Origin of the sequence: Pseudomonas persica (genome assembly GCF_900291015.1) — a bacterium.
Classification (GTDB): Bacteria; Pseudomonadota; Gammaproteobacteria; order Pseudomonadales; family Pseudomonadaceae; genus Aquipseudomonas.
In genome coordinates, this window is record NZ_OLKL01000010.1 from 168,018 (window position 1) to 223,721 (window position 55,704).

Consider the following 55,704-nt stretch of genomic DNA (forward strand, 5'->3'; position numbering starts at 1 on the left):
CATTCCCGAGGAAGAAGACAGCCAGCGCGGGCTGGGGCGGCTGGACAGCCTGTGGGAGCTGCTGCTGCGCTGTGCGGTGCTGTGGTATGCCGGGTTTGCGCTGTGGACGGTGCTTGTCTGAGCTAGTTCATTGGCCTCTTCGCGGGTAAACCCGCTCCCACAGGTACAGAGCTGACCTCAGAGTTGGCGCGCCCCCTGTGGGAGCGGGTTTACCCGCGAAGAGGCCGGCACAGGCAACACAGCTGCTACCAGCCAAACAACTCGCAAGCATTGCGGCTACTGGCCTCAGCCAGCTCCCCGACATCCACCCCCATCACCTGCGCCAGCGCCCCGGCAATCTCTGGCAGGTGCTCCGGGCTGTTCCTCACTCCGGGGTACATGACCGGCGCCATGTCCGGCGCATCGGTCTCCAGCACTACCCTGTCCAGCGGCAACCGCGCCAGGGTCTTGCGCAGCCGCAAGGCCTCCCACAGGTACAGAGCTGACCTCAGAGTTGGCGCGCCCCCTGTGGGAGCGGGTTTACCCGCGAAGAGGCCGGCACAGGCAACACAGCTGCTACCAGCCAAACAACTCGCAAGCATTGCGGCTACTGGCCTCAGCCAGCTCCCCGACATCCACCCCCATCACCTGCGCCAGCGCCCCGGCAATCTCCGGCAAATGCTCCGGGCTGTTCCTCACTCCGGGGTACATGACCGGCGCCATGTCCGGCGCATCGGTCTCCAGCACTACCCTGTCCAGCGGCAACCGCGCCAGGGTCTTGCGCAGCCGCAAGGCCTGCGGCCAGGTACCTGCACCGCCAAGCCCAAGCCGGAAGCCCAGCCTGATGTACTCGCGGGCCTCTTCGTAACTGCCGGCAAACGCATGTATCACCCCCGCCCGCGCTGGCTTGTAACGCTTGAGCGTGGCGATCACCTGGGCATGGCTGCGGCGCACGTGCAGCAGGGCGGGCAGTTCGAAGTCGCAAGCCATCTGCAGTTGCGCTTCGAACAGCGCCTGCTGGCGGGTCTTGTCCAGGTCTTCGAGGTAATAGTCCAGGCCAAACTCGCCAACGGCACATAGCCGTGGGTCGCCATGCAGGCGCTCCAGCCACTCGCGCAGCTGTGCCAGGTGTTCCGGGCGATGCTGGTCGAGGTAGATCGGGTGCAGGCCGAGCGCAGCGAACAGGCGCTGGTCGGCGCAGGCCAGGCTCCACACCCGCTGGAAATTCGCCTGGTACACCCCCAGCACCACCATCCGCTCCACCCCGCGCGCCGCCGCGTTGGCCAGCAGGCGCGGGCGGTCGGCGTCGAAGTCGGGGAAGTCCAGGTGGGTGTGGGTGTCGATCAGGCGCATGTTCAGGCCGCTGTAATGCGTTGCTTGAACGTTCGACCGACGGCATGCACGCCAGGTTCGTAGCGCTTGTCCTCGATCGCGGCCAGTGCCAGTTCCAGGGCGGTGGCGGCAATCAGCCCATGCTGCTGGGCCATGGCATTCACCGGTAGCGGCAGGAAGTCGAGCAACTGGTTGTCGCCAAAGGTACCCAGCTGCAGCTGGCGCGAGTCGGCAGGGCGGGCCTGCAGGGTGTCGAACACCCCTTGCAGCAGCACGTAGGAGGTGGTCACCAGGGCATCCGGCAGGCCGCCGAGGTCGTCGATCAGTTGCTGCATCAGGCGCTGGCCGCACTCACGGCTGAACGCTTCGCCCTGATAGCGGCGAACTTCGCCGGCATAGCCTTGCAGGGCTTCGTCGAAGCCGCCAGCACGTGCCTGGCTGACCGACAGCTCGGGGCGTGCGCCGATCAGCGCGATGCTGCGCGGGGCGGCGCTCAGCAGGCTGGTGGCCAGTTGGCGGCTGGCGTCGCGGTCGTCGCTGATCACCGAACAGAAGTGCGCAGGGTCCAGGCGGCGGTCGATGGCAATCACCGGCAGGCCTTTGTCCTGCAGTTCGCGGTAGCTGTCATCTTCCGGCGGCAGGCAGCTGGCGACGAACAGCGCATCGCAGCGGCGGGCACGGAACAGCTGCTGCAACTGGCGCTCGCTGTCGGGCTGGTCGTCGCTGCTGGCGATCAGCAGTTGATAGCCGCGGGCGCGGGCACCTTGCTCGAGCTGCTTGGCGATGCGGGCGTAGCTGGGGTTCTCCAGATCCGGGAGAATGAAGCCCAGGGTGCGGGTATGTCGGCTGCGCAGGCCAGCGGCCTGCGGGTTGGGGGTGAAGCCGTGGGCCTCGACCACCGCGCGTACCCGCTCGACAGTGCTGTTGCTGATACGCTGCTGTTCGGCCTTGCCATTGATGACGTAGCTGGCAGTGGTCACGGACACACCGGCCAGACGGGCGATATCGCTGAGTTTCACCGAATTTTCCTTGTTATTTCCGGGGCTGGCTGTGAGGCCTGAACGGGTAGTTTGACCCGGCGGGGGCGCCACGCGCAGACGACCATTGTCGCAATTGTCCGACAGGATGGGGCTTTTTCCTCGGCAGATTATCGAGTAACGTGGCCGCCTGGTCAGATTAATCGTTTCAGCCGCCGAATTTTCTGCCTCGGCTGCCATCCGTGCAAGGCTGTTGAACTGGCCGTTCATGTGAATTTCACAACAATACTCCAGTACCCGACCGGGAACTGCAAAAGGAGAAGGTCATGCTCGAGCTCGCCAAGGAGCAGATAGCCATGGGCCAGAAGGCCGCCGACAAGGCCGAGGCATTGCGCCTGCTGGCCGACCGGCTGGTCGCTGACGGCCTGGTCGCCGAGGGTTACCTGCAAGGGCTGCAGGCCCGAGAGGCACAAGGCTCCACCTTTCTTGGGCAGGGCATTGCCATCCCCCATGGCACGCCGCAGACCCGAGACCTGGTGTACGCCACCGGCGTGCGCCTGTTGCAGTTTCCCGAGGGCGTGGACTGGGGCGATGGCCAGATGGTCTACCTTGCCATCGGCATTGCCGCCCGTTCCGACGAGCACCTGCGCTTGTTGCAACTGCTGACCCGCGCCCTGGGCGAGACCGACCTGGCCGAAGCGCTGCGCCGCGCCGGTTCCGCCGAGGCGTTGCTGAAACTGTTGCAGGGCGCGCCACAGGAGCTGGCGCTGGATGCGCAACTGGTCGGCCTGAACCTGCCGGCCGAAGATTTCGATGAACTGGCCTGGCGCGGCGCCCGCTTGCTGCAGCGAGCCGACTGCGTCGACAGCGGGTTTGCCGCCATGCTGCAGCAGGCCGAGCCGCTACCGCTGGGCGAGGGCCTGTGGTGGCTGCACAGCGAGCGCCAGGTGCGCCAGCCAGGCCTGGCCTTCATCACCCCGCAACAGCCATTGCGCTATCGCGACCAGCCACTCAACGGCCTGTTCTGCCTGGCCAGCCTCGGCGCTGCTCACCAGGCCTTGCTCGAACGCCTGTGCGAGGTGCTGATCGAAGGCCGTGGGCAGATGCTCTACCAGGCCACCAGCAGCCGCGCGGTGCTGGAAGTGCTGGGTGGTGAGGCGCCAGCGGACTGGCCCAGCGCGCGTATCGCGCTGGCCAACCCGCATGGCTTGCATGCTCGCCCGGCCAAGGTACTGGCGCAGTTGGCCAAAGGCTTCGAGGGAGAAATCCGTGTGCGGCTGGTCGACAGCGCGCAGCCGGCGGTGTCGGTGAAGAGCCTGAGCAAGCTGCTCAGCCTCGGCGCCCGCCGTGGTCAGGTGCTGGAACTGGTGGCCGAGCCGGGCATCGCTGCCGATGCCTTGCCGGTCCTGCTGGCTGCCATCGAACAAGGCCTGGGCGAAGAGGTCGAGCCGCTGCCGCAGAGTCCGGTGGCTGTCGCCAGTGCCGTAGCCGAAGTGTTGCAGGCGCCCGAGGCCGGTAGCCGCATACAGGGGGTGGGCGCTGCGCCTGGTATCGCCAGCGGGCCGGCACATGTGTGTGTCGAGCGTGAGTTCGATTATCCCCTGCGCGGCGAGTCGTGCGCCCAGGAACGGCAGAAGTTGCGTGAAGCCGTGGCGACCGTGAGTGGCGAGCTGCAGGCCTTGGTCCAGCGCAGCGACAAGGCCATTGGCGAAATCTTCGTCACCCATCAGGAAATGCTCGCCGACCCGGCCCTGACCGACGATGTCGAGCAGCGCCTGGTCCAGGGCGAAAGTGCCGCAGCGGCGTGGATGGCGGTGATCGAGGCCGCAGCCCGCCAGCAGGAGTCGTTGCACGACGCCTTGCTGGCCGAGCGCGCCGCCGACCTGCGCGACATCGGCCGCCGCGTGCTGGCGCAGTTGTGTGGCATGCAGGCGCAGGCTGAACCCGAGCAACCCTATGTGCTGGTGATGACCGAAGTCGGCCCGTCCGATGTCGCCCGGCTGGACCCGAGCCGCGTCGCCGGTATCGTCACCGCCCAGGGGGGGGCCACCGCCCACAGCGCCATCGTCGCCCGTGCCCTGGGCATCCCGGCGGTAGTGGGCGCGGGGGCGTCGATACTGCTGTTGGACAGTGGTACGCCGTTGCTGCTTGATGGCCAGCGTGGCGTGGTCAGCGTGGCGCCGCCGGCGGATGAACTGCAACGGGCCCTGGCCGAGCGCGACCTGCGCGAGCAACGCTTGCAGGCCGCCTGGGCCAAGCGCTTCGAGCCGGCGGTTACCCGCGATGGTCACGCCGTCGAGGTGTTCGCCAACATCGGTGAGAGCACCGGCATCGCCAAGGTGGTCGAGCAGGGTGCCGAAGGCGTGGGCCTGCTGCGTACCGAGCTGATTTTCATGGCCCACCCCCAGGCCCCGGACGTGGCCACCCAGGAAGCCGAGTACCGCCGCGTGCTCGATGGCCTCGACGGGCGCCCGCTGGTGGTGCGCACACTTGATGTCGGCGGCGACAAACCGCTGCCGTACTGGCCGATCGCTGCCGAGGAAAACCCGTTCCTCGGCGTGCGCGGCGTACGCTTGACCCTGCAGCGCCCGCAGGTGATGGAGGACCAGTTGCGCGCCTTGCTGCGGGCGGCCGACCAGCGCCCGCTGCGCATCATGTTCCCGATGGTCGGCCAGGTGCACGAATGGCGCGAGGCGCGGGCCATGGTCGAGCGCTTGCGTGCCGAGATCCCGGTAGCCGACCTGCAACTGGGCATCATGGTCGAAGTGCCCTCGGCAGCGCTGCTGGCACCACGACTGGCGCACGAAGTGGACTTCTTCAGCATCGGCACCAACGACCTGACCCAGTACACCCTGGCCATTGACCGTGGCCATCCCAGCCTCTCGGCCCAGGCCGACGGCCTGCACCCGGCGGTGCTCAGCCTGATCGACATGACCGTGCGCGCCGCCCATGCCCATGGCAAGTGGGTGGGCGTGTGCGGCGAACTGGCGGCCGACCCGCAGGCGGTGGCCGTGCTGCTGGGGCTGGACGTGGACGAACTCAGCGTCGCCGCGCGCAGTATTGCCGAAGTCAAGGCCCTGGTCCGCCAGGCCGATCATCAGAAGGCCCGCGCCCTGGCGCGCGAGGCCCTGCAACAGGACAGCGCCGCAGCGGTTCGTGCGCTGGTGGAGCGTTACTGAATGGCCAAGATCCTCACCCTCACCTTGAACCCGGCGCTGGATATCACCATCGGCCTGGATACCCTGCGCCCGGGGCAGGTCAACCGCAGCCAGGTGCAGCACAGCCACGCCGCGGGCAAGGGGCTGAACGTTGCCCAGGTACTGGCGGACCTGGGGCACAGCGTCACCGTTGGCGGCTTCCTCGGGCGCGATAACCTGCAGCCGTTCGAGGCGCTGATCAGCTGGCGCGGCTTCGCCGACTGCTTTGTCCGCGTGCCGGGCGAAACCCGCAGCAACATCAAACTGGTCGAGGCCGATGGCCGTGTCACCGACATCAATGGCCAAGGTCCGGAAGTCGACGAAGCGGCACGCAGTGCATTGCTGCGCCGCCTGGTACAGATTGCCCCGGGCCACGATGCGGTGGTGGTGGCTGGCAGCCTGCCGCGTGGGATCAGCGCCGACTGGTTCCGCCAGTTACTCGAACAGCTCAAGGCGCAAGGCCTCAAGGTGGCCCTGGACAGCAGCGGCGAAGCCCTGCGTGCCGGCCTGCAGAGCTCGCCCTGGCTGGTCAAGCCCAATACCGATGAGTTGGGCGAGGTGCTCGGCCTGGCTGTGGATAACCCGGCGCAGCAGCGCGCCGCTGCCGAGCGCTTGCTGGCCAGTGGCGTCGAACACGTGGTGGTATCGGCGGGCGAGCAGGGTGTCAGCTGGTTTACCCGCGACCTGGCCGTGCATGCTTGCCCGCCCAAGGTGCAGGTCGCCAGCACGGTGGGCGCAGGTGATTCGCTGGTAGCCGGCATGGTCCACGGCCTGCTGCAGGGCGAAGCCCCTGCGCAGACCTTGACCCGTGCCACCGCGATCGCCGCCCAGGCTGTTACCCAGGTTGGTTTCGGCATCCGTGACCGCGAGCAACTGGTGCGTCTGGAGGCCGGCGTGCAACTGACAGAACAACAAGAGGGTTGCCGATGAACATTGCCATTGTCACTGCCTGCCCTAGCGGCCAGGTGTCGAGCGTGCTGAGCGCGCGCTTGCTGTCCGCCGCTGCCCAGCGACGGGGTTGGAGCACCAGCGTCGAGGTGCAGGATGCCGGACACCCCGAGCGGCAACTGAGCGCCACGCAGATTGCCGAGGCCGACTGGGTGCTGGTGGTCAGTACCGGCCCGGTGGACCTGGCCCGTTTCGTCGGCAAGCGCGTGTACCAGAGCACGCCGTCCCAGGCTTTGGCCGACCGCGAAGGCTTCCTCGATGAAGCGGCGGCCCACGCCCAGCTGCTGGCCACAGTGCCTGGCAGCCCGGCCGAAGCTGGCAGCGCTGGCGCACGCATCGTTGCCATCACGGCTTGCCCGACTGGCGTCGCGCATACATTCATGGCTGCGGAAGCCTTGCAGCAGGCCGCGCAGCAACTGGGCTACCAGCTCACCGTCGAGACCCAGGGCTCGGTCGGTGCGCGCAACCCCTTGTCTGCCGAAGCCATCGCCGCAGCCGATGTAGTGCTGCTGGCCGCCGACATCGAAGTGCCCACCGCGCGTTTCGCCGGCAAGCGCATCTACCGTTGTGGCACCGGTATCGCCCTCAAGCAGGCCCGCGCCACCCTGGACAAGGCCCTGGCCGAAGCCAAGGTGGAAAACAGCAGCGATGCCACCGCGGCGACCACACCAGCGAAGGGCGAGAAGACCGGGGTATACAAGCACCTGCTCACCGGCGTGTCGTTCATGCTGCCGATGGTGGTGGCTGGCGGCCTGCTGATTGCCCTGTCGTTCGTGTTCGGTATCGAGGCCTATAAAGAAGCGGGCACCTTGCCGGCCGCGTTGATGCAGATCGGCGGCGAGGCTGCGTTCAAGCTGATGGTGCCGCTGCTGGCGGGCTACATCGCCTGGTCCATCGCCGACCGCCCGGGGCTGGCGCCCGGCATGATCGGCGGCCTGTTGGCCAGCACCCTGGGCGCCGGATTCATCGGTGGTATCGTCGCCGGTTTCCTCGCCGGTTACAGCGCCAAGGCCATTGCCCGCTGGGCGCGCCTGCCCAGCAGCCTGGAGGCACTCAAGCCGATCCTGATCATTCCGCTGCTGGCCAGTCTGTTCACCGGCCTGGTGATGATCTACGTGGTCGGCCAGCCGGTGGCGGCGATGCTGGAAAGCCTCACCCACTTTCTCGACAGCATGGGCACCACCAATGCCATCCTGCTGGGCCTATTGCTGGGCGGCATGATGTGCGTCGACCTGGGCGGGCCGATCAACAAGGCGGCCTATGCCTTCTCGGTCGGGCTGCTGGCCTCGTCGAGCTATGCGCCGATGGCGGCGACCATGGCCGCCGGCATGGTGCCACCGATTGGCCTGGGTATCGCCACCTTCCTGGCCCGACGCAAGTTCGCCCAGAGCGAGCGCGAGGCAGGCAAGGCGGCCCTGGCGCTGGGGCTGTGCTTCATCTCCGAAGGGGCGATCCCGTTTGCCGCCAAGGACCCGCTGCGGGTGATCCCGGCCAGCGTGGCCGGTGGCGCATTGACCGGGGCCTTGTCGATGTATTTCGGCTGCAAGCTGATGGCACCGCATGGCGGCCTGTTCGTGCTGCTGATCCCCAATGCGATCAACCATGCGCTGTTGTACTTGTTGGCGATCGTGGCGGGTAGCCTGCTGACGGCGGTGGTGTATGCGGTGATCAAGAAGAGCGAGGGTGGGGAGTTGGCGGTAGCGCCGGTGAAGGGTTAGAGCCTTCGGTTGGCTTGACTGGCCTCTTCGCGGGTAAACCCGCTCCCACAGGTACTGCACAACCTTCAAGCTTGCAGAGATCCTGTGGGAGCGGGTTTACCCGTGAAAGGGCCGGAACAGGTCAACGCCCGTGCTTCTGCCGCAACGGCACCAGCAGATCACCCAGCCCGTTGTGATCGATCTCATGCATCAACGCCAACAACCCACCCAGTTCCCCCGCCGGGAAACCCTTACGCGCAAACCAGGCCAGGTAATCCCCCGGCAGGTCGGCGATGATCCGTCCCTGGTACTTGCCGAACGGCATGCTGCGGATCACCAGCAGTTCGAGTGTTTCCGGCTTCATCATCGCGTACCTGGCTGTTGAAAAGCGCCGACCATACTGCAATCTGCACGAAGGCCCAAGCGGCAATCATGCAGAACGCCGTTTTCAGGTTTTACTCAAATTCTTTTATCTATTTGATTTTAAAGAATTTTATTTAACGTGCAGGCTTGGCACGAACACTGCTCCCTTACAGATGACTACCACCTGCCAAGGAGTTCGTACCATGAGCAATCCCAACAAAGACGTGACCGACGTGCTCAACGACCTGATCGAGTACAGCAAGGATGGCGAGAAAGGCTTCAAGGCCTCGGCCGATGATGTGAAGAACCCCGAGCTGAAAGCGTTCTTCGTCCAGCGGGCCGGTGAGTGTGCCAACGCTGCCAGCGAACTGCAGAGCGAGGTGCGCCGCCTGGGTGGCGACCCGGAAACCTCTACCAGCATCAGCGGTGACCTGCATCGGGGTTGGGTCAATCTGAAGGCGATGGTTACCGGCAAGGATGAGGAAGCGGTGTTGAACGAGGTGGAGCGGGGCGAGGACCACGCCCTCAAGGCCTACAAGGAAGCCCGCGAGAAACTGGTGAAGCTCGGCCGCACCGCCAGCGACCAGACCTACAGCCTGGTGGAGAAACAGCTGCAAGGCGTGCAGCGCAACCATGACCAGGTCAGGGCCCTGCGCAACGCCGCCCGCGCCCGCGCCTAGTCGGCAGGCCCTTCTACCCGGTTGCGGCCTTTGGCCTTGGCCCGGTAGAGCGCTTCATCCGCAGCACCCAGCACCCTCGCCAGGTCGTGCTGGGTGCCCGACAGGCCGATGCCGATGCTCACGGTGACAGAGTGGGCATCGTCGGCAAACGGTGCCAGCGCCTCGACCCTGGCGCGGATGCGCTCGGCCAGCAGCTGCGCCCCGGCCAGGTCGGTTTCCGGCAGAACTACCTGGAATTCCTCACCACCATAGCGCGCCGCCAGATCGGCCGGGCGACGGATGCACGCCTGGATGGTCTTGGCCACTTCGCGCAAGGCATGGTCGCCACCGGCGTGGCCATGGCGCTGGTTGAAAGCCTTGAAATGGTCCACATCCACCATCAGCACCGCCAACGGCTTGCGGTTGCGCTGGGCGCGGGCCCATTCCTGGCGCAGTACCTGATCCAGGTGGCGGCGGTTGGCCAGGCCGGTCAGGCTGTCGGTAGCGGCCTGGGTCGCCAGGCACTGTTCGGCCTCCTGGCGGCGGCGCAATTCGCGGCCCAGTAGCAGGGTCAGCCAGAGGATGCCCACACACAGTACACCGGTGGCGACGCTCACCACGATCGCAGTGCGGCGCCAGGACGCGAACACGTCGTTGGCCGAATGCACCACCAGTACGACCAGCGGCAGCTGAGCGACCCGGGCAAAGGTGTACATGCGTGGCTTGCCGTCGCGGCTGGAGTGGGCGGTAAAGCTACCGCTCTGCTCGCTGAGAATGCGTTTGAAATTGGGTCGCTCGGCATAGTTGCTGCCGATTCGCGGGTCTTGCGGGCGGCTGGGCTGGCGGGCCAGCAGGTGGCCGTCGGTGTTGAGCAGGTTGATGCTGCTGTCGTTGCCAATGTCCAGGCGCTGGAACAGTTCGCTGAAGTACGACAGGCGCAATGCACCCGCTGCCAGGCCGGCGAACTCGCCATTGGCGCCGGAGATACGCCGGCTGAAACTGATGCACCAGTCCAGGTCGCCGAGCGTGGCCTTGAAGGGCGGGCCCACCAGCAGGCCGAGGTTGGCGTTGTGCAGGTGCGCCTGGAACACCCCGGTGTCGCTGAAGTTGGCTTTGCGTGGCACGCTGCTGGTGGAGTCGCCTACCACGTTGCCTTGCTTGTCCAGCCACAGCACGTCACCGCGTTTGCGGTCGACGAAGGCTTCATTGAAGAGCAGGCGTTGGCGCACCGGGCCGGGAATTTCTGGCAGCTCCTTGCGCCCTACTGCCCAGATCAGGCCCAGCAGTGACTGGTCGTAGAGTTCGACGTTGCGCAGGATGTCGCTTTCGATCAGCTGGACGATATTGTTGGACGAGCGGATCGCCGACAGCTCGACGTTGTCGCGCTCATGCGCCAGGAGGTAGCTGACGATGGCCACGATAGCGAGCACGGCAAGGCAACTGCCCAGGTTGAGGATCAGTTCGGGGTGTGACTTGTAGAGTGCGAAACGCGGGGATCGGGGGGGCATGCTTGCTACTGCGTGGGCAGGGCCATTCGCGGCGGCGACATTCTAGGGAAGCGGGGGTTGTCGAACAACATTTGTCCGACTGAATCACGGTATACCTTGTTTTGGACTGACCACAAGCCCCTGTGGGAGCGGGTTCACCCGCGAAGAAACCAACGCGGTGTCTGGCACCGGCTTCGCCGGTGTTCGCGGGTGAACCCGCTCCCACAGGGGTTATGTGTGCGTCCTGTAAACCAGGATCAGAACACGTTCAACGGGTAATCCACGATCACGCGCAGTTCATCATTGTCGCTGTTGCTATCGATCGACGCATAACCCTGGCTGCCACGGTGGGTGGCATAGCGCACCAGCACCGACAGGTCCTTCAGGTCACCCTCCTGGAACACGTACTTCACGTCCAGGTCGCGTTCCCAGTGCATGGCGTTCTTGCCATCGGCACGGTAGTAGTCGTAGTGGGTGGTGTCCTGGGTAGCCTTGCTCAGGTCCGCTTCACCGCGCGAGTACGACAGCACCGTGGTCAGGCCAGGGATGCCCACACCGGCGAAGTCATAGTTGTACTGCAGCTTCCACGAACGCTCGTTCGGCGCGTTGAAGTCCGAGTACATGCGCGAGTTGTCCAGGTACACGCTGTCGCCCAGGTTGATGTAGTCGAACGGCGTGTCGCCATTGACCCGTTGGTAGGCGGCGGTGACGCTGTGGTACCCGGCATTGACGGTGAAGTGCAGGCTGTAGGTGTTGTTGTCGATCTTGCCCAGCAGGGCCTGGCCGGTGTCCTGGCTGTGATAGAAGTGCACGCCAGGGTTCAGGCTGACCAGGTCGTTGACCACGTAGGTGTAGTCGAAGTCGGCGTAGTACTGGTTCCAGATGTCCTTCAGCTCGGCCGCATACAGGTTGGCGGTGATGTTCGGGGTACCGCTCCACGAAGCGCCGGCCCAGTTCAGGTGCTTGCTCTTGTCGTGCTCGTCGAGCGAGCCGTAGTAGGTATCGATGCGGCGGTGGCCGCTCTGGTTGTACGGTTTGGTGAAGCTGACCTGGCCGCCTTCGAGCAGCAGGCCGTCGATGCTGCTGTTGGTCAGGCTCACACCACGGAAGGTCTGCGGCAGCATGCGGCTTTCGCCGCCGGCGATCACCGGGTTGGTCAGGAACAGGTCACCGACCTTCAGCTCGGTGTCGAACGCCTTGAGCTTGACTGCGGCACCGGCAGTGGAGAACGAGTGCGGGGCAGCACCCAGTTCGTCTTCGTTCTTCTGGTGGGTCGGCAGGATGCTGGTACCAGCATGGCCGCCACCGCCGTCGAGTTTCAGGCCCAGCATGGCATGGGCGTCCACACCAAAGCCGACCACACCCGGGGTGTAGCCCGACGCGAAGCGCGCAACCGCGCCCTGGCCCCACTCGCGGGTGTCGCGCACGCCGGCGTTGTGGTTGTCGCGGTTGAAGTAGGCATTACGCAAATGCAGGTTGAAGGACGAGCCTTCGATGAAGCCATCAGCCTTGTCTTCATCTGCCTGGGCGGCGAAAGGGATCGTTGCAGTCAACGCAATGAACAGCGGGGTAAAATGAAACGCGGAAGGCACCGGTACTAGCTCCTTTGGTCTGACGGTGGGGCAGTTTTTATTTTCGAATGTGCGTCTTTTTTATAGGTGAACGTTACAGCTGGGCTGATAGTTAAAGCACATAAAAAAAGCCGCTGATCGGCAGCGGCTTTAAAAGGCTAACATATCGGCACCGGTGGTGCCCATGGCGTAGCCAAGGGAAAACGGGAGCAACGACAGCGCTTGATCAGCTGTCGGCATTGGCATCGACAGGAACCTTGGAAGCTGTCTGTTTTGCGTCTTTTACGGCATCGTTCTGCTGTGCGGCTACGGCTTCGCGGGCCTCTTGGTGGACCGCGGCGAACTCAGCATTACGGGTGATGAAAGCCTGGGATTCTTCGGCCATGGCCAGCGGTGACAACAACAGGGAAGACAGGACGAAGACGCTGGCAATACCCATACTGTTGGACATTTGAAACTACCTTCTTGCGCTGCAAGTGCTAATGAGGACAGGGGTAAAGTTAGTCCTTTCAATGCACTTGAAACAGAGCGAAGCACGATAAGCACTGTTGCGCAAAAGGTAATTATCGTGGGAAAGGCAACTGGAATTTCGCCGCAAACCACCATGCTAGACAGCCTGCGCGGTTCCCTGTGGAAGCGGCTTTAGCCGCGAACACCGGCGCAGCCGGTGCCATCCTCCGCGTTGGATTCTTCGCGGCTAACGCCCCACAGGGATTGCGCCAGTTTGCAGGATTTTGCACAAGGCAGTTGCCTCACAAGGGCTGGTCAGAAGCTGATGAAGGCGTAATACACCGGCGGCTCGCTGGTGGTACGCAATCCGTGCCCCTGCAAGCTTGCCGCCAGCGCCGCGTCCTCCACATGCAGAGTCCACTGTGCCTGGTCATCCTCCGGCACTTGTGCCAGAACGGCGGCAAACGCGCCCATATCCGGCAGGTAGGCGGTAAACCCGTTGCCCTTGAGCGCACTGCTGGTCATGCCCAGCGCCTGGCACACCGCCACCTTGGCGGCGATGTCAGCACGGTCGGCCTGGCGCGAGGCCTGCACCAGCGCCTGCAGTTCGGTATCGACCAGTTGCCTGCCGTGAATCAGCTCCGGCCCCTGCTGCCAGGCTTCCGGCGGGCAGTCCTTGCTGTCTGGCCGCAGTGGGATATGCGGGTTGATTTCCACCGGGTAGATGCGGCAGACCAGCGGCCGCTGGTCATAGATGGTGCACCGGTCGTTGTCGTCGAGGTTGCGGCAGCGCCCGGGGTTGAACGCGGCAAAGGTCACCGATACGCGTGCCTCGCTGTCGCCGCAGGGTACGGGATGGGAACGACGCAGGACATGATCACGCTGTTCTACCGGCATGCCAGGGCCATCCGCCACGAAGGCTTCGATCAGCACGACCACCTGGCCGTCGTTATCCGCCCAGCGTCGCGCTTCGGCCAGGGTCAAGGGCACGTGGTGGCCGGTGCAGCACTTGCCGCAGCCGGTACAGGCGAAGCGCAGGTTGTCGGTCATTTGGCCTCCGGGTTCCATTCGCTGACGAAGGCGCGCTGGTGCTGGCGGTCGTACAGGCACAGCTCGGTGCCGGTGCGCTGTTGCATGTGCTTCTGGGGGGAGACGCCTTCGATCAGCAGGGCACTCATACCTATCTGGTCATCGAAGTCGGCAGGCTTGCTGCGGGCGTGGGCATCCTTGAACTGGCTGGCGGCCAGGCAGGCCTTGAGCATCTGCTGGCGCTGCTCGGTCCAGGCCTGGCTGCTGGAGGCCTGGACGATACCGCTGAAGAGGGCGCAACTGATCAGGATAGAGCTGAGAAACTTCATACGCGATTCCGGCAAGTTACTTGCGAGGGGCGCGAATTATGCCCGACTCGACCCCGGCGGCAAGCCAGGGAGTTTGTCTGCGAATATATCAGCGCTCGGCGAACACCACGGCGCGCGCCGCCACCACAAGGCAATCGGTCAGCTCCGGCGAGGAGAACTTGGTGAGGATGGCATTGGCCCCGGCCTGGGTCGCCTTTTCGCTGCTCATGGCGCTGTCCAGCGAAGTGTGCAGCAGCACGTACAGGTGCTGGAAGTCGGGGGATTCGCGCAGGGTGCGGGTGAAGGCGTAGCCGTCCATTTCGCTCATTTCGATGTCGGAGACGATCACGTTGATCTCCTGCGCGGTGCCTTGCAGCTCCAGCAGCACGTTGATGGCGTCTTTGGCGCTGCGCGCGGTGTGGCATTCGATGCCGAGGTTGCGCAGGGTGTGCACCGACTGCTGCAGGGCCACCTGGCTGTCGTCCACCACCAGGATATTGGCGGCGGCCAGCAGGCTGGCGTCTTCCTCGCTCAAGGTGCCGTAAGGCGGCTCGGACACCGGCGGGGCGATGGCATGGATGACTTTTTCGATGTCCAGCACCTGCACCAGGGTGTTGTCGACTCGGGCCACGCCAGTGATGAACGAGCGGCTGCCCGAGCCGTAGGGTGGTGGTTTGATGTCGGTGCTCAGGCAATGCACGATGCGGCTGACCGCCTGCACATGCAGGCCCTGGCGTGAGCGGCTGATCTCGGTGACGATCAGGCAGCCGCCGTCCGGGTCGGCCAGCGGCCGTTCGCCGATGGCGCGGGACAGGTCGATGACCGACAGCGGGTTGCCGCGCAGGGTCGCCACGCCTTTCACGTGGGGGTGCGATTCGGGCAGCTTGGTCAGCGGCGGGCAGGGGATGATCTCGCTGACTTTGAGCAGGTTGATTGCCATCAACTTGCCGCTGCGCAGGGTGAACAGCAGCAGCGACAGCGAGTCCGCGCGGGCATTTTGCGTGGCCATGGTGACCTTCGTGGGGAACAGGGAATAACCGGTTATCGGCCTGTTCTGGTCGGGCTTTAGGGCGGCGGGGATTGCGGGGCTGTTGCGCAGCCCCGGTGTTTCCATCAGCGAAGCCCAAGCCGACGGGCGAGGCGGCTAAGGTTGGCGCGGTCCAGCCCCAGCTCCCGCGCCGCGGCCGCCCAGTTTTCCTGGTGTCGTTGCAGGCAGGCTTCGATCACCTGGCGCTGGTAGACGTCGACGGCTTCGCGCAGGCCACCCTCGGGCAGCGGTGCCGCCTGCAAGGGCGCTGCCGGGGAGGGCGGGGTGCCGGGCGTTGCCGTTGCGCGCAGGTCCAGGTCGATGGCTTCCAGGGTGAGGATGCGTGGCCGGTTGGGGTGTTGGCCCAGCGCCTTGAGCGCCGAGCGACCGATCAGGTGTTCCAGTTCACGCACGTTGCCTGGCCAGTCGTAGGCCAGCAGCGCGGCCTGGGCTTCGCTGCTCAGGCGCAGGCTGTTCAGGCCCAGGCGCGAACGGTTCTGTTCGAGGAAGTAGCCGGCCAACAGCAGCACATCTCGCCCACGTTCGCGCAACGGTGGCACGTGCAGCGGGTACACACTGAGGCGGTGATAGAAGTCGGCGCGAAAGTTGCCAGTGCGTACTTCTGCTGCCAGGTCGCGGTTGGTGGCGGCGATCAGGCGCACATCCACCCGGTGCTCGCGGTCCGAGCCCAAGCGCTGCAACTGGCCGCTCTGCAGCACGCGCAACAGCTTGGCTTGCACCGTCAGCGGCAGTTCACCCACTTCGTCGAGGAACAGTGTGCCGCCATTGGCCAGTTCGAACTTGCCGCGGCGCTCGCCGTGGGCGCCGGTGAAGGCACCGCGCACATGGCCGAACAGCTCGCTTTCCACCAGGGTGTCGGGCAGGGCGGCACAGTTCAGGCTGACCAGTGGTTTGTTGGCGCGGTTGCTGGCCTGGTGCAGGGCCTGGGCCACCAACTCCTTGCCGACGCCGGTCTCACCGGTGATCAGCACGGTCAGGTCACTGCCACCGACCAGGCGGATTTCCTCCACCAGGCGCTTGTGCGCTGGGCTCTGGCCAATCAGCTCTTTATCCTGGCCGCTGGCCTGGCGGTAGATCTCCGCGCGGTGGTGCTCGTCTTCCGCGCGCAGGGCCAGGTGCTCGATGCGTTCGGCCACGGTAACCGTGGCGGCGGCCAGGCTGGCGAAGGCCTGCAGGGCGCCCAGCTCCAGGCTCTGGAATTGCCCGGGGGTGAGGGCATCGAGGGTGACCAGGCCCCAGGGGCGCTCATCGACCATCAACGGGCAGCCCATGCAGTCGTGTACTTCCAGGTTGGCATCGGGGGCGTTGACCAGGCCGTCGTAAGGATCGGGCAGCTCGGAGTCGCTGGCGAAGCGGGTGGGTTCCGGGCTGCTGAGCAGGATCTGGAAGCGCGGGTGCTCGCTGACCCGGAAGCGCCGGCCCAGGGTATCGGGGCTCAGGCCGTCCACTGCCAGTGGCACCAGCCACTCGCCGTCCAGGCGCAAAAGCGCGGCGGCATCGCAGGGCAGCAACCCACGCATGGCTTGCAGCAAGCGGCGATAGCGTTCCTGGTCAGGCAGGTCGCGGGACAGGTCGCTGACCAGGGGCAGCAAGGTGGTGAGCAACGGCTTTGTGGTCATATGGACTCCTGTGGGTCGATATGACTATACGTCGGGGTGGGTCGTTTTGACATGACCTGCGTCAAACCCCTGATTTTGCTGGAGATAAAAGTTGGCACGATTGCTGTAGTAACCGGGGCAGTCATTTGAAGCCACAGGCTCAGGAGTTGTTGCAATGCTCAATGCCGAACAACGTGCAATCATCAAGGCCACTGTCCCTCTGCTGGAAAGCGGCGGCGAAGCGCTGACCACCCATTTCTACAAGATGATGCTCAGCGAGTATCCAGAGGTGCGTCCGCTGTTCAACCAGGCCCACCAAGCCAGCGGTGACCAGCCGCGCGCCCTGGCCAACGGCGTGCTGATGTATGCCCGCCACATCGACCAGCTGGAGCAGCTGGGCGGCCTGGTCGGTCAGATCATCAACAAGCACGTTGCCCTGCAGATTCTGCCGGAGCACTACCCGATCGTCGGCAGCTGCCTGCTGCGCGCCATCGAAGAAGTGCTGGGCAAGGAAATCGCCACCCCCGCTGTGATCGACGCCTGGGGCGCGGCCTATGGCCAGCTGGCCGAGATCCTGATCGGTGCCGAAGAGAACCTGTATAAACAGAAGGAAGAGGCCGAAGGCGGCTGGCGCGGTACCCGCGAATTCCGCCTGGTACGCCGTGAGCAGGAAAGCAGCGAGATCGTTTCCTTCTACTTTGCCCCGGTGGATGGCAAGCCGGTGCTCAAGGCCGAGCCTGGCCAGTACATCGGCCTGAAGCTGGACATTGACGGTGCCGAGCAGCGTCGCAACTATTCCCTGTCGGCGTTGTGCGACGGCAAGGAATACCGCATCAGCGTCAAGCGCGAGGCGGGCGGCAAGGTCTCCAACTACCTGCACGACGTACTGGCGGTGGGCGATACCCTGCAGCTGTTCCCGCCGGCTGGCGATTTCACCCTGGCGGCCAGCGACAAGCCGCTGGTGCTGATCAGCGGTGGTGTGGGTATTACCCCGACCCTGGCAATGCTGCAGGCGGCGCTGCAAACCCAGCGTGAGGTGCATTTCATTCACTGCGCGCGTAACGGCGCCGTGCATGCCTTCCGCGACTGGATCGACGGCCTGGCCGAGCGTCATCCGCAACTCAAGCGCTTCTACTGCTATGCCGAGCCGGAGGGGGGCGTTGCGGCCGATGCCGTGGGCCTGCTGAGCGAGGACCTGTTGGCCGAGTGGCTGCCGCAAGCGCGTGACGTGGATGCCTACTTCCTCGGGCCCAAGGGCTTCATGGCGGCGGTCAAGCGCCAGCTGAAGGGCCTGGGTGTGCCAGAGCAGCAGAGCCGCTACGAGTTCTTCGGGCCGGCGGCTGCTTTGGAGTGATGTAGCGCCTGTACCGGCCTCTTCGCGGGTGAACCCGCGAAGAGGCCGGTACAGGCTTATGTATTCATCCCAGCCGCTGGCAAGCCAGCTCCCTTGCAGCACTGCTCCCGCCCGTGGGTAATCGAGAACGAAACGGTCGATCGCATTCGCCGCTTGGGGGCTGGCTTGCCAGCGGCTGGGCCGCATCTCCTTTTCTGCCTATATAAGGAGAGATGAAAGCGGCTGTGCAGCTTTCATCTTTAATCCTCCTTTAATCACGGTATCCTTCACTCCCGGGTGTCGAGGGGCTTGCCCCTGCGCGGCACCCGGGCAGCCGCTTTTTTGCCGCCCGACGTTGAACCGACGTCGTTGCGGCCGGTCTGAGCCACACCGGATAGCCCTGCGCAGCGCTATCACGCCGCTTCCTCGGCACGCTCAAAGGCCCTGCCCAGCGTGTAGACTTGCGCCCAGGCAGGCGGACCACGCTGCCACTATCCATCGAAGGAACCGGCAATGAACGAACAAACATCGCGCCTGAATCGGGAACGGCGCTTTCTGGTGCTGTTGGGCCTGATCTGCATTTCGCTGATCGGTGGCGCCCTCTACATGCAGATAGTCCTGGGCGAGGCACCCTGCCCGTTGTGCATCCTGCAGCGTTACGCGCTGCTGTTCATCGCCGTGTTCGCCTTCATCGCCGCGGCGATGCCCGGGCGCCGCAGCCTGACCTTCTTCGAGGCACTGGTGGTGCTCAGCGCCATTGGCGGAATCGTTGCGGCCGGCAACCATGTGTATATACTCGCCAACCCCATGGTCAGTTGCGGCATCGATACCCTGCAGCCGATCGTCGATGACCTGCCGCTGGCCAAGCTCTGGCCGCTGGTGTTCCAGGTCGACGGCTTCTGCAGCACGCCGTACCCGCCGATCCTCGGGCTGTCGCTGGCACAATGGGCGCTGGTGGCGTTCGTCCTGACGGCCGTGCTGGTTCCGCTCGGGATCTATCGCAACCGACGCCGGGCTTAGACAAAAGTCCCGAATTGCATGGGGTCTTTTGCGCCGCATGAGAAGAGGGAAAGTTTGCTCCCCGCTTGATCCAGATCAACCCGGAGGCCTTGCAGAATGCGGTTTTGGGGCCTAGCAAGCGGGGTGCGACAAACTGTCGCGAAGTTGAATTTCCGAGCAGTATTGTTACGGATTCTGTAAAAGACTGTTGCTCAATAAGTCATAGTCAAGGGTTGGCGACCTATCTACAATCGCCCCCAATTTCCGTTCGGCACTGCTTGCAAGTCGCAGGATTGAAGGAAGCCCCAGCGCTCCTTTTTGCTGACTTCGTCAAGTTTCGCCCAACGGCGATACCGGGCGGACCCCCCTCCGCGTTTTCCCGCACCAAATGGACTTGGTCTGAAGTACAGGCCTGTTGCCTACGAAACCATAAGCACCGCTAACCCGCTTGACGCCAAGGTCCTGCAGTCGGATCCCGGGCAGGAGCGAGTACGGGCGCGAAATGCCGCACTTGGCAGGACGAAGTGTTGGCTACCAAAACACAAATTGCATTGAAGCAAGCTGATCTAGAGGTCGTGAGATGAGTAAAAAGCGTTACCCCAGACTGTTTGGCATATTGCCCTTTTTAGGCATGCTTTTACTCAGTGGGTGCAACTGGACCCTGCTCGACCCGAAGGGCCAGGTCGGCATTGAGCAAAAGAACCTGATCCTGATCGCTACCGGCCTGATGCTGCTGGTGGTGATTCCTGTCATTATCATGACCGTGGTTTTCGCCTGGAAGTACCGTGCTTCCAACAAGGCCGCCACCTACACCCCTGACTGGTCGCACTCGACCAAGATCGAAGCCGCGGTGTGGATCATCCCGATCCTGATCATCATCGCCCTGGGTTACTTCACCTACCACTCCACCCACAAGCTGGACCCGTACCGTCCGCTGGATTCCGACGTGAAGCCAGTGCAGATCGACGTGGTCGCGCTGGACTGGAAGTGGCTGTTCATCTACCCGGAGCAGGGCATTGCCACGGTCAACAAGATCGTCTTCCCGGCTAACACCCCGGTCAACTTCCGCGTCACTTCCGATGCCGTGATGAACTCGTTCTTCATCCCGGGCCTGGGCGGTCAGATCTACGCCATGGCCGGCATGACCACCAAGCTGCACCTGATCGCCAACGAAAACGGCGAGTTCGACGGTATCAGCGCCAACTACAGCGGTGCTGGCTTCACCGGCATGAAATTCAAGGCTACTGCCACCTCTCAGGAAGACTTCGACAAGTGGGTCGCCGAGGTCAAGCAGTCGCCGAAGAAGCTGGACAAGGCCGAATACGACGCCTTGGCCAAACCAAGCGAAAACAACCCAGTCGCGCTGTATAGCGAGGCTTCGCCTGACCAGTTCCAGCTGATCGTCGACAAGTACGAAGGCATGAACCGCGGTCGTCCGAGCCACGAACAAGCAGGCAGCAAAGATCTGGCCACTACCAAGGGTGTGGAATCGAGTATGCAACCAGCTGCCGGTGCAGAGGAGTAAGAGATGTTCGGTAAACTAAGCCTGGAGGCGATACCCTATCACGAGCCGATAGTCATGGTGACGCTTGCCATGATCGCGCTCGGTGGTATCGCTGTCGTCGGTGCTATCACCTACTTCCGCAAGTGGACCTACTTGTGGAGCGAGTGGTTGACGACTGTCGACCACAAGAAAATCGGGGTGATGTACATCATCGTCGCGATGGTCATGCTGCTGCGCGGCTTTGCCGACGCCATCATGATGCGTACCCAGCTGGCTGCCGCTACCGGTGGCTCCGAAGGCTACCTGCCGCCTGAACACTATGACCAGATCTTCACCGCTCACGGTGTGATCATGATCATCTTCATGGCGATGCCGTTCTTCACCGGCCTGATGAACCTGGCGGTTCCTCTGCAGATCGGTGCACGTGACGTTGCCTTCCCGTTCCTGAACTCCCTGAGCTTCTACCTGCTGCTGGCAGGCGTGCTGCTGGTCAACATCTCGCTGGGCGTTGGTGAATTCGCCAAGACCGGCTGGGTTGCCTATCCGCCGCTCGCGGGCATTCAGTACAGCCCTGGGGTAGGTGTCGACTACTACATCTGGGCGCTACAGCTGTCAGGCCTGGGTACGACGCTTACCGGCGTGAACTTCCTCGTCACCGTGATGAAGATGCGCGCACCTGGCATGAAGCTGATGGACATGCCGATCTTCACCTGGACCTGCACCTGGGCCAACGTGCTGATCGTGGCTTCGTTCCCGATTCTGACCGCCGCACTCGCACTGCTGACTGTTGACCGTTATCTGGACTTCCACATCTTCACCAACGAGCTTGGTGGGAACCCGATGATGTACGTCAACCTGTTCTGGGCGTGGGGTCACCCTGAGGTCTACATCCTGATCCTGCCGGCGTTCGGTGTGTTCTCGGAAGTTACCTCGACCTTCTCCGGCAAGCGTCTGTTCGGCCACCACTCGATGATCTACGCATCGGGCGCCATCGCCGTGCTGGGCTTCGCTGTATGGCTGCACCACTTCTTCACCATGGGTGCCGGCGCCAGCGTCAACACCTTCTTCGGCCTGGCGACGATGCTGATCTCCATTCCGACCGGTGTGAAGCTGTTCAACTGGCTGTTCACCATCTACCAGGGCCGTCTGCGCTTCACCGCGCCGATCATGTGGACCCTGGGCTTCATGATCACCTTCTCCATCGGTGGCATGACTGGCGTTCTGCTGGCTGTTCCGGGTGCTGACTTCGTGCTGCACAACAGCCTGTTCGTAATTGCTCACTTCCACAACGTGATCATCGGTGGTGCGGTATTCGGCTACATCGCCGGCTTCGCCTACTGGTTCCCGAAAGCCTTCGGTTTCACCCTGAACGAGAAGTGGGGCAAAGCTGCCTTCTGGTTCTGGATCTCGGGCTTCTACGTAGCGTTCATGCCGCTGTACGCCCTGGGCTTCATGGGCATGACCCGTCGTCTGAACCACTCCGACAACCCGCTGTGGGAACCCTACCTGTACGTAGCCGTTGTCGGCGCCGTGCTGATCCTGTTCGGTATCGCCTGCCAGCTGATCCAGCTGTACGTATCGGTTCGCGACCGCAACCAGAACCTGGACGTGACCGGCGACCCATGGGGCGGCCGTACCCTGGAATGGTCGACTTCGTCGCCACCGCCGTTCTACAACTTCGCCCACATGCCTGAGAAGGTCGGCCTGGACGCCTGGCACGAAGCCAAGGAAGCCGGTGTTGCCTACAAGCCTGCGGCCAAGTACGAAGCGATCCACATGCCGAGCAACACCTCTACCGGTTTGTTCATGGGCCTGTTCCTGACCGTCTTCGGCTTCGCCTTCATCTGGCACATCTGGTGGCTGGTTGGCGCGAGCCTGGTTGCAACCATCGCTGTCTTCGTTCGCCACGCTGCGCGTGACGACCAGGGCTACATGGTTCCGGCCGAAGAAGTGGCGCGCATCGAAGGCGAGCGCATGAAAGCGCTGGCCAAAGCAGGTGCTCTGCCTGCCGGCGCACGTGTCGAATCGTTTGAGCGGGTGTAATCAATGTCCAGTCAAGTAATGCACGGTGCTGCTCATGGTCACGACCATGGGCATGACGACCACCACCACGACTCGGGCCAGATGACCGTACTCGGTTTCTGGCTGTACCTGATGACCGACTGCATCCTGTTTGCGTCGCTCTTCGCCACCTACGCGGTGCTGTCCGGCAGTTTTGCCGGCGGCCCGTCGGGTCATGACATCTTCCAGCTCGATTTCGTAGCTGTTGAAACGCTGTTCCTGCTGCTGTCCTCGATCACCTTCGGCTTCGCCATGCTGAAGATGTTCGATGGCAAGAAAGCTGGCGTACTCGGCTGGTTGGCTGTGACCTTCCTGTTCGGTGCGGGCTTCATCGCGATGGAAATCTATGAATTCCATCACCTGATCAGCGAAGGCTTCGGCCCGCAGCGCAGTGGCTTCCTGTCGGGCTTCTTCGCCCTGGTAGGTACCCACGGTCTGCACGTGACCGCCGGCCTGATCTGGATGGCAATCATGATGTACCAGATCAACAAGCACGGCATCACGCCGACCGCCAAGACCCGCATGAGCTGCCTGAGCCTGTTCTGGCACTTCCTGGACGTGGTCTGGATCTGCGTATTCACCGTCGTCTACCTGCTGGGGGTTCTGTAATGGCTAACGCACACGACACTCATCACGAAGGTAACCACGGCAGCGTCAAGTCGTACATGATCGGCTTCATCCTGTCGATCATCCTGACTGCGATCCCGTTCGGCCTGGCCATGTCGCCAAGCCTGCCGAAGAACCTGACCGTTCTGATCATTGTTGCCATGGCCGTGATCCAGGTAGTAGTGCACCTTGTGTACTTCCTGCACATGGACCGCTCGAAAGAGCAACGCAACAACGTATCGACGTTCCTGTTCACCACCCTGGTGATCGCTCTGCTTGTCGGCCTGTCGCTGTGGATCATGTTCAGCATCCACTTCGAAATGTTGGCCAAGTGAGGTAAGACTGCATGTCCGTTAAGCACTTTATCCAAATCACCAAACCGGGGATCATTTTCGGTAACGTGCTTTCCGTGGCAGGCGGTTTCTTCCTTGCCTCGAAGGGCCATGTGGATTTCGCCCTGTTCCTGGCGGTGGTGATCGGTACTTCGCTGGTGGTCGCGTCCGGATGCGTGTTCAACAACTGCATCGACCGTGACATCGACCACAAGATGGAGCGCACCAAGAACCGCGTCATGGTCCAGGGCGGCATGTCGCTGCCCCTCGCGCTGATCTACGCCACCCTGCTCGGGGTGGCGGGTTTCAGCCTGCTGTATGTCCAGGCCAACCCGCTGTCGGCGTTCTGTGCGCTGATCGGTTTCATCGTCTACGTCGGTTTCTACAGCCTGTGGCTGAAGCGTAAATCGGTGCACGGCACCTTGGTCGGCAGCCTGTCGGGTGCCATGCCTCCGGTGATCGGCTACTGCGCCGTGAGCAACAGCTTCGACCTGGCTGCGGTCACCCTGCTGGTGATGTTCAGCCTGTGGCAGATGCCGCACAGCTTTGCCATCGCGATCTTCCGCTTCAAGGATTACAGCGCTGCCAACATTCCGGTCCTGCCGGTGGCACGCGGCATCCTCGCGGCGAAGAAGCAGATCGTGCTGTACGTGCTGGCCTTCGTGCTCGCCACCCTGATGCTTACCCTCGGCGGTTACGCCGGCCTCGGCTACCTGGCCGTGGCAGCAGCCATGGGCCTGTACTGGCTGTACATGGCCTGGGGTGGCTACAAGGCCGAGGATGACAGCAAGTGGGCGCGCAAGGTGTTCGGCTTCTCCATCCTCACTGTCACTGCCCTGAGCGTGATGATGGGGGTGGACAGCCAGACCGCTGCGGACGTGCTGATGACCTACGCACGCTGATACTGCTGCCTGTTTCACGAAAGCCCCGGCCTCTGTGCCGGGGTTTTTTTATGGGCGCCAGGCATGGCGCGTTGCGCGTTAGCGCAACCAGCTTGGCTGTGGTGGCCTCGCAGGTGACTTGGAGGTGAAAGTCCTCTACGCACCCGGCAAGGGGAGTATTAGCCAGAGGCAAGGGTGTTGCGGGTGACTGCGAATCTGAAGGAGGCCCGAGGCAAAATACTGGCCTGACGAACAGGAAGCGGATAGAGGCGGGGCAGCGAGGTGAGGTGGCCATAATCGCCAAAGCCCGATACTCGCACGGAACGCAGCGACGAAAATCCGACAGGCATAAGCAGGAAGGTCGCGCGAATTACCCTAGGAGATTTGCGCGTTTGCCACTGTGCTGTGTGGCTGGGCGAGCTACTTCAAGCTCAGCCAGAGCAAGCGCCCACGCCCACTCAAGGAAACAGCCGTGACGGAACCGTACGCACGGTGGTGTGAGGGGACGGCGGGTGCGAACCCGCTTTCTGTCGGTCTTGTTGTTCCTGCACGAGCCTCTTCGCGGTAACCCGTTGCATACCATCCTCAGCCTTAAGTCGGTCGTGTCAGCACCACTCAGTGTGGGAAGGTTCTGAAATCGTCACGCCTGTTTGCAAAGGTTGTTTCGATGAGGCGCTTCCTAGGCGTCCTCTGTGTGATGTGATTTCGCTAGTTATATCAAGCGCTTGGACATTTTTCGGTTCGGCTGTGCGGACTCGAGACGGCGTGCCCAATGATTAAACATTTTGTTTGGGCCTGGAGGAGTGTGGATAAATCAGGTTGACGCTAGATGCGCGGTGGATTATTAATTTCGTCGTCTTCCGAACGCGCGGTTGATCTTCGTGGAGCAGTTGATGCGATATGCCTATTATCTAGTCGTGCCGAATTAGCATAATTGAATGCGAGCACTTGGCGAGGGCGCACCTTTATAGTCATCTCAGAAGTATAGCTGTGGGTTAGATATTGTATGGAAACTCCCAAAATAGGAGTTTCAAAAATGAAGCATGTATTTCTTATCGGTACCCGTGATGAAATATTCGCTCATTTCGAATTTAATTTTCTCTTGCTATTTATCAAGTTCCAGCTTGTTCAGGTCCTCGTCTAGAGTTTCTCACTTGTGATGTTGAGTGGGTTGATGGTTGCTATTCGATAATCTGTTCGAAACAGTAGCGTGTTTGATAAGGCAGCGACCCATTGACTTTATCTTCTCCTGTACAGACGGAAGTCTGTTGGATGTCGCTAGACTGAGTCAATACTCTGGGGTGCCGGGATGGCGTAGTCTGTTCAGAGTATTAGTCCTTAATTTTTTATCGGGTATCAAATAAATGTCTAGTGTGCGCGTAGCTTGTATTGTAGACGGCCATAGTACCGGTGCCGAGTTGGCAAAAGCTCTTAAGGCATTAGGTTGGTTCCTGGTACATGTGCAGGCGAGAGAGAAAATCTCAAGTAGCTATGCCAATAGCTTTGAATCAGCAATATTTGACGTATTGCTTCGAGCATCTGAAGTGAATTATTCAGATTTAGTACAGGTGGTTCGGGAGTACAATCCCGAGTTTGTAATCGCAGGAAGTGAACCGGGGGTAGAGCTGGCAGACCTGCTGTCATGTTCATTGGGGCTGAAAGGAAACGATCCCGAGAGTAGCCAGAGACGTCGAAATAAATACCTGATGGCGAAGGCGATTTCCGAACATGGATTGGATTGCGCAAAGCAATACATGGTATCCACCGAGTCTGAACTACTGGATGGACTCAGAAGAATAAATACGCTGCCGGTCGTCGTCAAGCCGGTTGACGCTATGGGAAGTGAAGATGTCAGAGTTTGTTTCGATGAGTACGAAGCCTTAGACGCATTCGGCGCTATTTTCGGAAAAAAGAATGTGATTGGAATTGTGAATGAGGCAGTTCTTATCCAAGAGTTTTTGGAAGGTGAACAGTATGTTGTCAATGCGGTTAGCATCGAAGGCAAACATCGAGTTACCGAGATGTGGCGAGAAAAAAGGTTGAATATTCGGGGAGGCGGGAATATATACGACTATGAAACGATGATCCCTTATGAAGGCGAAATCCAAGAGAAGCTTATTAGTTATACGAAAAAAGTTCTGACGGCGTTGGGGGTTGAAGAAGGGCCTAGCCATACGGAAATCATATTTACTGGCCGTGGACCAGTCTTGGTTGAAACTGGTGCACGCATGCAGGGCGGGATAATTTCTGAACCGATAATCAAAGCCATTGGTGATAGTCACATGACCATGACCATGAAAAAATACCTTGATCCATTGTGGTTTGTAAGAAATATAGACGTACCCTATCGTATGACAAAAATATCACGAGTTGTAAATTTGATCATGGGGCGAGCGGGTGTAGTCAAAGAGAATAATTGCATCAAACTTCTGGCAACGCTGCCGTCTTTTTATATGATAGCTCGAACTCCTGGTGTGGGCGACTATGTTAAGAAAACGGTGGATCTGCCGTCAAAGGTCGGGCACATATATCTGATGCATGAAGATTTGTCTCAGCTGGAGACTGATTATAGAAAAATTCGTGAGTGGGAAGCTTCTGGTGAGTTAATTGTTCTAAACTAATAGGTGATGAAATGGATTTCTTCAAGTGCCAAATTTCAGGTTCGGACTATAGCGATCCGTATACTTTCGATAAAGAAATTAAAAATATTTTCAATAAGACCTGGCAGTATGTTTGTCATGAGAGCGAATTACTGGCACCCGGTAGCTATATCACGGCCACGCTGGGCACCGAGCCAATCTTGATTTTAAAGGCCTCCGACGGCAGCCTTCGCTCCTTTCATAACGTCTGCCCACATCGTGGCGCTCGAATGCTAAGTGGCAGTGGAACTTGTAAGGGGATAGTTTGCCCTTACCACTCTTGGAGCTTTACGGAGAGTGGCGCTGTGAATCATATCCCTAAGAAACAATGGTTTGAGCATCTGGACATTGAAGGCCTTCATTTGAAAGCCGCTTCCGTAGAAGTATGGAGGGGGTTGGTATTTGCCAGCGGGGTTGAAAATGCAGAACCTCTTAACCGTTGGCTTGAGGGCTATACCGAGTACTTAGATGGCTATGAGTTTCCTTACGAGGGGATGCGAGAAGTCGCTCGTTTTACGTTTGACGAGAATGTGAACTGGAAGATCCTAGTAGAGAACTACGTCGAGGACTATCACTTTGCGTACGTTCACCCTAAGACTTTTGGCGCATTTGACTTTAGTGGTGTCAGGACAATTCCGTGTGGGCCTCATATTCAGATTCCCATGCCATACAGAGACACGCCTCCGAGTGAGCATTCCAAGTACCTATGGGAGCCTGGTGGTGTCTCACGTCAAGGTTATATTTTTCCACTTCTAACGGTTCAGCCCGCTCGAAACCATATGTCGTTGTTTATCTTCAAGCCGATAAGTGCGACTCGCACGATCATTGAGATTCCCGTTTTTCAGACGGCATTGCAGCAGGAAAACTTCCCAATTGATGCGGAAGTTTTAAGGCGTGATATTTTTAATGATATGGAAGAGGACTTTGTGGTTTGTAGGAACTTGCAAGTCAATACTAATTCTAGTCAATTCTCAATCAATGCTATTGCGGGTGAACATGAGTTAGGAGTGAAACACTTTCAGAAAATATGGTGGTCTTTCATGGGCGAAAATACCAAGTAGGATGAAAAGGCTCGTATGACTAAACTAGACCTCAACAAAAGAGTGGTGGTGACCGGAGGGGCTTCGGGTATCGGTCTGGCAATGGCCAAGACATTCGCAAATGCAGGCTGTCGGGTAGCGATAATTGATAAGGTTTCAATGCCTGAAGATGTAAGACGAACCGAGTTTAGGGACATAGAGATTTTTGTGACTGCTGACATCACGGTAGAGTCTGACCGAAGGTTGGCGCTAGCAGATATTGTTGGAGAGTTCAATGGTATAGACGTGCTATTGAATAATGCTGGTGTGAGCCTCCGTGAGCCTACTCTGGCGGTAACCCCTGCTAGTTGGGATGCAGTAATGGACGTCAATATTAAGGCTGCGTTTTTTATGGCTCAAGAGTCTGCTTTGGTTATGCAGAGTCAAAGTACTGAGTCGGTAATCATAAATACCGCGTCAGTGAGCGGAATGGTTGCCATGCCAAACTACATAAGCTACAACATAAGCAAAGCCGGTGTTATCGAAATGACCAAATGCCTTGCTCTGGAATTGGCGCCACTGATTAGAGTAAATGCAATAAGTCCGGGTTATATATTAACACCGATGCAAAGATCAGAATATACAGAAGAACAGATTACAGCTTGCGCTGATAAAATCCCCCTTGGGCGTCTGGGTGACCCGCAAGAAGTTGCTGATCTAGCGCTTTTTCTATCATCGCCTAATGCAAAATTTGCCACTGGTCATAATTTTGTGATTGATGGTGGGGAAACTGTGGGAGGTTTAGCTAGCGCATGAATACAAGATATTTAGAGGTGGTACATACCTCGGACAAAACCGTGTTGACCAAATTCATAGATCTAGGTGTTCCAGTCGTCATAAATGGTCTCGCTGAAAACTGGGCGGGAGTTAAATGGAATTTTGATGCCCTAAGAAAGCGTATTGGGGGTAAAGAAGTCAAGGCTTTGATTGACTTGCCTGCCACCGGCGGAGAGTTAGATGGCGGGCATGAGCGTTACGAGCAAATAATGCGCTTCGAAAACTTTGCCGATCTAGCGAATGATGAACACGCGAAGCCTTGCTATTTGGGATATGTCCGCTCGAATGATTTTTTTGATGACATTGATTCATTTTTTTTATTTGGAGACATAACTGATAAGTATTCTGGTGGCTCTGACACGAGGCTTTGGATTGGGTCGAAGGGCACCTGCTCAGGGCTTCATTCCGACCTGAAGGATAATTTATTTTTGCAGGTGCATGGGCTTAAGACAGTTTACTTGGTGCCGTTTGAAGATACACCCTATGTTTATCCATATGTCGATAATATTGTAAATAGTCGCATAGATTGCGAGAACTTCATGCCTTCCGAGTTTCCAGAATTTATGAGGGCGAGAGTATACAAGTTTACGGTGTCGCCTGGGGATATGATATTCATTCCAAAAGGATGGTGGCATTACTTAAGGTCTTGCACCCCCTCAATATCGGTGAATCATTGGTTTGGTCAGCCAGTTCTTGGCAGCGACTATTGCAAAATGCTGGTGCGTTTGGGGCCAAGGTATGTGACACGAACTATAAGGGATATGTTTGTTTATTCTGTCATGGGGCGAAGGTACAAGAAAGAATTTTTCTTTACACCACAGTCTACGGGGGAGCGTCTCTTTAACTACCTGGTAAGCGGTGATTTTTCAAAGGAAAATAACCCAGTAAATTCTTAATGTAGCGTAATAGGGAGTGACTTATGAATGGGGGTAATATACTTCGGGTGAACTCTCACAACGAGTGGGATCCTCTAGAAGAGGTCATTGTTGGGGTTATGCAGGGCGCAGCAGTACCACAATGGGATATAATGCTCGAAGCTACTATGCCAGATGACAGCAAGGATTTCTTCATTAAGCAAGTTGGCAATAGATTGCCACAGTCCCAATATGAAACTGCATGTGCAGAACTTGATGGATTGGCAGAAGTAATTGCAAGTCGAGGGATTAAAGTTACACGTCCAGATAAGCTTGAACAAGCTAGAGCATTCAGTACGCCCAACTGGGCTGCTCCAAGCGGGCTCTACGCTGCTATGCCTAGAGATATTCTTCTGGTAGTGGGAGACACTATAATCGAGTCACCTATGTCTTGGCGTTCAAGATATTTCGAAATTGAAGCTTATCGTCCCTTGCTTAAAGAGTATTTCAAAGATGGTGCCAAGTGGATTAGCGCACCCAAGCCTCAGCTTCTGGATGAATTGTATCAGTCGGACTATGACAAGGTAGATCCCCTGGGTAATAATAAATTTGTGGTTAATGAGTTTGAACCAGTATTTGATGCGGCGGACTTCATTAAATGTGGTTATGATATTTTTGCTCAGCTTAGTCATGTTACAAATTCTATGGGGATCGAATGGGTAAGGCGCCATATTGATAGCAAATATAAGATTCATGTATTAAAACCAGCAGACTCGGCGCCAATGCACATTGACGCTACTTTCATGCCTCTGGCACCCGGGAAAATTCTTTTGAATCCGGAGCGCATGCCTTTCGTGCCTGAAGTACTAAAAGGTTGGGATGTTAGATATGCTCCTAAGTCTACCATTCCCGACAGCCATACTATGTATATGTCCAGCACTTGGACGAACATGAATGTATTGATGCTTGACCCGAAGACAGTCGTGGTCGAGGAGCAAGAGGCTCCGCTGATTCAAATATTGACGGATTGGGGATTTGAGGTGGTTGCCGTGCCGTTTCGGAATGTTATGAGGTTTGGAGGGGCATTTCATTGTGTAACGTGCGACGTGCGTAGACGAGGTGATTTGCTGTCCTACATCAATTAACCTTTGTCGCCCTTTCTTACTTCATGCAGGGGCGTCGGTACTTGTTATGAATGCTTCGATAATCTATCTGTCCTTGTCTACATTGATTAGCTCTGCCGGTAGTACTTTGTTTGTGTCAGCTCTGGCCTTAAGTTTGTTTAGTATGGACTCTTCAGCGGTCAAGGCTTCAGGCGTTTACATCGCACAGTTCCTGCCGGTAATTTTTTTGTTGCCGTTAGCGGTAAAGATATGTGACAGCTATGCTGTACGTAGAGGTCTGGTTACGGTTGAGGTCGTGTCCGCGCTTATTACAGTTTTTATGGGGTTGTGTGTCCAAGCTGGTTGGCTACTACCTCTATATTTGGTTTTAGCTGTACGAGGTTTTCTAGAGCTGACAACGAAAACTTTCAGAAGTGTAGGGGTTAAAATCTTTTCCGATCCTGTTGGTCTTGATAGGGCCAACAATCTTGTTATGGGTGGCAGCTTCATTGGGCAGGCTTTGGGTGCTCTTGCGGGATTCCTTCTAGTATCTCACGTTTCTCTCTTCCATATAGCTATTATAGATGGAGTTAGTTATTTGCTTTCAGCTTTGTGTTGTATCAAGATGGCCTCAACTGATGACCAGAGGGAGTCGCGTTCATCTGGCTTTAACTCTAGCTGGGCAGGGTTTGCGGAGATTAGAAGAAATGAAAATGTTAGACTTTATTTCATGTGCTTTTCGTTTGTTGTAATATTTTTTCAATCCTATAATCAAGTTGCGCGTACATGGATTCCTTTGGCATGGCTTGATTTGGGGTTGCGGAAAGGCATCATTGGAGAGATGATCGGTTGCATAGGGATTGTTGCAGGACTGTTGGTTGTGAATTTTTTCTTGTCATCGCCGAAAAATGTTAAAGGCCTAGCTTTCGTATCGATATTCCTCACTTGTTTATTTGTAAGCGCGCCTTTTGTAACGATCAGTCCAATATTATCTCTCGCTCTATATTTTGTGTATATGGTATTTTTTGAGATCGGTTTAATGGTTTCGATGAATGCTTTGTTGGCTGCCTGTCCTCAAAACAGGGTGGCTTCGGTCATGGGGCTGTTTTACGGTTTTTCTTTTGGAGGGTTGACTATTTCGGGTTTGTCAATGGCGTTTGCCGCGGATTATTACAGGTTGCCTGCTGTTTCTTTGGTGTTATCTGTTGTTGCAGTGGTTGTGCTTGTTGGTATTTCCTATTTTTCAATTTGCTCTAATACCACAGCTGAGACAGTGGGTTCTGACGTCAAAAGATAACAGCTAAAGCTAGTGCTTTCGTGTTGAACGCAAGCAACATTACCCGTGCCTGCACAATCCCAGAGTTGGCGTCAGCGCTTGGCCTTTAGGCAGTCATCGACGACATCTGCTACAGCGACCTGGCGCTTTTGACAGTACCTTTCTCTGCGGCACTGCAATGGAGATAGTCCAAGTTTGCGCCATAGACCATGTGGATTATGCATCCCGTTCAACCGTCAAGCGGCTCTTCGACGCATAGCGGAGGTACGTCGTCTATTGATTGCACCGAGCCTCTCGAAAGGATTTTCCAGTTCTCATAGCGGAAAAGTACGGTTGGCAGAAAATACATCTGAAAAATTCTAACAAAACAGGATTTTGTCCTTTACAAACATCATGCTTCGGCACTATCTTCTGATCCAGGCCGCCACATCGGCCAACGTCGCTCGGACGGTTCCGGGCGCTTACGTCCTCAGAGGAAGCCATGGCCAACCCAGGTTCGCCGCGCCGCTTTGCGCGCATCGATCGTCTCCCCCCTTACGTCTTCAACATCACTGCCGAGCTCAAGATGGCCGCCCGCCGCCGTGGCGAGGACATCATCGACCTGAGCATGGGCAACCCCGACGGCGCCACCCCGCCGCACATCGTCGAGAAGCTGGTGCAGGTCGCCCAGCGTGAAGACACCCACGGCTACTCCACCTCGCGCGGTATCCCACGCCTGCGCCGGGCCATCTCCAACTGGTACAAGGAACGCTACGAGGTCGACATCGACCCGGAAAGCGAAGCCATCGTTACCATCGGCTCGAAGGAAGGCCTGGCGCACCTGATGCTGGCTACTCTCGACCAGGGCGACACGGTGCTGGTGCCCAACCCCAGCTACCCGATCCATATCTATGGGGCAGTGATCGCCGGTGCCCAGGTGCGTTCGGTACCGCTGGTGCCGGGGGTGGATTTCTTCAACGAACTCGAGCGGGCCATCCGCGAGTCGATCCCCAAGCCGAAGATGATGATTCTCGGTTTCCCGTCCAACCCTACCGCGCAGTGCGTGGAGCTGGACTTCTTCGAGCGCGTGGTGGCTTTGGCCAAGCAGTACAACGTGCTGGTGGTACATGACCTGGCCTATGCCGATATTGTCTACGACGGCTGGAAAGCCCCGTCGATCATGCAGGTGCCGGGGGCCAAGGACATCGCGGTGGAGTTCTTCACCCTGTCCAAGAGCTACAACATGGCCGGCTGGCGGATCGGCTTCATGGTCGGCAACCCCGAGTTGGTCAGCGCCCTGGCGCGGATCAAGAGCTACCACGACTACGGCACCTTCACCCCGCTGCAGGTGGCTGCCATTGCCGCACTGGAAGGTGACCAGCAGTGCGTGCGCGACATTGCCGAGCAATACCGCCAGCGCCGCAATCTGCTGGTGAAAGGGCTGCACGAGCTGGGCTGGATGGTCGAGAACCCCAAGGCCTCGATGTACGTGTGGGCGAAGATCCCGCCGGAGTATGCGCACCTGGGCTCGCTGGAGTTTTCCAAGAAGCTGCTGGCCGAGGCCAAGGTGTGCGTGTCGCCGGGGATCGGCTTTGGTGACTATGGTGACGACCATGTGCGCTTTGCCCTGATCGAGAACCAGGACCGTATTCGCCAGGCGATTCGCGGTATTCGGCAGATGTTCCGGGCTGATGGTTTGACCCGCAAATAAGTTGCTGGGGCTGCAAAGCAGCCCCTACGGACGCAAAGGCTACCTTTCCGCCTGCATTCCCCCGACCTGGCTACCTATCTTCAGCACTCATTTCTCACCACAGAGACCTACAAATGAGTGTCTTCACTGCCTATTTCTGCGGCACCGGCTCGCACCGCTTCGACGACGCCAACCCCAATTTCTGGAACGGCGAGCTGGTCTCGACCCTGGCCAGCAACGACCAGGGCCACGAATTCGCGCACTGGATCGCCGTGGACGGCCCCGGCAGCGGCAACCTACAGGACGACAACCTGTTCGTCGAGCCCGGCGGCTACTTCAACTGGACCGGCCAGTTGTTCGGCCGCGGCTGGGAAGAGAACGTCAACCATGTGCTGCAGGTGATCAAGGGTGAAAGCAGCTGGCAGCGCACCAAACTGAGCGAGGAGGAGTACCAGCGCCTGAAGGACGCTGGCGTACCCATTGCGGATGTGTCTTCCACTGCCTCCTGGTTCTGGCGTACCTACGACTACGGTGAGCGCCATCCAACACCACAGGAATTGCAGGAGCGCATCATCAGCATGTTCCGCAAGCCACGCTTGCCGACCCAGGTGAACCTGGTGGGCTGGAGCAGGGGAGGGATCAGCTGCCACATGCTGGCCAATGCCATGGCACAGGACCCTGTATTGCGCGGCATACCGGTGAACATCTTCGCCATCGACCCGGTGCCGGGAGTCGGCAATGTGCATGCCGACCGCGTAACGCTGGCTGCAAACGTCAAAGAGTACGTGGGCTTCTATTCGCGGGATGAGCGCTCCAAAGGTTTTGCTTGCGTGATCCCTGCAGTCGCAAGCGATACCCGGATATGCGTCTATCCGATGCCAGGCCGCCATGCCACGCTGGTGGGCAACGCCTCGCTCGACGGTGCGGGTGACGGCAAGGTGCTGGTGGAGCCGGGGCTGATCGTTCGCCATTTTGCCGAAGTCTGCCTGACCCGCTGGGGTGTACAGCTGGACAAGCGCCTGGGCTTGGGCGACAGCCAGTTGATGAAGTATCACCAGCTCATGACGGCTGCTGACAAGCACTATCAGGCCATGCGTAATGAGTCCTACACCGTACTTACCGAGGGCGAAAAGCACGACCGGCTGGTGCACTGTGGTGAAAAGCGTACGCACTTCAGCAAGGTGCAGGGCGAAGACTACGACCCGAGCGCAGGCCTGGCTTTGCAGCGTTGGGATGCCGCGACTTACAAGGCCATCTGCTAGCCGAAACGGGCGGCTGGATCAGCGGCAATTTTTTTTGCATTGCCCCTCTATCCAGCCGCCCCTGCTTGGATTGAAAATGGCGCCGTGGGCCAGCCCCGATAACAACAACCTTCCCTCCGTGCCATCATGTCCGAATATAACCCTTGCCTTGACTGCGGCGCCTGCTGCGGGTACTTCCGTGTGTCCTTCTTCTGGGGCGAATGCCAGTCTGCCGGGGGCGTTGTGCCGGACGACCTGGTGGTACAGATCAACCCCACCCGTGTTGCCATGATCGGCACCGATGCCAAACCCTGCCGCTGCGTCAGCCTTGAGGGCGAGATCGGCAAAGAGGTGGCTTGTAGCATTTATGCCAACCGTTCCAGCCCGTGCCGCGAATTCGAGGCGTCGTGGGAGGGTGGGGTGCATAACCCCAGCTGTGACGATGCGCGGGCTGCGTATGGGTTGCCGCCGCTGACCCCGCCGGGGGCCAACGAGCCGCATTGGCCGGACGATGGGGCTGAGGTGGCCTGATCGTATTTCCTGGCCTGTACCGGCCCTTTCGCGGGTTCACCCGCGAAAGGGCCATAAGCTGTAAGAAGATTCTGAACTTGAAACCAAATGCTTCAGGTTCTCTAGGATTGGGAATTATCCTACGACCTCAGTCGGATGCCGTCTGATAGGCAGGGAAGAACCACAGCGGTAATTTCGCCGTTCGCCCATATGGCGAGCGAGTGTGAGAACTCGTTGTTGGTTGTCTTCCTGCCAGTTCATGGCAGCTGTGCGCGTGCAGGCTTCGGCCTGACCGTGGTGACTCCAACACGGGCTTCTCACCACGCGCACGGCTGCCGCCCAAATCTGTGAGAAGGATTCAGGTGGTTGCTCCTTTGAACCCATTGGAGTTGATCATGACCAAACCCGTACCTGACCCACCCGTTTCAGACCTTACCTACCAAGCCGCCAAGTCCCAGGCCACCCAGGTCATGGACAACCTCTCCGGCACCATCCTCCAATATCTGGACGCCGAAGCCCCAGCCCTGCGTTCCAGCCTGCTGGGAGCGATGTCGGCCCAAACTGACCTGCTACAAGCCCTGCTAGCCCACATGAAAGCGCAGGAGGCCAAGGCATGAGCGACCATCTGAAATCCCGCACCGCCGCCGGCGTGGAGAAATTCCTCGAGCTGTACCGGGTAGAGCCGGGCGTGCCGCTCGACCTGGCATTCGATGAATTGTCGGTCCTGATCGGCTGCATCAAGCATCTGAACGAAGAGGCCGAGATGGAGGGCGACAAGATCGCCGGCAGCGCTGCGCGGATTCTGAGTGCCATGGCCAAGGCGCTGATCAATGATATGGAAGTCGGGTTGAATCGCGGAGATTGAGAAATGGCCTGGTGTGTATGTCGGTTGGGCCATTAACGGCTGACAGGTGCATGCCGGAAGGTTTGCGGTGGTCTTGAGATCGAGCGCCGCCTGCGCGGCGCTCGATTTCCGCATCACCACAAAACTCAAAGCAGGCACCCATCAAACACCCCCCAACCCCGAGACCTGCCCCACCCACCCCACATGAAGTTAAACTGTCATCTCCCCAGCAATGGACAGGAGATCCGGCGTGACCCCACCCCGCAGTTTCCCCAGTGACCTCTGCCTCGACAGCCCGCGTCTGCAATTGCGCCCCATGCGCCATGCCGATGCCGCGCAATGGCTGGCGATCATGGCCGACCCCGAGGTCATGCGCTATTGGCACCATGCACCCTGGCAAGACCTGGCCGAAGCCGAAAGCGCCCTGGCCGCCGACCGCGAAGCCTATGCCAATGGTGACCAGCTCAAGCTTGGCATGTACCGCCGTGACAACGGCGAACTGATCGGCATGGTCCAGTTGTTCAACATCGACGATGTCTCCCGCCGTGGTGAAATCGGCTACTGCCTGGCCAGCGCGGCGCAGGGCAGGGGTTACATGGACGAAGCATTGACCTGCTTCATCGACTACCTCGCCCACACCTTGCACATGCGCCGGCTGGAAGGCGAGATCGATCCGCGCAACCAAGGCTCGGCGCGCACTCTGGAGCGCCAGGGCTTCGTGCTCGAAGGCACCCTGCGGGCGCGCTGGTGCGTGGCCGGCGAGCTCTCCGACTCGGGGCTCTATGGCCTGCTGCTGGAACCGCCGGTTGCCTGATCTGCTTATCATCCCGTCGAAGGTTTGGAAGCGGGGCAGGGCCTGGGTTATGGTCGCAGCCTGTCCCGTTTCCACCAGGTGTACCCCTTGCCCGTTTTCTACCTGAGCTTCAGCCTGCTGCTGTATCTGCTCTCGCTGTTTTTCGATGGCGCGCTGATGAGTGGCGAGCGCTACATGCCGGCCTTGCAGATGCTGCTGTACGGGCCATGGGGCATGCCCTTCGGGTTGTACCAGTGGTTTGCCAACCCGCTGCTGGCCGTGGCGATCCTTGCCCATCGACGCTTTCGTCGGCTGGCATTGCTGGTCGGGCTGGTGGCTGTGTACCTGGCGGCCAGCAGTCTCGGAATTGACCGCTTGCCGGACAACCAGAGCTATGAGTTTCATGACCTGACCGGTTTGGGTGCCGGTTTCTACCTGTGGCTGGCGGCGATGGTGGTGTTTTGCGTGGGCCAGGCCTGGCATTGCTGGAGGGCACGCAGCGCCGACGACATGCCGGGCTGGAGTTGGCTGGATGTGGTGTTGATTGCGGCGTTGGGGGTGGCCATTTATGCGGCGACGCAGATGCCATCGTTACGTTTCGAGCCGGGCAAGGTGCTTATGCCGCCGGAACAACCGCAGACGCTTTGATACTCACAAGGAGGGTTGGCATGATCAAGCATTACCTGGCAGGCCTGGCACTGGCTGGCGTGCTGCCGTTGGCGGGGGCGGACGACTACACGGCGGCCTACGGGCAGTGCATGGACAAGGCGTCCAGTACCGTGGCCATGAGCGCGTGCATTCAGGCCGAGACGCAGTTGCAGGACCAGCGTTTGAACCGGGTGTACAAGCAGTTGCTGGGCAAGCTGGATGCCGGGCAGCAGAAGAGCCTGCGTGATGTGCAGCGCAAGTGGCTGGCCTATCGCGATGGCAATTGTCAGTTCCATGTACAAGCCAGTGGCGGGACCATGGCTCAGTTGGAAGGCGGGGCCTGTGTCATGGATATGACCCGCGACCGGGCGGCGGAGTTGGAGCGGGTGCTCAGCCCTGGGCAGTGAGGCTCACTTCGGGAAGCCAGCACCGTCCGTGAGGGCGGCGCAGTCATTGTGGGAGCGGGTTTACCCGCGAAGAAGGCGACTCGGTGCATGGCACGGGCTCCGCCCGTGTTCGCGGGTAAACCCGCTCCCACAGAGGCCCTGTTTTTACTTGCGCGGTGCGCGCAGCGCCCGCGCCTTGAGGTACTCGCGCACTTCCACGGCATCCCCGGCAAACTCGATACGCTCTGCCTTGGCTGCGCGCTGGTAGGCATACATCGGGTCGTAATACTCGTTCAACAACCCTTCGATCCAGCCCCGATGCAGGTCCACCGCGCCGCTGCGCTGCTGTTCTTCCAGGGCCTGGCGCAGGATTTCCGCCAGCCGCTGATAGCGCTCTCCCCCTAAGCGTTTGTAGATGTTGGCCATGCTCTGCAGCATCCGTTCGGCAAACAGCCGGGGGCCGTCTTCTTCGCCATGCACACTGACGAACTCGGCGCTGAGGTTGATCACGTAGTCGCGCAGGATGCGTTCCACCCGGTTGGCGAAGCTGTCTTCCAGCCACACCAGCGGGTACTGCTGCATACCCTGGTAAAGCTCCAGCGGCACCGTGCAACTGCCCACGATGCGGCCTTCATCCTCCAGCACGAACTGCTCGATGCCACGGGCGCGCTTCTTCAGCACGTCGATGGCCAACTTGTTCTCGAAGTCGATCTGCGCCGGCTGCGCAGTGGCGCGCTTGCCGAAGCTGGAACCACGGTGGTTGGCGTGGCCTTCCAGGTCGAGCACGTTATCCAGCTGGTGCAGCACGTCGGTCTTGCCGGTGCCGGTCAGGCCGCCCACCAGCACGAAATCGCATTGCTCCACTGCCTGCTCGGTAGTCTCCAGCAGGAAGGTACGCATGGCCTTGTAGCCACCTTTGACGCGCGGGTACTGGATGCCCGCCTCATCGCGCAGCCAGCCCTGCACGATTTGCGAGCGCAGGCCGCCACGGAAGCAGTACAGGTAGCCTTCCGGGTGAGCCTGGGCGAACGCAGCCCAGGCTTCCAGGCGTGCCTGCTTGGTGGCGCCACTGACCAGTTGGTGGCCCAGGGCGATGGCGGCGGCCTGGCCCTGCTGCTTGTAGCAGGTGCCGACCCTCTGCCGCTCCTGGTCGTTCATCAGCGGCAGGTTGACCACGCCAGGGAAGGCGCCTTTGGCAAATTCGACAGGTGCGCGCATGTCCATCATCGGCACGTCGTCGAGGAACAACTGGCGGAAGTCGGTGCAGTCGGGGCGCATCAGATCACCTCGACCGCGTGGCTCTGTCGCTCGACCAACTGGCCGACCGGCGCCAGTTGCAGGCCCAGTTCGGCGGCCACCGCCAGGAACTCGGCTTCACCTTCCGGGGTGACCGCCACCAGCAGGCCGCCGCTGGTTTGCGGGTCGCACAGCAGGTGCTTCTGGTCGTCGCTCAGGGCGCCGATCTTGTGCCCGTAGCTGTCGAAGTTGCGCAGGGTGCCACCGGGGATGCAGCCCTCGGCCAGGTAGTGGTCGACGCTGGGCAGGCGCGGTACGGCGGCATAGTCCAGGTGCGCGGTAAGGCCGCTGCCTTCGGCCAGCTCCACCAGGTGGCCGAGCAGGCCGAAGCCGGTGACGTCGGTCATGGCCTTGACCCCGTCGAGCTTGCCGAAACGGCTGCCTGGGGTGTTGAGGGTGCACATCCAGTCGCGGGCCAGGCCTTGGTCCTGCGCGCGCAGCTTGGCCTTTTTCTCGGCGGTGGTGAGGATGCCGATGCCCAGTGGCTTGGTCAGGTACAGGCGGCAGCCTGCGCTGGCGGTGTCGTTGCGCTTGAGATGGCGCTTGCTGACCACACCGGTGACGGCCAGGCCGAAGATCGGCTCGGGGGCGTCGATGGAGTGGCCGCCGGCCAGCGGGATGCCGGCTTCGGTGCACACCGCACGGCCACCGCGGATCACTTCGCGGGCTACTTCCGGTGGCAGCACGTTGACCGGCCAGCCGAGGATGGCAATCGCCATCAGCGGGTCGCCGCCCATGGCGTAGATGTCGCTGATGGCGTTGGTGGCGGCGATGCGGCCGAAATCGTACGGGTCATCGACGATCGGCATGAAGAAGTCGGTAGTCGAGACCACGCCGCGCTCGTCGTCCAGCGCGTACACGGCAGCGTCGTCACGCGAGGCGTTGCCCACCCACAGTTTCGGGTCCAGGGCCTGGGCGCCACTTTCGGCGAGGATCACATCCAGCACCTTCGGGGAGATCTTGCAGCCACAGCCGGCACCATGGCTGTATTGGGTCAGGCGAATCGGCTCGCTCATGTGTACCTCGGCAGGTCAATTTGTTGCGCGATTGTAGCAAAGCTGGCCTTTGGGCCTGCGCCTCTTATAATTCCCGGTGTCGGCGCATAGGCCGACCTTTCCCCGCTATTGAACCGGAGAACACCCATGCTCAAACGCCCCTTGGCGCTCGCCGCCGGCCTCGTGCTGTCTTGCTGTGCCGTTGTCGCCCAGGCTGCTGACACCCTGCGGGTCAGCGCCATCCCTGACGAAGCACCGACCGAACTGCAGCGCAAGTTCAAGCCGTTGGGCGAGTACCTGGCCAAGCAGTTGGGCATGGACGTGAAGTTCGTACCGGTTGCCGACTACCCGGCAGTGGTCGAGTCGCTGGCCTCCGATCGCCTCGACCTGGCCTGGCTGGGCGGCTTCACCTTCGTCCAGGTGCACCTGAAGGACCCGAGCGCCACACCGCTGGTGCAGCGTGAACAGGATGCCCAGTTCACCTCCAAGTTCATCACCGCCAACCCCGACGTGAAGAGCCTGGCCGACCTCAAGGGCAAGTCGTTCGCCTTCGGTTCCATCTCGTCCACCTCGGGCAGCCTGATGCCGCGTTACTTCATGCTCAAGCAGGACAGCATCAAGCCTGAAGACTACTTCGGCCGTGTTGCCTACTCCGGCGCCCACGACGCCACCGTGGCCTGGGTGCAGGCTGGCAAGGTCGATGGCGGCGTGCTCAACGCCAGCGTGTGGCAGAAGCTGGTGGATGCCGGCAAGGTCGATACCGCCAAGGTGAAGGTGTTCGCCACCACCCCGACCTACTTCGACTACAACTGGACCGTGCGCGGCAACATGGACCCGGCGCTGAAAGAGAAGATCAAGAAAGCCTTCCTCGACCTCGACCCGGCCAACCCGGAACACAAGGCGATCCTCGACCTGCAGGCCGCCAGCCGCTTCATCGAGACCAAGCCTGAGAACTACGTGGGCACCGAGCAGGCTGCACGCGAGGCCGGCCTGCTCAAGTGACATCGACAGTGGCTTCCAACCTGGCTATTCATCTGCACGAGGCCGGTCTGCGCCATGGCCAGGTGCGCGCGCTTGACGCAGTGAGCCTGCGCATCGGCGAGGGCGAGCGCGTCGCCATCATCGGGCCTTCGGGGGCGGGCAAGTCCAGCTTGCTGCACCTGATGGCCACGGCTATCCAGCCCAGCAGCGGGCACCTGGAGCTGCTCGGCGAGCAGCCTTGGGCATTGTCTGGCAGGGCGCGTCAGCGCCTGCGTGCGCGGGTTGGCCTGGTGCACCAGGCACCGCCCTTGCCGCCGCGCCAGCGGGTGGTGACGGCGGTGCTGGCCGGCCGCCTGGGGCAGTGGGGCATGCTGCGCGGCTTGCTCAACCTGCTGTATCCCAGTGATGTGCCGGGGGCGCGCCAGGTGCTGGCCGAACTGGGGCTGGCCGACAAGCTGTTCGTGCAGTGCGGGCAATTGTCCGGTGGCCAGTTGCAGCGGGTGGGTATTGCCAGGGCGCTGTACCAGCGGCCGCAGGTGTTGCTGACCGACGAGCCGGTGTCGGCCATGGACCCGGTGCTGGCCGACCACAGCCTGGCCTTGCTCAACCGCCATGCCCAGGCCAACGGTGTGACCCTGGTGGCGAGCCTGCATGCCGTGGACCTGGCGCTGGCGCACTTCCCGCGGGTGATTGGTATCCGCGAAGGGCAGGTAGTGTTCGACTGCCCGGCGCAAGCGGTGACCGAGCAGCTGCTGGATGCGTTGTATGCCAACGAACAACTGGCCTCCCCGCCAAGCCAGGGGCCGACCCTGACCGTGCAGATTCCGCGATGCTGAAGCTCGATGCCCGCGACCCGGCGCTGCTGCCGCGGTTGCTGCTGACCTTGCTGGCGGTGGCGGTGCTGTGGCCTGGCGTGCAGTTGAGCGAATTGAACCCCGGCGTATTGCTGCAGGCGGAGAACCGCCAGCAGATCGCCAGTTTCACCAGTGCCTTCTGGCCGCCGGCACACGATGCCGACTTCCTTTCGCTGCTGTATGAAGCCACCTTGCAGACCTTGGCCGTGGCGACGGCCGGCATGGCGTTGGCGTTGCTGCTGGCGGTTCCTGCCGGCCTGCTGGCCAGCCGTGCCCTGTCGTTGCGCGCCGCCTCACGTGGTGGTCGCGCCGGGTTGTGGTCGCGCCTGCTGCGCCTGCCGGTGCGCTGGTTGCTGATTTTCCTGCGCAGTGTGCCGGAAATCGTCTGGGCGTTGCTGTTCGTGCGGGCCGTGGGGTTGGGGCCGACGGCGGGCGTGCTGGCCATCGCCATCACCTACAGTGGCATGCTCGGCAAGGTCTATGCCGAGATCTTCGAGTCGGTCGACCAGCGCCCGGCCCATGCCTTGCTGCAGGCGGGTAGTGGCCGGCTGACGGCATTTCTCTACGGCATCCTGCCCAGTGCGGCGTCCGAAGTGGTGTCCTACACCGTGTACCGCTGGGAGTGCGCGGTACGCGCCTCGGTGGTGATGGGCTTTGTCGGTGCTGGCGGGTTGGGGCAGCAGATCGACCTGTCGATGCGCATGTTTGCCGGGGCGGAGGTGGCGAGCATGCTGCTGACGTTCCTGATGCTGGTGATGCTGGCCGATCTGCTCAGCCGCTTGCTGCGCTGGAGGCTGGCATGAACCGGGTGATCAACGTGCTGGTGCTTGGCGCCATCGTGGCGGCGGTGATGACCTCGTTCGCTTACCTGGAGCTGGACTTGCAGGCGCTGGTCGGCAACGGTGGGCTGGGGCAGATGGGGGAATATGCCGGGCGTTTCCTGCACCCGGACCTGTCTGCCGGGCACCTGCGCGCGGTTGCGCACGGGGCGCTGGAAACCCTGGCCATGTCGGGCCTGGGTACCTTGTTGGCGATGGTGCTGGGCATGCTGCTGGCGCTGCCGGCCGCTGGCCGGTTCGGTTGGCCGTTGCAGGCCTGTGCGCGGTTGCTGCTGAATGCCCTGCGGGCCATCCCGGAACTGGTGTGGGCCGCGCTGACGGTGCTGGCGGCCGGGCTTGGGCCGAATGCCGGTACCCTGGCGTTGGCGCTGCATACCGCTGGCGTGCTGGGGCGGCTGTTTGCCGAGGCGCTGGAGAACGCACCGCCGGAGCCGGCAGCGGCTATCCGCTTGCAGGGCGGCAGTCAGGTGGCGGCATTCTGCTTTGGCACCTTGCCCAATCTGTGGCCGCAGCTGTTGGCTTACAGCCTGTACCGCTGGGAGAACAACATCCGCATGGCCAGCGTGCTGGGGTTTGTCGGGGCTGGCGGGTTGGGGCAGATGCTGTACACCACCTTGAGCCTGTTCCAGGAGGCCCAGGCCAGCACGGTGATCATGGGCATGCTGGTGCTGGTGTTGCTGGTGGATGCGTCAAGTGATGTGTTGCGCCAGCGCCATGTGCGGGCCTGATAGATTGCCGGGGCCGCGTTGCGGCCCTTTCTCCGGCAAGCCAGTTCCCACAGGTACGGTGCAAGGTCACAGGATTCCACGCCCCTGTGGGAGCTGGCTTGCCGGCGAGAGGGCGGTTGAGGTTGGGCACTAAGCCAACTCCCCACACTGCGCTTCCCGCTGCATCGACTCCAGGTTCCGCTCGATCGTCTCGCAAATGCTGTCCATCTGGATCTGGTGCTCACTGAACCTGAACGGGCTCTGCAGGTCGGTGCCGATCCGCTCGATGGCCAGTAGCATGAAACCTACCACCGTCGAAGCCAGTGGCGTGAACCAGCCCAGCGACTCCACCAGCCCCACCGGCACGATCAGGCAGAACAGGGTGATGAATAGCCGCGGAAAGTACACGTAAGGGTAGGGCAGCGGCGTATTGGCGATCCGCTCCATGCCGCCCTGGGCATTGGACAGGTCCACCAAAGTCGACTCCAGCCTTGCCAGGCGAATGCTGTCCAGCCGCCCGGCCTGGTACTCCCGCGCCAGCAGCGCCGCCGAACCACTCAGAATGTCGTTGGCGAAGTTGTTCGAGCGGTTGCGCCGCTCGAATTCCGCAGGTGGGATGAATGCCATCAGTTCATCCGGGCAGCGCTCACCCTTCAAGTGCGCCGCCAGGCAGTTCACATAGGCGATATGCCGGCGCAGCAGGGTAGCCTTGACCGGGTTGTGGTCAGCATCCGGGTCATCTATCAAGGTCAGCGTCTGCCGCGCGAAGCTGCGCGAACTGTTGACCAGCGCCCCCCACAAGGTGCGTGCTTCCCACCAGCGGTTGTAGGCGCTGCTGTTGCGAAAGCTCACCAGTACCACCAGCGCCGAGCCCAGCAAGGTCAACGGGATCAGCGGCAGGCTGAACTTGCTGTTGAAGAACAGCATGAAATCGATGGTGACCAGCACATCCCAGATCAGCAGCCAGAACAGTGACCAGCCGATGTAGCCGATGGTCTTTACGGCCAGGCGGTACTTGCGGACGATGATGTCTTTCACGCGGGGTACCTCGAAACGCGGGAGATGCAGGATCGGACGTCGAGGTGGGGCGAAGGTTCGCTGGGTGATTGTTGCAAGGGATTTGGGATCTTCTCGTTCAGCCCAATGCAGTGCATCGCTGACTCAGCCGGGTTAAATCAACACCTGTTTCATCTGCACCAACGCCACCCGCGAACCATCCCACGCCTGCCGTTCCTCGATGCCGAACGGCACGAAGCCCAGCTGTGGATAAAGCAGCAGGCCCGCTGTGTTGTGGTTGAAGCACGACACCCATACCTCCCGGGCTGCGAACTGTTGGCGGGCCAGTTCGATCATGGCAGTTACCAGGTAGCGCGCTACGCCGTGGCCGCGTGCGGCGTGGGCCACGACCACGTTGCCCAGGGCGCACACGCCGCCGTGTTCGGCCTTGTAGAAGTTGGCGAATGCCAGCACCGTGCCGTTGCCTTCCACCACCGTGGAGCCGCTGCGCTGGGCGATGGCGTTGGTCAGCTGGGCGGGGGTGAGGGGATGGCTGGCTTTGGGGAACATGTAGAACAGCTCGTCCGGGCCCTGCGGGAAGCTGCAGATCACGGGGATGTCGTCGGGCTGTACGGGGCGGTGGCTCAGGCGCATGGCTAGTCCTTATGTGCTGGCTGATCGGGCCTCTTCGCGGGCAAGCCCGCTCCCACAGGGTAGGGGCAGTATCGCTGTGGGTGTGTTCGCAACGTCACATTTTGCCCCGCGACGGGTCAATGCTCACTGGGGGCGCGTTTCGCATCAGCTCTTTGCGCAATTTGCCGGGGGACATGCCGAACAGGTTCTGGAAATGCCGAATGAAATGCGGAGCATCGGCAAAACCGCATTCGAAAGCGATTTCCCCGATATGTCGATCCGAGCTGATGAGCAGCCAGCGGCCAAACCGGAGTCGAACCTGGCGATAGAACTGGGCCGGAGTGCTACTGGTTTCGGCGACAAACAGCCGCTCCAGTTGCCGTTTACTGGTACCGACAAGGTTCGCGATCGCGTCGATATCCAAAGGCTCGGTCATGTGCTTTTCCATCAGCATCACGGCTTCGTGCAGGCGCCTGTTCGAAGAGCTGGCGTAGCCAAGTGCCTTGCGCCGATCGACGAAACTGCCAGAGCTGCTTTTCGCGACGGTCATCTGGTGAACGACCTTGCCGGCCCGATCCGGGCCGCAATGCATCCCGATAAGATGGATGGCCAACTCAATCACCGAGATACCACCGGCGCAGGTGATCCGATCCTTGTCGATGAGGAAATCACTGTTGCTGACAAAGCGCAATCGCGGGAACAGACGTTTCCAGTCATCGCAATGGTAGGCATGCACGCAGGCAGTACGTCCCTCCATCAGGCCATGTCGCGCGAGCACGAAACTGCCTGTGCACAGGCCGATCAATGGCACGTCAGCGGTGGCCGCCTGGTGCAGGAATGCCGGATAAGTCTTCGGCGCTGTCTCCAGGTAATCCAGTAGCCCGCCAATCACCACGATGTAATCAAATTGATGAGGGTCGGTGAGTTCACTGTCGATGGGTACATCCAGCCCGCAACTGGAAATGACTCTTTGCCCGGGGGTACCGAGGACTTTCCATTGGCATCGTATCGGGCGGCTCTGATCGCCGGTATCGGCAGCATGTCGCAACGCATCGGTCAGCCCCGAGAGTGACAGCAAGGGGAAGCGCGGCCATAGCACGATCCCTATAGACAACTCGGTGGCGCCGCGTCGGCTTGGCGGATGTCGTGCCTGACCCTTGTCAAGCGCTTCCACGAGGCTTGCGCTGGAGGCGGTGGGCAGTGCATCTCCGAAATGTCGCAAATATTCAATCATTCCTGCAAACCATCCAACAAGTTATGCCGTTGATCACCATACGATGAGCGCCTGCCTAACACCATGTTGTTCATAAAAAAACAATCGAGGAGCACGTGATGAAAAAGCGCAATGTTCAACGTTTCGCCGGTATCTATGCGGGTTTGCTGGTCTCCATGCTGGCCTCGCTACCGGCATTCGCACTGGAAACGGTAGAGCCGGGAAGCCTGACTGTCGCATTCACCGGGGATATGCCGGGGACCGGTTATCAAGATAGCCGGATGGTCGGCTACGACGGTGAAATCCTTCAACAAATATCTGAAAAGCTGGGTTTGAAGGTCAAGCCGGCCTTGATGGACTGGGCCAGCACCATCGCCTCAGTACAAGCCAACCGCGTGGATGTCATGGCCGGCACCATGGGCTGGACCGAGCAGCGCGCGAAGATCATGACCGTGAGCGACCCGATTCACTATTTCAAGAACGGCATCACCCAGACCGACAAGACCAACTGGAGCAGCCTCAAGGATTTGCAGGGCAAGAAGGTCGGCACCATCACGGGTTTCTCGTTCATCCCTGAGATGCGCAAGATCGAAGGGTTGCAAGTAGCGCTGTACGACACTTCCGATGCTGCGGTGCGCGATCTCCTCGCCGGGCGCATCGATGCCGTGATTGGCGATCCTCCAGTCATGCAATACGCCATTTTCCGCAACCAGCAGTGGCACCTGCGCTTCAACGCTTTCACCGACAACGATCCGAATTTCCCACTGCTGACCGGGCTGGGGCAGGTGGTGTACGGCTTCAACAAAGGTGCCAGCCCGCAGCTGGTGGCTGCCGTGAACGAGCAGATCCAGACCCTCTGGAAAAGCTGTGAGATGCGCAAGATCGGTGCCCGCTACGGTTTGACTCAGGATGTCTGGTATGTACCGCAAGGCAAGGACCTGAGGCAGGGTGTCGACCGTCCGGCAGACTGGCAACTGCCCGGCTGCAAGTAAGCGCTTGAGCGGATGAATCGGTCTGGTGGCCCGTGCCGGTTCATCGCCATGTCAATAAAAAAAAGAGGTTAACCAAGATGTCGACCCCGTCCGAACCTGCGTTGCTGCGCGTGCATGACCTGCATAAAAGTTATGGTGATCTGGAGGTGCTCAAGGGCATCAGCCTGGAGTTGAAGGCCGGTGAAACGCTGTCATTGATCGGCCCCAGCGGGTCGGGAAAGTCCACTTGCCTGCGTTGCATCAATTACCTGGAAAAACCCACCCAAGGCGATATCTGGCTGGGGGACGAGTTGATCGGACAGGTCAAGGACGGTAAACGCATACGTCTGATGAGTGATCGGGAAATGGCCCCGCAGCGACGCGAGATCGCGATGGTGTTCCAGCTCTTTTACCTCTGGCCGCATTTGAGCGTACGCGACAACGTCGCGCTGGGGCCGATCAAGGCGCAGGGGATGCCGCGCAAGCAGGCCTACGAGCTGGCTGATGCCATGCTGGAAAAAGTCCATCTGCGGCACAAGGCCGAGGTCTATCCCGAGCAGTTGTCCGGCGGACAACAACAGCGGGTGGCGATCGCCCGAGCGTTGGCCCAACAACCTAAAGTCATCCTGTTCGACGAGCCGACCTCGGCACTGGACCCCGAACTGGTGGGGGAAGTGCTGGCCGTGATTCGTGAGCTGGCGCAAGAGGGCCGCACCATGATCATGGTGACCCACGAAGTGCGCTTCGCTCGAGATGTGGCGGATCGGGTGATCTTCATGGACGGCGGACACATTGTCGAGCAAGGGCCTTCGGCGCAGGTAATCGACAGCCCACGTCATGAGCGTACCCGCAGTTTTCTTGGGCGCATGGCCATGGAGGGCGCTTGATGGCGAACTTCGAGGTCTTTCTCGGGCTATTGCCCCTGTTGTTGAAAGGCGCGCTCACCGCCCTGGAAATCGCGCTGTGTACCTTGCTGCTGGCGAGTGCCGGTGGCGTGGTACTGGCTGTGTTGCTGACGTTCAGTCGCTCACGGCTGCTGCATGGCGTGATCGGCTGTTTCATTGAGTGGATGCGCAATGTTCCGGCGCTGGCGCATCTGTTCCTGATCTATTTCGGTCTCTCCTACCTTGGTATCAACTTGCCCGCGTGGCTGGCCGCCATCGTTGGCTTGAGCCTGGTAGGCAGTGCGGTATTGGCCGACATTTTCCGTAGTGGCTTGCAGTCGCTGCATGTCGGTCAGCATGAAGCCGGGTTGGCTGTCGGTCTGAGCCGGATGCAGATTCTGCGCTGCATTCTCCTGCCCCAGGCCCTGCGCGTGACATTGCCAGCGTTCGCCAACTACGTCACGCAATTGATCAAGGACACCTCCATCGCCTCAGCCATTGCCGTGCCGGAAATCATGTTCCTGGCGCGCAATCTGGTGACGTCGACCTTCGAGACTTCACTGATCTATCTGGCTGTGATGTGCATCTACGCCGCGATGATTCTACCGATCGGTGTGGGGTTCATTCGGCTCGAACGTCATTTTGGGAGTGCGCGATGATCAGTTTTTTTCAGCAATACCCGGAGTACTGGAGCGACTGGAGCGTCCGCCTGATGCTCGGTGCACGGATCACCGCCGAATTGTCCCTGATAGGGTTCGCCCTGGCGGTCGTGCTGGGGGCGTTGTTGGTCTGGGCGATGCGAAGCCCGAGCGCCATTCTGAAGCGGTTGGCAGCGTTCTTTATCCAGAGCATGCGTGCAGTACCGCTTCTGGCGTTGCTGCTGGCCCTGTATTTCGCGTTGCCCAGCCTGGGGTTGACCTTGTCCGGCTATTGGGCCGGGGCCATCGGCCTGGGTTTGCAGGGGGCCGCGTACGTTGCGGAAATTCTGCGTGGCGGCCTGGATTCGCTGCATCGCGGCCAGCGCGAAGCGGCTATCGCGATCGGATTGACGCCGCTGAAAGCGTTTACCAGCGTCATCCTGCCGCAAGTGTTTCGCGTCATTTTGCCGCCACTGCTCAACGCCTACGTGTCGATCCTCAAGGACAGCTCGTTGTGTGCCCTGATCGCCACCGACGAGTTGATGCTGGCAGCGCGGGCCATCGCTTCGGAAACCTTCCTGCCAATGCATGTCTTCCTGCTGGTAGGGCTGTTCTATTTCGTTATCGCCTTCCCTCTTTCAATGCTGTCGCGTGTGCTTGAAAAGCATGTTTCACGCGGACGCAAAACCGTGCGAGGTTGAACATATGAACACCATGGATCAGGTAACTTCCCACAGCATTGCCCAGTTGCAACAGGCGCTGCAGGCCGGCTCGCTGACCAGTGAAGCGCTGGTGCGTGCGCAACTGGCGCGCATCGAGCGTTTTGACCAGCAGCTGAATGCCTATGTCGAGGCCTATCCCGCGCGTGCCTTGAGTGCGGCCATTGCCGCGGATCGCCAGCGTGCGTCCGGCATCCACCTGGGGCCGCTGCATGGCATTCCTCTGGCGATCAAGGACTTGTTCGAGATCGAAGGCCAGGCCATCACGGGTGGGTCATTGGCGCAAGAACCGCGTGTTTCGAGGCTGACCGCCACTGCAGTGCAACGCCTGGAGCGTGCCGGCGCAATCATTCTTGGCAAGGCCCAAACGGTCGAATTCGCTTTCGGCGGCTGGGGCACCAACGCGGTGATGGGTACGCCGTGGAACCCGTGGGACCGTAACGTACATCGCGCTCCGGGTGGTTCAAGCAGCGGTTCGGCAGTGGCCGTGGCCAGCGGATTGGCGAGCGCGGCGTTGGGTACCGATACCGGCGGTTCGGTGCGGATTCCGGCGGGTATGTGCGGCTTGGTCGGGCTGAAAACCACGCGTGGGCTCGTCAGCCGCCATGGCTTGATCGAGCTGTGTCCTTCGTTGGATTCGGTAGGGCCTATCACGCACACGGTAGAAGATGCGGCGTGGATGCTGGATGCACTGCTGGGCCCAGACCCGCTGGATCCGGTTTCGGCCCAGGCACCTGTGTTCAGCGCTGCTGCCGGTCTCGATCGGCCGGTAGCCGGTTTGCGCATCTGGGTGTTGCCACAGGCCGAACGAGCGCATGTCGCTCCGGGGGTGCTGAAGGCTTACGATTTGGGGCTCAAGCAGTTGGCCGCACTGGGCATGCAACTGATAGAGCAACCGCTACCCACCTCGTTGGAACAGTGCATGCGCATTGCTGGTGGGCTGATGAGCGCCGAAGGTTATGCCAGCCTGGGTAGCTTGTTCGAGCGCGATGATCTGCGTTTCGATCCCCATGTTCAACGTCGCATACTCAGTGGTCGCGCCATCGACGCAGCGTCGTATATCCAGTTGCACAATCAGCGCCGCGCCGCTCGGCACGCCATGCAGGAGGCCATGACCAACATAGACGCCTGCGTGTTCCCGACCAACGCTATCGGCAGTGTGCCGTTGGATGAGGTCGACGAATATGGCACGCCACTGGCCTTGTTGGGGCGGTTCGCCAATTTGTTGAACTTGTGTTCGGTGGCGCTGCCCATCGGGTTCGATGACAAGCGCATGCCTGTCTCGATGCAGATTGTGGGTCGGGCCTTCGCCGAACCGCTGATTCTGCGCATCGGCCATGCCTATCAACAGGTCAGCGACTGGCACACGCTACGGCCTGAGGGTTGGGAGCTGGCAGACAAAGCGGTTGCATGATCTATGTGACGGCTTGATATATCCCTGAGTATCACCTTGGCGGTACCCCAGGCAGGAGGGGCAATAAGGTTTTTTGCCCGGTGCTTAGTTTATTTTGGTCGTTGATGTAGTGTTTCTTGCTGCACGTCAAGTCAAGCCACTTTCTTGCTTGGTTAGTGGCTTGCGCAGGGAAAAACATGACTGTAAGCTTCGCCGCCCTAATAAGCTGTATTGTGTACCAGGAGATGTATTGTATGCCTTTAACACGGACTGTTATTGCTCTTTCCTTGGCGATGATCATAGGGCAAGGGTATGTTCAGGCTGCGCCATTGCTTTCGTTGGATAATGCGCAGTCTGAACAGGCCGTGGCAACCAGTAACGCATGGGTTGAAATTAACCAGGCGGTGTTTGAAAACAATATCCGTATGCTGCAGAGCACCTTGACGAATAAATCGCGGCTTTGTGCCATTCTCAAGGCGGATGCCTATGGGCACGGTGTCGCTTTATTGATGCCGTCGGTCATGAAGATGGACGTGCCCTGCGTAGGCGTTGCCAGCAATGAAGAGGCGCGTATCGTGCGTGAAGGCGGGTTCAAGGGTGAACTTGTCCGCGTGCGCACAGCGACCTTGGCCGAGGTGGAAGGCGCATTGCCATACAAGATGGAGGAGCTGGTCAGTAGCCTCGATCATGCTCGCGAAACGGCCGCTATCGCTGAAAAACACGGGAAGCGCCTGAAGGTTCACCTGGCGTTGAACGCAGGTGGCATGAGCCGTAACGGCCTTGAAATGAGCACTGAACACGGTCGGCAAGACGCCTTGGCGATCACGCGTTTGGCGCCTCTGGAACTGGTCGGCATCATGACCCACTTCGCAGTGCAGGATAAGGATGATGTTCGGCAAGGGCTCAATGCTTTCAATGAGCAAGCGGCTTGGCTGATAAAGGCTGCCGGCATTGATAGAAGTAAAATCACCCTTCATGCGGCGAATTCCTATGCGACGTTGGAAGTGCCTGAGTCGCACCTGGACATGGTACGTGCGGGCGGTGCCTTGTATGGGATGATGCAACCATCGCATGCCCAGTACAAACCTGTCATGCAGGTCAAGTCATACGTGGCGTCTGTTAACCCCTACCCGAAAGGCAATACCGTGGGGTATGACCGGACAGTGACACTGAGTCGTGATTCAAAACTTGCGAATATTCCCGTGGGGTTCTCTGATGGCTACCGTCGCGCGCTTACCAATAAAGGCATGGTCCTGGTAAATGGACAGCGTGCGCCAGTGGTAGGGAAAGTCTCCATGAATACCGTCATGGTGGACGTGACAGATATCCCGGCTGTGCGGGCTGGCGATCAAGTTGTGCTCTTCGGTAAACAAGGGGCGAATGAGATCACCCAGGGTGAAATTGAAGAACTCAGCGGAACATTGCTGGTTGACCTTGCTACGATTTGGGGGAGTAGCAACCCGCAAACCCTGGTGACGGAGAAAATATCCAATTAACCTGTAACAGGACGAGTTGCTCCTGCGATAATAACCCGCCGCAGTAGCGACGTTTGGCAGTGACGCTTTCCAGTCACTGCCGTTCCGTGATGTTTACGGGATGAACGCCGGGCTCGAGCTACTGCACCGGATCACTCACCGGCTTGGCAAAGATGGCCTTGAGTTCGCTGGTCATCGGGAACTCCAGGTTCAAGCCTTTAGGCGGAATCGGCTGCTGGAACCAGCGCTGGTAGATCCCGTTGATTTCCCCTGAGCTGTACAGCTCGCCCAGCGATGCATTCACCAGCGCCAGGAACTGTGGGTCATCCTTGCGTACCATGCAGCTATAGATTTCCCGCGACTGCTCTTCTCCGACCACCACCCAGTTGTGCGGGTCGCGGGCCTTGGCGCGTTCGCCGTAGAGCAGCGCATCGTCCATGTAGAACGCCGACGCCCGGCCGGACTGCAACATCTGGAAAGCTTCGCCATGGTCCTTGGCGCTGATCACGTGCATGTCCATCTTGTTATCGACGTTGTAGCTCTTCAGGTAACGCTCGTTGGTGGTGCCGGCGGTGGTCACCACATTCTTGCCGCGCAGGTCGGCGAAGCTCTTGATCCCGCTGTTCTTGGCCGTCAGCAACTGGCCTTTGACATAGATGAACCCATAGGAAAACGCCACCTGCTTCTGTCGCTCTGCGGTGACGCCGGTCGAGCCGCATTCCAGGTCGACGGTACCGTTCTGCACCAGCGGAATACGGCTTTGCGAGGTCACCAGGTTGTACTTCACCTGGAGCTGGGGCAACGCCAGCTTCTGCTGCACCCGCTCGACGATCTTGCTCGCCAGGTCTACCGAGTAGCCCATCGGGCGGCCCGAGTGATCGCCCACGTAGGAGAACGGCACTGAAGCATCGCGATAGCCCAGGGTGATGCTGTTGGCTTTGGCAATCTTGCTCAAGGTAGGACCCAGCGCTGCTTCGTCAGCATGGACCTGAGAGCCTAGCAACAGGGCAAGGGTGCAGCCGATCAACGTGATTTTTTGCATTGTTGTTCTCCGTTGTGGGTAAGTGGGTCAGCGACGTGCTGCGATCACGGATATTTCCACCAGCACCTGCGGGCGCGCCAGTTCGGCCTGCAAAGTGGTGCGGCTGGGGGCCTGGCCGGGTGACAACCAGGCAGACCAGACGTCATTCATTGCTGCGAAATCCTTGCCGATGTCCTTCAGGTAGATGGTCGCGCTGAGCAGATGGTCTTTGTCGCTGCCTGCCTCGGCCAGCAGTGCGTCGATTTTTTCCAGTACCTGGCCAGTCTGGCCGGCGGCATCGGTGGCGTCGCCCGGCACCTGGCCGGAGAGAAACACCAGCTCGCCGAAGGTTACGGCTGCGGACAAGCGTGGATTGGGCTGGATGCGGTCAATAGTCATTGGGTGGTCCTTTCAGGGGGGGAGGGGTTCACGCCGCACGGGGCGTAAAACCCTGCAGGTCGATGGAGGGGTGGCGCTGGCCGATCAGTTCACTGAGCAAGCGTGCGCTGGCGCAGGCCAGGGTAAAGCCCAGCGCACCATGGCCAAGGTTCAGCCACAGGTTGCGATACGCCGTGGCGCCCAGCAGCGGCACGCCGCTAGGGGTCGCCGGACGCATGCCGGCCCATTCGATGGCGTAGTCGTAGTCACCGGCATTGGCGAAGGTTTCGCGGGCCTGGCGTTTGAGCAGGGCCAGGCGCTTGGGGTCCAGCGATGGATCGAAACCGACAATGTCGACCATCGCCGCTATCCGCAACTGCTCACCGATTCGGGCGTAGACGATCTTGCGGTCATAGTCGGTGATGCTCAGGTCCGGCGCCCGGTGCTGGGCACCGATCGGAACTGTCAGGCTATAACCCTTGAGCGGATACAGCGGCAGGTTGACACCCGGCAGTGCCAGCAACGCACTGCGATGGCCGGCCGCAACGACCAGATGCTCCACTGGCAGCACCTCGTCGCCCAGTTCAATCGCACTCACCACGCCATGTGCATGGCGAATTCCGGACACGGCCTGGCCCAGGCGGAATTTGCAGCGTCCCGACGCCTGCAAGCGCGCCGCCAGTTGCTGGCAAAAGCCGTGGCAATCGCCGACTTCTTCATCCGGGGTATAGATGGCGCCGACAAAGGGCGCCTCTGCCAGTGCCGGGTCCAGACGGGTGCAGTCGGCGTGCGACAGCACCTGTTGTTGCTGGGGCGCGGCAAGGTTCTTGCGCGCATGTTCGAAGCTGCTGGTCTGGCGGAAGGTGACCAGCTTGCCGTTACGCCGCCAGTGGAAACTACCCAGGCCATCCTCTTCACGCCAGGTTTGCAAGGTGGACTGGCTCAACAGCGCGAGGCGCAACAGATGGCCTGCGTTGGCGCGGTTGACCGAGGAGCGGCAAGCCCCGAGGAAAGCTGCCATCCATCGCCACTGTGCAGCATCGAAGCGCGGCCGCAATCTCAGCGGTGAGTCACCGCGCAGCATCCAGCCAATAGCCTGCAAGGGCACACCGGCGTCGGCCAGGGGCGCCACGTAGCGATAGGACAACTGGCCGCCGTTGGCGAAGCTGGTTTCACTGCCCAGCGAATCGCGCGCCTCGATCAGCGTCACCTCAAAGCCGTCGCGTACCAGTGCGTAAGCGGTTGACAGGCCAATGACGCCACCGCCGATGATGCATACATGCTTAGCCATGTCAGTCCTGGATCGTTGTTGGAACGAGCTTGAGGTTAGGGCCAGGTGACAGGTGGCGAAAAATGAATAAAGATCGCTGAGCCATAAACAAAGGTTATAGGCTTGCCATGCGCCTTCGCCATATCGAGATTTTCCAGGCCATCCGCCAGACCGGCTCGGTCAGCGGTGCCGCGCAGTTGCTGCACGTTTCCCAGCCTGCCGTGACCAAGGTGCTGCAACATGCCGAGCAGCAACTGGGCTTT

At 60.2% G+C, this 55,704-nt stretch carries 55 protein-coding genes and 1 pseudogene (2 of these 56 running past the window's edge); 37 read left to right on the plus strand and 19 right to left on the minus strand.

Going from position 1 to position 55,704, the window contains the following annotated elements; genetic code table 11:
- On the plus strand, positions 1-121 hold the final stretch of the coding sequence (ampE, locus tag FQ664_RS04510) for a regulatory signaling modulator protein AmpE (protein WP_144170579.1). The gene continues 710 nt to the left of window position 1, outside the view; only the last 121 of its 831 coding nucleotides appear in the window; its start codon lies beyond the left edge, outside the window; the stop codon is at positions 119-121.
- Between the two features lie 124 nt (positions 122-245).
- Here ampE and FQ664_RS04515 read toward each other — a convergent pair.
- The 3 genes and pseudogenes from FQ664_RS04515 to cra form a co-directional block, all read right to left on the minus strand.
- Positions 246-467, minus strand: a pseudogene (locus FQ664_RS04515) (TatD family hydrolase); the annotation flags it as partial.
- 88 nt (positions 468-555) lie between these two features.
- Complete coding sequence (locus tag FQ664_RS04520; RefSeq protein WP_144170580.1) at positions 556-1,332, minus strand: TatD family hydrolase; 777 nt, start codon at positions 1,330-1,332, stop codon at positions 556-558.
- Between the two features lie 2 nt (positions 1,333-1,334).
- On the minus strand, positions 1,335-2,330 hold the full coding sequence (cra, locus tag FQ664_RS04525) for a catabolite repressor/activator (RefSeq protein ID WP_144170581.1): 996 nt from the start codon (positions 2,328-2,330) through the stop codon (positions 1,335-1,337).
- Positions 2,331-2,614: 284 nt separating this feature from the next.
- Between cra and ptsP the strand changes: the two genes are divergently transcribed.
- From ptsP to FQ664_RS04540, 3 genes are read left to right on the plus strand one after another with little or no spacing between them, the layout of a single operon-like run.
- Complete coding sequence (ptsP, locus tag FQ664_RS04530; protein WP_144170582.1) at positions 2,615-5,467, plus strand: phosphoenolpyruvate--protein phosphotransferase; 2,853 nt, start codon at positions 2,615-2,617, stop codon at positions 5,465-5,467.
- Complete coding sequence (gene pfkB, locus FQ664_RS04535) at positions 5,468-6,415, plus strand: 1-phosphofructokinase (protein ID WP_144170583.1); 948 nt, start codon at positions 5,468-5,470, stop codon at positions 6,413-6,415.
- Positions 6,412-8,151, plus strand: a complete 1,740-nt coding sequence (locus tag FQ664_RS04540) for a PTS fructose-like transporter subunit IIB (RefSeq protein WP_144170584.1) — start codon at positions 6,412-6,414, stop codon at positions 8,149-8,151. The genes pfkB and FQ664_RS04540 overlap by 4 nt, the downstream gene beginning before the upstream one ends.
- 121 nt (positions 8,152-8,272) lie before the next feature.
- On the opposite strand, the gene FQ664_RS04545 is transcribed toward FQ664_RS04540, so the two are convergent.
- A complete protein-coding gene (locus FQ664_RS04545; protein WP_144170585.1) occupies positions 8,273-8,494 on the minus strand; it encodes a DUF3820 family protein in 222 nt (73 codons plus the stop codon).
- Between the two features lie 202 nt (positions 8,495-8,696).
- Between FQ664_RS04545 and FQ664_RS04550 the strand changes: the two genes are divergently transcribed.
- The gene (locus FQ664_RS04550) at positions 8,697-9,173 is read left to right on the plus strand and encodes a ferritin-like domain-containing protein (protein WP_144170586.1); all 477 of its coding nucleotides are present in this window, start codon (positions 8,697-8,699) and stop codon (positions 9,171-9,173) included.
- Here FQ664_RS04550 and FQ664_RS04555 read toward each other — a convergent pair.
- The 7 genes from FQ664_RS04555 to norR form a co-directional block, all read right to left on the minus strand.
- Positions 9,170-10,660: a sensor domain-containing diguanylate cyclase gene (locus tag FQ664_RS04555; RefSeq protein ID WP_144170587.1), complete on the minus strand. Its 1,491-nt coding sequence runs from the start codon at positions 10,658-10,660 to the stop codon at positions 9,170-9,172. The genes FQ664_RS04550 and FQ664_RS04555 overlap by 4 nt on opposite strands.
- Positions 10,661-10,896: 236 nt before the next feature.
- Positions 10,897-12,231, minus strand: coding sequence for an OprD family porin (locus tag FQ664_RS04565; protein WP_144170588.1), 1,335 nt, complete (start codon positions 12,229-12,231; stop codon positions 10,897-10,899).
- A gap of 205 nt (positions 12,232-12,436) precedes the next feature.
- Positions 12,437-12,661: a hypothetical protein gene (locus tag FQ664_RS04570; RefSeq protein ID WP_144170589.1), complete on the minus strand. Its 225-nt coding sequence runs from the start codon at positions 12,659-12,661 to the stop codon at positions 12,437-12,439.
- Between the two features lie 314 nt (positions 12,662-12,975).
- Positions 12,976-13,710 (minus strand): YkgJ family cysteine cluster protein, encoded by a 735-nt coding sequence (locus FQ664_RS04575; RefSeq protein ID WP_144170590.1) that lies wholly within the window; start codon positions 13,708-13,710, stop codon positions 12,976-12,978.
- Positions 13,707-14,018 (minus strand): hypothetical protein, encoded by a 312-nt coding sequence (locus FQ664_RS04580; protein ID WP_144170591.1) that lies wholly within the window; start codon positions 14,016-14,018, stop codon positions 13,707-13,709. Before FQ664_RS04580 ends, FQ664_RS04575 begins: the two co-directional genes overlap by 4 nt.
- Before the next feature lie 88 nt (positions 14,019-14,106).
- Positions 14,107-15,006: a chemotaxis protein gene (locus FQ664_RS04585; RefSeq protein WP_144170592.1), complete on the minus strand. Its 900-nt coding sequence runs from the start codon at positions 15,004-15,006 to the stop codon at positions 14,107-14,109.
- A 104-nt stretch (positions 15,007-15,110) separates the two neighbouring features.
- On the minus strand, positions 15,111-16,664 hold the full coding sequence (norR, locus tag FQ664_RS04590) for a nitric oxide reductase transcriptional regulator NorR (protein WP_144170593.1): 1,554 nt from the start codon (positions 16,662-16,664) through the stop codon (positions 15,111-15,113).
- 154 nt (positions 16,665-16,818) lie between these two features.
- Between norR and hmpA the strand changes: the two genes are divergently transcribed.
- The 21 genes from hmpA (at position 16,819) to FQ664_RS04700 (ending at position 38,199) form a co-directional block, all read left to right on the plus strand.
- On the plus strand, positions 16,819-17,997 hold the full coding sequence (gene hmpA / locus FQ664_RS04595; RefSeq protein WP_144170594.1) for an NO-inducible flavohemoprotein: 1,179 nt from the start codon (positions 16,819-16,821) through the stop codon (positions 17,995-17,997).
- A gap of 492 nt (positions 17,998-18,489) precedes the next feature.
- Positions 18,490-18,996, plus strand: a complete 507-nt coding sequence (locus FQ664_RS04600) for a disulfide bond formation protein B (RefSeq protein WP_063911279.1) — start codon at positions 18,490-18,492, stop codon at positions 18,994-18,996.
- Positions 18,997-19,555: 559 nt separating this feature from the next.
- Positions 19,556-20,500 carry a ubiquinol oxidase subunit II gene (gene cyoA, locus FQ664_RS04610; protein WP_144170595.1) on the plus strand — a complete coding sequence of 315 codons (945 nt, stop codon included), beginning with the start codon at positions 19,556-19,558 and terminating at the stop codon, positions 20,498-20,500.
- Between the two features lie 3 nt (positions 20,501-20,503).
- Positions 20,504-22,522 (plus strand): cytochrome o ubiquinol oxidase subunit I, encoded by a 2,019-nt coding sequence (cyoB, locus tag FQ664_RS04615; protein ID WP_144170596.1) that lies wholly within the window; start codon positions 20,504-20,506, stop codon positions 22,520-22,522.
- Between the two features lie 3 nt (positions 22,523-22,525).
- Positions 22,526-23,149, plus strand: coding sequence for a cytochrome o ubiquinol oxidase subunit III (gene cyoC / locus FQ664_RS04620; RefSeq protein ID WP_010952048.1), 624 nt, complete (start codon positions 22,526-22,528; stop codon positions 23,147-23,149).
- The gene (gene cyoD / locus FQ664_RS04625; protein WP_003259128.1) at positions 23,149-23,481 is read left to right on the plus strand and encodes a cytochrome o ubiquinol oxidase subunit IV; all 333 of its coding nucleotides are present in this window, start codon (positions 23,149-23,151) and stop codon (positions 23,479-23,481) included. Before cyoC ends, cyoD begins: the two co-directional genes overlap by 1 nt.
- A gap of 11 nt (positions 23,482-23,492) precedes the next feature.
- Positions 23,493-24,380 carry a heme o synthase gene (gene cyoE, locus FQ664_RS04630; protein ID WP_025337747.1) on the plus strand — a complete coding sequence of 296 codons (888 nt, stop codon included), beginning with the start codon at positions 23,493-23,495 and terminating at the stop codon, positions 24,378-24,380.
- Positions 24,381-25,723: 1,343 nt separating this feature from the next.
- Complete coding sequence (locus FQ664_RS04635; RefSeq protein WP_144170597.1) at positions 25,724-26,980, plus strand: ATP-grasp domain-containing protein; 1,257 nt, start codon at positions 25,724-25,726, stop codon at positions 26,978-26,980.
- Between the two features lie 11 nt (positions 26,981-26,991).
- Positions 26,992-28,059, plus strand: coding sequence for an aromatic ring-hydroxylating oxygenase subunit alpha (locus tag FQ664_RS04640; RefSeq protein WP_144170598.1), 1,068 nt, complete (start codon positions 26,992-26,994; stop codon positions 28,057-28,059).
- 15 nt (positions 28,060-28,074) lie between these two features.
- Entirely contained in the window at positions 28,075-28,833 is a 759-nt protein-coding gene (locus tag FQ664_RS04645) for an SDR family NAD(P)-dependent oxidoreductase (RefSeq protein ID WP_144170599.1), read from the plus strand.
- A 41-nt stretch (positions 28,834-28,874) separates the two neighbouring features.
- Entirely contained in the window at positions 28,875-29,750 is an 876-nt protein-coding gene (locus tag FQ664_RS04650; RefSeq protein ID WP_178090947.1) for a cupin-like domain-containing protein, read from the plus strand.
- Positions 29,751-29,773: 23 nt separating this feature from the next.
- Positions 29,774-30,853, plus strand: coding sequence for an amidinotransferase (locus tag FQ664_RS04655; RefSeq protein WP_144170601.1), 1,080 nt, complete (start codon positions 29,774-29,776; stop codon positions 30,851-30,853).
- A gap of 46 nt (positions 30,854-30,899) precedes the next feature.
- Positions 30,900-32,108, plus strand: a complete 1,209-nt coding sequence (locus FQ664_RS04660) for an MFS transporter (protein ID WP_144170602.1) — start codon at positions 30,900-30,902, stop codon at positions 32,106-32,108.
- 460 nt (positions 32,109-32,568) lie between these two features.
- Entirely contained in the window at positions 32,569-33,777 is a 1,209-nt protein-coding gene (gene alaC, locus FQ664_RS04665) for an alanine transaminase (protein ID WP_087503060.1), read from the plus strand.
- A gap of 113 nt (positions 33,778-33,890) precedes the next feature.
- A complete protein-coding gene (locus FQ664_RS04670) occupies positions 33,891-35,018 on the plus strand; it encodes a hypothetical protein (protein WP_144170603.1) in 1,128 nt (375 codons plus the stop codon).
- A 126-nt stretch (positions 35,019-35,144) separates the two neighbouring features.
- Complete coding sequence (locus FQ664_RS04675) at positions 35,145-35,528, plus strand: YkgJ family cysteine cluster protein (protein ID WP_144170604.1); 384 nt, start codon at positions 35,145-35,147, stop codon at positions 35,526-35,528.
- Between the two features lie 374 nt (positions 35,529-35,902).
- Positions 35,903-36,124, plus strand: coding sequence for a hypothetical protein (locus FQ664_RS04680; RefSeq protein WP_178090944.1), 222 nt, complete (start codon positions 35,903-35,905; stop codon positions 36,122-36,124).
- Positions 36,121-36,372, plus strand: coding sequence for a DUF3077 domain-containing protein (locus FQ664_RS04685; protein ID WP_144170606.1), 252 nt, complete (start codon positions 36,121-36,123; stop codon positions 36,370-36,372). The genes FQ664_RS04680 and FQ664_RS04685 overlap by 4 nt, the downstream gene beginning before the upstream one ends.
- Before the next feature lie 229 nt (positions 36,373-36,601).
- Entirely contained in the window at positions 36,602-37,165 is a 564-nt protein-coding gene (locus tag FQ664_RS04690) for a GNAT family N-acetyltransferase (protein WP_144170607.1), read from the plus strand.
- An 87-nt stretch (positions 37,166-37,252) separates the two neighbouring features.
- Complete coding sequence (locus FQ664_RS04695; RefSeq protein ID WP_144170608.1) at positions 37,253-37,792, plus strand: hypothetical protein; 540 nt, start codon at positions 37,253-37,255, stop codon at positions 37,790-37,792.
- 20 nt (positions 37,793-37,812) lie between these two features.
- Positions 37,813-38,199 (plus strand): lysozyme inhibitor LprI family protein, encoded by a 387-nt coding sequence (locus FQ664_RS04700; protein ID WP_144170609.1) that lies wholly within the window; start codon positions 37,813-37,815, stop codon positions 38,197-38,199.
- A 144-nt stretch (positions 38,200-38,343) separates the two neighbouring features.
- On the opposite strand, the gene mnmH is transcribed toward FQ664_RS04700, so the two are convergent.
- Together mnmH and selD are read right to left on the minus strand one after the other, a co-directional pair.
- Positions 38,344-39,456, minus strand: coding sequence for a tRNA 2-selenouridine(34) synthase MnmH (mnmH, locus tag FQ664_RS04710; RefSeq protein ID WP_144170610.1), 1,113 nt, complete (start codon positions 39,454-39,456; stop codon positions 38,344-38,346).
- Positions 39,456-40,490, minus strand: a complete 1,035-nt coding sequence (gene selD, locus FQ664_RS04715) for a selenide, water dikinase SelD (protein WP_144170611.1) — start codon at positions 40,488-40,490, stop codon at positions 39,456-39,458. The genes mnmH and selD overlap by 1 nt, the downstream gene beginning before the upstream one ends.
- Before the next feature lie 126 nt (positions 40,491-40,616).
- Here selD and FQ664_RS04720 point away from each other — a divergent pair, with 126 nt between their 5' ends.
- From FQ664_RS04720 to phnE, 4 genes are read left to right on the plus strand one after another with little or no spacing between them, the layout of a single operon-like run.
- Positions 40,617-41,471, plus strand: a complete 855-nt coding sequence (locus tag FQ664_RS04720; protein ID WP_144170612.1) for a putative selenate ABC transporter substrate-binding protein — start codon at positions 40,617-40,619, stop codon at positions 41,469-41,471.
- Between the two features lie 20 nt (positions 41,472-41,491).
- The gene (locus FQ664_RS04725) at positions 41,492-42,286 is read left to right on the plus strand and encodes a phosphonate ABC transporter ATP-binding protein (RefSeq protein WP_144170757.1); all 795 of its coding nucleotides are present in this window, start codon (positions 41,492-41,494) and stop codon (positions 42,284-42,286) included.
- Positions 42,280-43,107 carry a PhnE/PtxC family ABC transporter permease gene (locus FQ664_RS04730; protein ID WP_144170613.1) on the plus strand — a complete coding sequence of 276 codons (828 nt, stop codon included), beginning with the start codon at positions 42,280-42,282 and terminating at the stop codon, positions 43,105-43,107. Before FQ664_RS04725 ends, FQ664_RS04730 begins: the two co-directional genes overlap by 7 nt.
- Positions 43,104-43,871, plus strand: a complete 768-nt coding sequence (gene phnE / locus FQ664_RS04735) for a phosphonate ABC transporter, permease protein PhnE (protein WP_144170614.1) — start codon at positions 43,104-43,106, stop codon at positions 43,869-43,871. The genes FQ664_RS04730 and phnE overlap by 4 nt, the downstream gene beginning before the upstream one ends.
- 129 nt (positions 43,872-44,000) lie before the next feature.
- Here the strand turns inward: phnE and FQ664_RS04740 are convergent, their stop codons facing one another.
- From FQ664_RS04740 to FQ664_RS04750, 3 genes are all read right to left on the minus strand, one after another.
- Positions 44,001-44,888 (minus strand): bestrophin family protein, encoded by an 888-nt coding sequence (locus FQ664_RS04740; RefSeq protein WP_144170615.1) that lies wholly within the window; start codon positions 44,886-44,888, stop codon positions 44,001-44,003.
- Positions 44,889-45,020: 132 nt separating this feature from the next.
- Positions 45,021-45,500: a GNAT family N-acetyltransferase gene (locus tag FQ664_RS04745; RefSeq protein WP_144170616.1), complete on the minus strand. Its 480-nt coding sequence runs from the start codon at positions 45,498-45,500 to the stop codon at positions 45,021-45,023.
- A 94-nt stretch (positions 45,501-45,594) separates the two neighbouring features.
- Entirely contained in the window at positions 45,595-46,713 is a 1,119-nt protein-coding gene (locus FQ664_RS04750; protein WP_144170617.1) for a GlxA family transcriptional regulator, read from the minus strand.
- Between the two features lie 98 nt (positions 46,714-46,811).
- On the opposite strand from FQ664_RS04750, the gene FQ664_RS04755 reads away from it, so the two are divergent.
- The 6 genes from FQ664_RS04755 (at position 46,812) to alr (ending at position 52,793) form a co-directional block, all read left to right on the plus strand.
- A complete protein-coding gene (locus FQ664_RS04755) occupies positions 46,812-47,684 on the plus strand; it encodes a substrate-binding periplasmic protein (RefSeq protein ID WP_144170618.1) in 873 nt (290 codons plus the stop codon).
- Between the two features lie 77 nt (positions 47,685-47,761).
- A complete protein-coding gene (locus FQ664_RS04760; RefSeq protein WP_144170619.1) occupies positions 47,762-48,550 on the plus strand; it encodes an amino acid ABC transporter ATP-binding protein in 789 nt (262 codons plus the stop codon).
- The gene (locus FQ664_RS04765) at positions 48,550-49,206 is read left to right on the plus strand and encodes an amino acid ABC transporter permease (RefSeq protein ID WP_144170620.1); all 657 of its coding nucleotides are present in this window, start codon (positions 48,550-48,552) and stop codon (positions 49,204-49,206) included. The genes FQ664_RS04760 and FQ664_RS04765 overlap by 1 nt, the downstream gene beginning before the upstream one ends.
- A 53-nt stretch (positions 49,207-49,259) precedes the next feature.
- The gene (locus tag FQ664_RS04770; protein WP_256675839.1) at positions 49,260-49,886 is read left to right on the plus strand and encodes an amino acid ABC transporter permease; all 627 of its coding nucleotides are present in this window, start codon (positions 49,260-49,262) and stop codon (positions 49,884-49,886) included.
- 4 nt (positions 49,887-49,890) lie between these two features.
- Entirely contained in the window at positions 49,891-51,318 is a 1,428-nt protein-coding gene (locus tag FQ664_RS04775) for an amidase (protein ID WP_144170622.1), read from the plus strand.
- Positions 51,319-51,551: 233 nt separating this feature from the next.
- On the plus strand, positions 51,552-52,793 hold the full coding sequence (gene alr / locus FQ664_RS04780) for an alanine racemase (RefSeq protein WP_144170758.1): 1,242 nt from the start codon (positions 51,552-51,554) through the stop codon (positions 52,791-52,793).
- Positions 52,794-52,911: 118 nt separating this feature from the next.
- Here alr and FQ664_RS04785 read toward each other — a convergent pair whose 3' ends face one another.
- The 3 genes from FQ664_RS04785 to FQ664_RS04795 are packed head-to-tail and all read right to left on the minus strand — an operon-like array spanning position 52,912 to position 55,462.
- Positions 52,912-53,814 carry a transporter substrate-binding domain-containing protein gene (locus FQ664_RS04785; protein ID WP_144170623.1) on the minus strand — a complete coding sequence of 301 codons (903 nt, stop codon included), beginning with the start codon at positions 53,812-53,814 and terminating at the stop codon, positions 52,912-52,914.
- Between the two features lie 27 nt (positions 53,815-53,841).
- On the minus strand, positions 53,842-54,192 hold the full coding sequence (locus FQ664_RS04790; protein ID WP_144170624.1) for a RidA family protein: 351 nt from the start codon (positions 54,190-54,192) through the stop codon (positions 53,842-53,844).
- Between the two features lie 28 nt (positions 54,193-54,220).
- On the minus strand, positions 54,221-55,462 hold the full coding sequence (locus FQ664_RS04795) for a D-amino acid dehydrogenase (protein ID WP_144170625.1): 1,242 nt from the start codon (positions 55,460-55,462) through the stop codon (positions 54,221-54,223).
- 107 nt (positions 55,463-55,569) lie between these two features.
- Between FQ664_RS04795 and FQ664_RS04800 the strand changes: the two genes are divergently transcribed.
- Positions 55,570-55,704, plus strand: the beginning of a protein-coding gene (locus FQ664_RS04800) for a LysR family transcriptional regulator (RefSeq protein WP_144170626.1). It continues 771 nt past the right edge of the window; only the first 135 of its 906 coding nucleotides appear in the window; its start codon is at positions 55,570-55,572; its stop codon lies beyond the right edge, outside the window.

What these genes read in the sequence shown, in the direction of transcription:
- FQ664_RS04520 (WP_144170580.1), bottom strand. Translation starts at nt 1,332, where the DNA reads ATGCGCCTGATCGACACCCACACCCACCTGGACTTCCCCGACTTCGAC.
- ptsP (WP_144170582.1), top strand. Translation starts at nt 2,615, where the DNA reads ATGCTCGAGCTCGCCAAGGAGCAGATAGCCATGGGCCAGAAGGCCGCC.
- pfkB (WP_144170583.1), top strand. Translation starts at nt 5,468, where the DNA reads ATGGCCAAGATCCTCACCCTCACCTTGAACCCGGCGCTGGATATCACC.
- FQ664_RS04540 (WP_144170584.1), top strand. Translation starts at nt 6,412, where the DNA reads ATGAACATTGCCATTGTCACTGCCTGCCCTAGCGGCCAGGTGTCGAGC.
- FQ664_RS04545 (WP_144170585.1), bottom strand. Translation starts at nt 8,494, where the DNA reads ATGAAGCCGGAAACACTCGAACTGCTGGTGATCCGCAGCATGCCGTTC.
- FQ664_RS04550 (WP_144170586.1), top strand. Translation starts at nt 8,697, where the DNA reads ATGAGCAATCCCAACAAAGACGTGACCGACGTGCTCAACGACCTGATC.
- FQ664_RS04555 (WP_144170587.1), bottom strand. Translation starts at nt 10,660, where the DNA reads ATGCCCCCCCGATCCCCGCGTTTCGCACTCTACAAGTCACACCCCGAA.
- FQ664_RS04570 (WP_144170589.1), bottom strand. Translation starts at nt 12,661, where the DNA reads ATGTCCAACAGTATGGGTATTGCCAGCGTCTTCGTCCTGTCTTCCCTG.
- FQ664_RS04575 (WP_144170590.1), bottom strand. Translation starts at nt 13,710, where the DNA reads ATGACCGACAACCTGCGCTTCGCCTGTACCGGCTGCGGCAAGTGCTGC.
- FQ664_RS04580 (WP_144170591.1), bottom strand. Translation starts at nt 14,018, where the DNA reads ATGAAGTTTCTCAGCTCTATCCTGATCAGTTGCGCCCTCTTCAGCGGT.
- FQ664_RS04585 (WP_144170592.1), bottom strand. Translation starts at nt 15,006, where the DNA reads ATGGCCACGCAAAATGCCCGCGCGGACTCGCTGTCGCTGCTGCTGTTC.
- norR (WP_144170593.1), bottom strand. Translation starts at nt 16,664, where the DNA reads ATGACCACAAAGCCGTTGCTCACCACCTTGCTGCCCCTGGTCAGCGAC.
- hmpA (WP_144170594.1), top strand. Translation starts at nt 16,819, where the DNA reads ATGCTCAATGCCGAACAACGTGCAATCATCAAGGCCACTGTCCCTCTG.
- FQ664_RS04600 (WP_063911279.1), top strand. Translation starts at nt 18,490, where the DNA reads ATGAACGAACAAACATCGCGCCTGAATCGGGAACGGCGCTTTCTGGTG.
- cyoA (WP_144170595.1), top strand. Translation starts at nt 19,556, where the DNA reads ATGAGTAAAAAGCGTTACCCCAGACTGTTTGGCATATTGCCCTTTTTA.
- cyoB (WP_144170596.1), top strand. Translation starts at nt 20,504, where the DNA reads ATGTTCGGTAAACTAAGCCTGGAGGCGATACCCTATCACGAGCCGATA.
- cyoC (WP_010952048.1), top strand. Translation starts at nt 22,526, where the DNA reads ATGTCCAGTCAAGTAATGCACGGTGCTGCTCATGGTCACGACCATGGG.
- cyoD (WP_003259128.1), top strand. Translation starts at nt 23,149, where the DNA reads ATGGCTAACGCACACGACACTCATCACGAAGGTAACCACGGCAGCGTC.
- cyoE (WP_025337747.1), top strand. Translation starts at nt 23,493, where the DNA reads ATGTCCGTTAAGCACTTTATCCAAATCACCAAACCGGGGATCATTTTC.
- FQ664_RS04635 (WP_144170597.1), top strand. Translation starts at nt 25,724, where the DNA reads ATGTCTAGTGTGCGCGTAGCTTGTATTGTAGACGGCCATAGTACCGGT.
- FQ664_RS04640 (WP_144170598.1), top strand. Translation starts at nt 26,992, where the DNA reads ATGGATTTCTTCAAGTGCCAAATTTCAGGTTCGGACTATAGCGATCCG.
- FQ664_RS04645 (WP_144170599.1), top strand. Translation starts at nt 28,075, where the DNA reads ATGACTAAACTAGACCTCAACAAAAGAGTGGTGGTGACCGGAGGGGCT.
- FQ664_RS04655 (WP_144170601.1), top strand. Translation starts at nt 29,774, where the DNA reads ATGAATGGGGGTAATATACTTCGGGTGAACTCTCACAACGAGTGGGAT.
- FQ664_RS04660 (WP_144170602.1), top strand. Translation starts at nt 30,900, where the DNA reads ATGAATGCTTCGATAATCTATCTGTCCTTGTCTACATTGATTAGCTCT.
- alaC (WP_087503060.1), top strand. Translation starts at nt 32,569, where the DNA reads ATGGCCAACCCAGGTTCGCCGCGCCGCTTTGCGCGCATCGATCGTCTC.
- FQ664_RS04670 (WP_144170603.1), top strand. Translation starts at nt 33,891, where the DNA reads ATGAGTGTCTTCACTGCCTATTTCTGCGGCACCGGCTCGCACCGCTTC.
- FQ664_RS04675 (WP_144170604.1), top strand. Translation starts at nt 35,145, where the DNA reads ATGTCCGAATATAACCCTTGCCTTGACTGCGGCGCCTGCTGCGGGTAC.
- FQ664_RS04680 (WP_178090944.1), top strand. Translation starts at nt 35,903, where the DNA reads ATGACCAAACCCGTACCTGACCCACCCGTTTCAGACCTTACCTACCAA.
- FQ664_RS04685 (WP_144170606.1), top strand. Translation starts at nt 36,121, where the DNA reads ATGAGCGACCATCTGAAATCCCGCACCGCCGCCGGCGTGGAGAAATTC.
- FQ664_RS04700 (WP_144170609.1), top strand. Translation starts at nt 37,813, where the DNA reads ATGATCAAGCATTACCTGGCAGGCCTGGCACTGGCTGGCGTGCTGCCG.
- mnmH (WP_144170610.1), bottom strand. Translation starts at nt 39,456, where the DNA reads ATGCGCCCCGACTGCACCGACTTCCGCCAGTTGTTCCTCGACGACGTG.
- selD (WP_144170611.1), bottom strand. Translation starts at nt 40,490, where the DNA reads ATGAGCGAGCCGATTCGCCTGACCCAATACAGCCATGGTGCCGGCTGT.
- FQ664_RS04720 (WP_144170612.1), top strand. Translation starts at nt 40,617, where the DNA reads ATGCTCAAACGCCCCTTGGCGCTCGCCGCCGGCCTCGTGCTGTCTTGC.
- FQ664_RS04730 (WP_144170613.1), top strand. Translation starts at nt 42,280, where the DNA reads ATGCTGAAGCTCGATGCCCGCGACCCGGCGCTGCTGCCGCGGTTGCTG.
- phnE (WP_144170614.1), top strand. Translation starts at nt 43,104, where the DNA reads ATGAACCGGGTGATCAACGTGCTGGTGCTTGGCGCCATCGTGGCGGCG.
- FQ664_RS04745 (WP_144170616.1), bottom strand. Translation starts at nt 45,500, where the DNA reads ATGCGCCTGAGCCACCGCCCCGTACAGCCCGACGACATCCCCGTGATC.
- FQ664_RS04750 (WP_144170617.1), bottom strand. Translation starts at nt 46,713, where the DNA reads ATGATTGAATATTTGCGACATTTCGGAGATGCACTGCCCACCGCCTCC.
- FQ664_RS04755 (WP_144170618.1), top strand. Translation starts at nt 46,812, where the DNA reads ATGAAAAAGCGCAATGTTCAACGTTTCGCCGGTATCTATGCGGGTTTG.
- FQ664_RS04760 (WP_144170619.1), top strand. Translation starts at nt 47,762, where the DNA reads ATGTCGACCCCGTCCGAACCTGCGTTGCTGCGCGTGCATGACCTGCAT.
- FQ664_RS04765 (WP_144170620.1), top strand. Translation starts at nt 48,550, where the DNA reads ATGGCGAACTTCGAGGTCTTTCTCGGGCTATTGCCCCTGTTGTTGAAA.
- FQ664_RS04770 (WP_256675839.1), top strand. Translation starts at nt 49,260, where the DNA reads ATGCTCGGTGCACGGATCACCGCCGAATTGTCCCTGATAGGGTTCGCC.
- FQ664_RS04775 (WP_144170622.1), top strand. Translation starts at nt 49,891, where the DNA reads ATGAACACCATGGATCAGGTAACTTCCCACAGCATTGCCCAGTTGCAA.
- alr (WP_144170758.1), top strand. Translation starts at nt 51,552, where the DNA reads ATGCCTTTAACACGGACTGTTATTGCTCTTTCCTTGGCGATGATCATA.
- FQ664_RS04785 (WP_144170623.1), bottom strand. Translation starts at nt 53,814, where the DNA reads ATGCAAAAAATCACGTTGATCGGCTGCACCCTTGCCCTGTTGCTAGGC.
- FQ664_RS04790 (WP_144170624.1), bottom strand. Translation starts at nt 54,192, where the DNA reads ATGACTATTGACCGCATCCAGCCCAATCCACGCTTGTCCGCAGCCGTA.
- FQ664_RS04795 (WP_144170625.1), bottom strand. Translation starts at nt 55,462, where the DNA reads ATGGCTAAGCATGTATGCATCATCGGCGGTGGCGTCATTGGCCTGTCA.